Origin of the sequence: Paenarthrobacter sp. NPDC090520, assembly GCF_044769205.1 — a bacterium.
Lineage (GTDB): Bacteria > Actinomycetota > Actinomycetes > Actinomycetales > Micrococcaceae > Arthrobacter.
Map to the genome: position 1 here is coordinate 1 of NZ_JBIVXM010000018.1, position 57,671 is coordinate 57,671.

Below are 57,671 nucleotides of genomic sequence, written 5' to 3' on the forward strand. Positions count from 1 at the left end.
ACCGCGTTCCCCACCACCGCGGACAACACCTTCCAAGGCGCCACCTCCACCATCGCCTTCTCCTTCACCGGCACCCAACGCACCGAAACCGTCAAGTAACCACCCCGCATCCAGCTCGGTTACCTGCAGGGAGTAGTCATGAACAGCGCTTCAGAACTCAGCCACCGCATCCGGGTGGCCCATGGCCAGGTCGTGGACGACGTGATGCGGGAACTCAGGTTCTGCACACCCGGGCCGACTGGGATCCACGCAGCCCGACGGCTGGGCCGGATCGGCCCGGTGCCCTCGGTGACAGGTGCGGGAACCAACCTCACCGTTGTGGCAGATCTTGAGGACGTGCGGCGGTTCAGTCCTTCCCCGGAAGTGAGTGGCTGTTGCGTGACCATCGGCATGGCCGGGCACCGCCGCCAAACCGGCACCTTGGCAACATTGGTCCCCACGGAGTGCGAGGCGTGGGTGGAGGCAATCCTCGGTCATCAATGGATGCCCCACGTCTACCGGGTGGAACCCCACCGGAAGGGCATGTACTACCGCGTGTTCCTTGATCACACCCAAACCCCGGTGAGCAAACCCGTCCAGGTCCCTGACGACTCCGTCGAACTACTGCACAGCCAACAACTCCGAAGTCTCTGAACCGCGACCACAGCCAAGGTACTCCTGCCGCGTTGTCTTCATCCTGTTTCTTGTTATCTCTGACCATTCCCTGAACGCCTCGACTGTTCTTGAGCGGACCTTGAGTGTTCACCCCGGTCTTTCCTGAGCCTGACCGGACACACTGGAAACGAAGCAAAAGAGCAGCACCCCGGGGGACGGAAAACGCATGCACGGCAAGAGCATCATCTGGCAGATACCAGCCATCATCCTCGCCGCAGTGTTCCTGATCATGGGTGTGCAGCTGTCACCGGCCCACGCGAAGTTCAACGACACCGAAACCGGAGCCACGGTTGTCACCGCGGCCCGCATCCCGGCCCCCGCAGCGAACACGGTCACCGTCACGAAGTCCTGCGACTCATTCCTCTGGTTCGGCCAGGTGAAGATCAGCGTCGGTGCCTTCACTAACGTTGCCTACGCGAACTACCACGAGCTGAAAATCATCGACCCGGATGGCGTTGTCCAATTCACCGGCGACCTGAGCAAAACAGCCGGAAAGTCCTACAACTCCGGAGTCCAGAACGCCAGCAACCTCACCGGCACCTGGACCTACCAAATCCGCGGCTATTACAAAGTCCCCAACTCCACGAACACCTGGATCGGCCAACCCCTCACCGGAACCCTGAACTGCCCCTAACTCCAACCACCACCCCGCCCTGGGACGGCCGAATGGACTGTCCTGATTGGCTCGCCGGACGATTCCCGCCAGCTTGACGGAATATCCGTTATCGGCGTTCCAAGGCGAGGCGTCATTAGACGAGAGAATCGCGCATTAAACGATAGTTAGCCGTGCCGGCTATTTTGCTGCGGGAAGCGCCCCCGGCGGGTCCTGGCGGCCGCATAGGCGTTCCCGGCGGCCACCGAAGTCGGAGTATCAAAGATGCTCCCGCGCCGAGCAAGTATGCCCACTGCGTTTACGGGCTAGCGGAGCTCTAGCCTGGTGCGTCTTGAGCATTCTGGAAGGCGCCCGGCGTGATCTATATGCCCCGACGGTTATGATCGGGCGATTAAAGGCTGACTCGCAGGGCACTTGCTGCAACGAGCTGGTGCGTATAAGTGTGCTGTGGGTTCCTGAGTACTTCGGCTGTCTGCCCATGTTCCACGATGTTTCCTTTGTAGAGCACAACAAGTTCGGTTGTGAGATGCTGCACGACGGCTAGGTCGTGAGAGATGATCACTAGGCCTTGGGTGCCCTCAAGTTCAAGGAGCAGGTTGAGAATCTGGGCTTGAACCGACAGATCGAGTGCGGAAGTGGGTTCGTCAGCCAACCCGTGTCTGCCATCCATGTATCGGAAGCAGCTTCTGCGTTTGAAGGCATCGCCGAATACACCACCACCTAATACATCGTCATCGCAGACCACTACGCGGGCAGATAGCGGCCGGAACTGCAACCTACTAGTCGAGTAAGTGAAACTTCCTCTAAAGCGCAAGGACAACAACCTGGGAGGTTTCGGAGAACGTCACGTTGATCCACTCCGGCCCAAGTCAGAGCACAACTCAAAGAACTGCAACGTCCTACGGGTTAGCCGGCACTGCTGAAGTTGAGTGGTTAACCTTGACCGGCTCGACGTCGCCGAAGCCGTCACTGCCTCCACTATTGGCATCTATAAAGAACTCGATGCCACCCTCACTCTCGCCCCAACCGGGAGCTGTGCACGGTCGTTCGATCTGGGCTACGACGATGTGGTGGATCAGGTAAGGAGTTGTGGATGACGGAGGCCCCCGCGAGTCGGTTCAAAATCCCTGTCCGCTCAAGTTTGCGATGCTAAGCAGAATTACCAGCGTGCCCGGTGTCCCTAACTGACTCATTGCGTTCGGGTAAGCGTGATGCGTGGCGTGGCGATGAAGCTCTTGCTGAAGAAACCTTAACGTTTGCTTGGGACACTGTGTTCGTCTACACGAGGACTTCGCCTATGTCCGCAGCGTGGTGACGCAGTTCCGTGGCAAGGTTTTCGATTCTTTCGTCATTGATCCTGTCCCTGGGGACGGACAGAGCCAAGGAGGCGACCAGTCGCCTGGCGCGGTCGAAGATGGGAACGGCTACCCCGCAGACGCCGTCTTGGGCTTCTCCGCGGTTTACGGCGAAGCCCTGCCTGCGGATCATTTCGATTTCCGGTTCGAAGGCTTCCCAGCGTGTCTGGGTGAAGTCGGTAAATCGGGGCAAACCCCGGGAATACATGGCGCGAAGCTGGTCACCGGGCAAAGCGGCGAGCAACGCTTTGCCGCCTGCCGTAGCGTGCGCCGGGTAGAGGGCGCCGATGGCTGTGGCCACACGCACTGCCTGTGGACTCCCCACGCCGTCGATGATGCGGGCGCTGCCTCCTTCGAGCACGAAAAGATGAACGGTCTCCCCAGTCGAGGCCCCCAGTTCCTCCATGAAAACGTGCGCCTTCTTGCGGACGTCAATGTCCCCGACTGCGGCAATACCGATGGACACCAGCACCCTGCCGGCCCGGTAACCCCGGTTGAAGGAGTCTTTGCGGACGAATCCTTCCTGTTCGAGGGTGTTCAGCAGCCTGTGGACGGTGGATCGTCCCAAGCCCAGGAGCTCCGTCGCCGTCATGGGCTGCTCTCTCCCCGGCCGTTTCCACACCTCGACCGCTTTTGATCCTGCGAAGAACCCAGACCGATCCTGCCAACGCTGCAGCGGTGGCGGGCATCGCCCAGTCCGGTATGTCCCGGCTGACAGACAACGTCCAGGCTTCCAGGTCCGCCTGCCGGGCCGCCGAGAGGATTCCGCCCAGCGTGTTGGTCCCATCGGTCATCACCAGGAACACTCCCAAAGCGATGCCCAGCAGGCCGCCGAGGACACCGGACCAGGTGTTGGTCCACGGACCGATGCGGATCCCCCGTGGCCGTGCGATGGATTTGGCCCAGGGCGTTCGCTGCCAGGAAAGGGAAAGGACCACCAGCGGAAGCGCCATGCCCAGGGCAAAGACGGCCAACAGGATCCCGCCGGAGACAGCATCTCCGCCGAGCGCGGCAAGAGCCAGAACGGATCCGAGCACCGGGCCGGCGCAGCTGCTCGCCAACCCGTACACGGTACCCAACAAGTACACCGACAGCGTGGACGTGGTGCCTGCAGCGGTCATGCCCAACACCGGCAACGACAGCCCGCTCAGTTGCAGGACCCCAAGGCAGATCACGGCGATGGACACGCCACGGACGAGTCCCCCGCGGTGCTCGCTGAGGAAGGCTCCACTCGTTCCGGCCAGAATGCCCAGCGGAACCAAGGTGGTCACAAGGCCCAGATAGAAGACCCCCGTGCGTTGCAGGAGTCTTGCTGGGTTTGTGAAGGCGTAAGAGAAAAAGGACGGCAGGATCATCGCCGAACACGGACTGAGCAATGCCAGAACTCCCCCTAGGAAAGCCCCGGCCACGGTAACCGTCATTTCGTTTCGGCGGCCTGCAAGGCTTCGTCAAGAACCTGTTTGAAGACCTCCACCGGCTGGGCCCCCGAAAGGACCCTGTCGCCGGCGAGGAACAGGGGCACACCCGTAACGCCGAGCCTGCGCGCATCGGTCGTGGAGGCAAGTACTGCCTGGCGCAAGGCCTCACTTCCCAGATCGGCTTCGAAACGGTCCATGTCGGGGACACCGGCCGTGCGGGCAAACTCGATGAGCTTCTCCCGTGGCAGGTCAGGGTGCTCATGGCCCTCAGCCGCCCCGTACAAGGTCGTGAGGTAGGCATGGAACGGTTCCTGTGCAGCCGCCGCCCGGATCCCCGTGCCCGCGCTGACGGACTGTTCACCGAACATCGCGACATCGCGGAACTCGAAACGGACCTTGCCGCTGTCAACATAGTCCTTCAGCAACGTCGGAAGCGTCTCCTGCGTGAACAAGGCACAGTACGGACAACGCGCGTCCGCCCATTCGATGAGAACAACCGGGGCATCCTTGGAACCGATCCCCAGCGGACTTCCCCGGGTCGGCTGCCACCACGGCGCCTGCCTCCGATGATGGCGATCCCATGGACGCCTCATTCCGACCCTGCCCTCGAAGGGCCATGAAGAGAATGAGGGCCGCAGTCGACCCGCGGCGGCGGCGTAGAGGATCCAGCGCCCCCTGAAGCGTCTCTTCGGCGGCATCGCGGCGCCCTGACCAGCCTTCTTATTCAACATGCCAACTAGGATACATGTTGGATGCAACAAGACACTCCGGCTCTGGCCCGCGTTGGTCACGGGCGGCGGCGCTCTGAACCGATGCCCATCACGGGCTATCGGCCAGCGGGCGCCAGTCCACGCGCCGGCGCGGGGCGTTTCCTTCAGGATCCGCTGCTCGTATGCCCCCGGAGGGTCAGGATGAAGATCGGGATCAAGGCGGCGACTGCGAGGACGGCCAGCGTGGAGAAGTTGCTGAGGGCCAGGAGCGGTCCAGCGCCGAATGCGGCGGCGGCGCCGCAGAGGTTGGAGATGGCGTCGACGCCGCCCTGGGATGAGGCCCGCGTCTGGGCCGAGACGACCATGCTGAACAGCGCCGAAGCTGCGACATTCATCAGTGACCAGCCCAGCCCGAGGAGGATCAGCGACGTGATGATCCAGGTGGTGTCGTGGGGCTGGAGGGCTGCGATGGACAATGATGCCGCGAAGACCCAGATGCCCGCCCCGATGGTCAGCCTGTGCCCGAGACGGTCCGCCATAAGCCCGACGGCCGGGGCGAACGCGTACATTCCCAGGATGTGAAGGCTGATGGTGATGCCGACCAGCGTGATGGAGCCGCCCTGGTGGGTCATGTGCACCGGCGTCATGGTCATGATGGCAACCATGACGATTTGTGCGCTGAGGATCGCGATGACCGCGTAGCGTGCTGAGCGATTGATCCTGAGCTCGGCGAGGATCAGCCGGATTTTGCTGTTCTTCCGGCCCTGGGAAGGTGCAGCAGCAGAGTCGGCCTGGAGGACGGCGAGCGGGTCGGGCCGAAGCCAGACGAACACCAGGACCCCGGCGATGGCCAGGCAAACGGCCGCGATGAGGAACGCGCTGGCGTAGACGGTCAGGCCGGTCCGTTCGCTGATGAATTCTCCGGGGATCCCCAGGTTGGGCCCGAGCACGGAGCCAATGGTTCCCACCCACACGATCAGGGCCAGCGCCCTGCCTTTGTGGTGGGGTTTGGCCAGATCGGTAGCGGCGAAGCGTGCCTGAAGGCTTACGGCAGAACCGGCGCCAATGAGCAGCAGTCCGACGAAGAGCAGCACCACGTGGCTGACCTGCGCAGCGACCACAAGGATGGCACTGCCAGCAGCGGCAGTCCACCAGCCGCTGGAGAGAGCGAAGCGGCGCCCGAAGCGGGCGGCCAGATTGCCCAGCGGCAAGCCCAGCAGCGCCGCGCCGAGGGTGCTTGCCGTCCGGGCGAGCCCTGCCCACGCCTCGTTGTCGGTCACCTGGCTGGCCAGGAGGATGCCGATGGACGGCGCGATGCCCACTCCCACCGTGCCCACTATCTGCATGAGGACCAGCACGCGCATGGTTCTGCGTTGCAGTTCATCATGGGTCGGCGCAGTGGTGGACGGGCTCTGCAGGCCAGTGCCGGGTTGGAGGTGAGTCAAAACGAGTCCTATGGTTCCAGGGCCAGCCGGGTGGCCGGGCGGTGAGCGGGAACTGCGGCTCCGCTTGCACGGCGCGTACAGCGGATATCGACGCCAAACGCAGACTTCCACATCTAGGATACAAGATGCATCCCAGTGGTATTGGTGTGCTGTTCTTCGGTAGGCTGGACACCACGTGAATGCATGGTGTTTTGGCTGCGGCCGGGAGGAGCGTGGCAAATGTCCGGTGAGGGTGGTGGCACCAGCGCGGCTGAGCGTGCCTATCAAGTGATCAGGGATTGCATCGTTGATGGAACCCACCAACCCGGCACAATGCTGGGTGAAGCTCCGCTGGCGGCGTCGCTGGGGATGAGCCGCACCCCGGTACGTGTCGCCCTGGCCCGCCTGCAGGACGAGGGGTGGATCACGGTGTATCCGAAGCGGGGGGCCTTGGTCCAGGGAGTCAGCGAACGCACGGTAGTCGAGCTCGCCGATGCCCGTTTCGTCCTGGAGACAACAGCTGTCGACAGGGCCCCGGAGGCGCTGCGGCGAAGCTTGGCGGAAGCATTGCAGGACTCTGTCGACAGGCAGCGGGAAGCGTTCGCTGCCGGCGATGTCCGCCGGTTCATCGGCCTGACACTGGCCTTCCATCGGGGCATTGTCGAGGCCGGTGGCAGCGGAGTGCTGCTGGAGCTGTACGACCGGTTGTCAGACCGTCACCGTTTTGTCCTGTTCGCCGCCGGGACCAGGCTGCTGGAGCGGTGCATGGACATCATCGACGAACATGAGGCCTTGGTGGAGAACCTCCGTAACGGCAACGCGGCCGCCTTCGCAGAGGTCCTGCGCGGGCATATCGGCGAGATCTCCACGGCCCCCGTGGGCACACCGGCCCATCTCTCCTACGGGCCACGGCACATCCAGGACGACTTGCAACGATAAGGGGAAGTTATGAGCCCATTTCCGTATCGGGGCTACTGACTGTGCCGGATTCCTTCTACATTTCTGTCAGAGCAGCTGGCGACCGCCGCTACCTGCACCAATGAAAGGAACCTTCATGGCCTATCTGGAAATCACCCTCGACATTGCCGAAGAAAACCGCCCGGCTGCAGCTGCCGTCTACGAGAAGTACAAGCAGCCGTTCCTGGAGAGCATCGGCGGCGCGCAGAGCAAGGAGCTGCTCATCAGGGAAGATGACGTCCAGGTCCTCCACGGATTCGGGAGCGTCGCGTGCGCCCAGTCCTACCTCGGCAGCGAACTGTTCAACCAGGATGTCGTCACCGCTCTGGAGCCCTACCTGAAAAGCGCTCCCGAAGTGCGCATCTACGACAGCATCTAGCCGACACCCACATTCCCGGCCACGGTACTGCCCGAAGCATGGGACAGCACAGTGCCGAGTATTGCGGCCGGGAGTCTGCAGGGCGGGGAACCCGAGCTACGGTCCGGGCTGAGCCGCCGGTTCCACCCATGCCGTGCCCGCCGCGGCATGGGGCAGGTGCGTGATGTGTGAGGCGAGGTCTTCGAGTTCGGCTGCCAGGGGGGATCTGGGGTCCCAGACGGCTTCATAGAAGATTTCGACTTCCTGGTCCTGGTCGAGCAGGGGCCGGCGGGCCGTGTCGGGGTTGGTCAGTTTTGACTGCGGCAGCAGCGCGGTCCCCAACCCGAGGTCGGCCCACTGTTCAAGCATCCGGTAGCTCGAGGCTTCCCCTGGATAGGTATTCAGGGGAAGTTCCCGGGAACTGAAAAGATCCCGGGTGAACGTTGTCAGGCCACAGGCGTTGGGAACGAGGATCAAGGATCTTATGCCGATGTCGCTGACCTGGATCGGCCCGGTGGCGCCGTCATTTCGGCCTTCGACGATCACCATCGGTTCGGAATCGACAATGCGGTGGGTGTACCGGGGCAGGGGCAGGACCGAGGGGATCAGGATGATGTCCAGTTCCTCGGCCAGCAGCGCATCGTGGAGTTCGTCCATGTTGGCCTCCCGAAGTACCAGCGTCCGCGTAGCCGGTGCGTCCGCGTGCCGGCACACGGCATTGTAGGCCGCAGCAATCAGCCGGGGGTTGATCAGCGGCGAGACGCCCATCCGGATACTGTCGCTGCCGCGGTTGCTCCACCGACCGGCTTCAGCAGCGATCTTGTCCACCGCGGCCACAGCCTGGTCGATCAGCGGCAGAAGATGGGAACCGAAGGCTGTCGGGCTAACCCCACGCGGTGAGCGTTCGAACAACCTCTCCCCCAGTTGTTCCTCCAACTTCGCCACACCATTGGACAACGCCGGCTGTGTGACCCCGTAAGCGCGCGCGGCGGCGCTGAAGGAACGGGTTTCCGTCACTGCCTGCACATACCGAAGGTTCTCTATCGCCCACCGCTCAGCCATAACAAAAGGCTATCGCATTATTCAGGACAGTCGCCTTCCGGGGAAGGCGCCCCACTGCCTACCCTCATTCCTTGGGCGTCCGCCCGGCGCCCATGGACCGACTTGATTGGAGCACTGATGGCAGACACTGCCCTGATGATGCGGGCACGCGGCCCGGAAGCGACCTTCGACGCGGAGCAGGTCCGGGTCGGGCCCGCGGCCCGCGGACAGGTCAGGGTCGCTGTTGCGGCGAGCGGTGTCTGCTACGCCGATCTGGCCACGTCCCGGTCGGGCAGCCGGGATCGGCCAGTGACGCCGGGGCATGAAGTGGCCGGCGTGATCGCCGAGGTCGGCCCCGACGCCGGTGAGTGGCAGGTGGGTGACCGGGTGGCCGTTGGGTGGTTTGGCGGCAGTTGCGGGCAGTGCAGTTACTGCCGTCGCGGAGATGTGGTGCATTGCCCTGACCGGAAGGTCCCCGGCCTCTCGTACCCGGGGGGATGGGCCGAGTCGGTCACCGTGCCTGCTGAAGCGCTGGCCCGTATCCCTGAAGGGTTGGGCTTCATCGACGCTGCCCCCATGGGCTGCGCGGGCGTAACCACCTACAACGCGCTCAGGCATGCCAGCCTCGCCCCGGGAAGCCGTGTCGCTGTTTTCGGCGTCGGCGGCCTGGGCCACCTTGCGGTGCAGTTCGCAGCGAAGATGGGTCACGAGGTGGTCGCTATTGCCCGCGGGGCCGGCCGCGAAACCCTGGCCCGTCAGTTGGGCGCCGGTCACTACATCGACAGTGAGGCGGAGCCGGCCGGAGCGGCCCTGCATCGCCTCGGTGGCGCCGATTTGATCCTCAGCACCTCATCAACGACCACCGCCGTCCCGGAACTGCTCACGGGCTTGCGGGTGCGCGGGACCCTGACGGTGGTGGGCGTGGACAGCGGCCATCTCGACATTTCGGTGGCACGGCTGGTCATGAACAGCCAGGTCATCAAAGGACACTTGACCGGCAGCGCTCACGATACCGAGGAGGCCATGCGTTTTGCCCTTCATCACGACGTCAAGCCCATCGTAGAGACGATGCCCTTGGCCCGGGCCAGCGAAGCCGTCGCCCGCTTGCGCGGCGGCCAGGCGCGCTTCCGCATCGTTCTGGAAGGCTCCTGGCGTGGCTGAAGAACGAAGACGATATGACGTCATCGTCGTCGGGGCCGGCGCGGCGGGGCTGGTCGCAGCCGAGGCCCTGGGCAGGAACGGCTACTCCGTGCTGGTGTGCGAGGCACGTTCCCGGGTCGGAGGACGACTGGTGAGCCACCAGATAGCCCCGGGCGCAGCAGGTCCGGGTGCGGTCGATTTGGGCGGGACGTGGTTCTGGGATCATGAGGGGTTCGTCGAGGCGATCACCGACCAACTCGGTGTGGAAACCTTTCCCCAGCATCTGGCAGGGGACGCCCTGTATGAATCCGCCCCTGCAGGCGTCCAGCGCCTGCAGGGCAACCCCGTGGATGTCCCGGCGCGGCGGTTCGCCCACGGCGCCGGCGGCATGGTTTCCGCGCTGGCTGGCCGGTTGCCGGAGGGGGTCCTGCGGCTGGATGAGCCCGTCCGTTCGGTGGAGATTCTCCCTGACGGTGTGGTCCGGGTCCAGTCGCGCACGCTCACAGCAGATGCTGATCAGGTCATCCTTGCTCTGCCACCGGCGCTGGCCGTGGAACAGATCCGGTTCACCCCAGCACTGCCCGCTGATCTTGTTCTGGCTGCGGCATCAACGGCGGTGTGGATGGGCAGCATGGTCAAAGCTGTTGCCCTCTTTGACCAGGCACGCTGGCGGCGGGCCGGACTGTCGGGTTCGGCCATCAGCCACGCCGGCCCGTTCCGCGAGTTCCACGACCACAGCGGTCCCGGCGGCTCACCCGCAGCATTGTTCGGGTTCGCGCCCTCGGCCGGGCTGGCCGGAGTGCCCTTGGATGAGATTGGGGAGGTCTTCGTCCACCAGTTGTCCCGGATTTTTGGCACCCATGCCGCAGAGCCTTCCGAGGTCCGTGTTGTGGACTGGAGCCGGGAGCAGTACACAGCCCCACAGACAGTGCACCCGTACGCACGCACCGACCTGTACGGGGCCGATGTCTTCCAGCTGCCCGTATTCGGACGGCTGCACTGGGCCTCGACCGAGGTGTCCCCGGCTTTTCCTGGCCACATCGAAGGCGCCGTGCGGGCCGGATTCGCAGCTGCCCGCCGGGTCAGTGAAACTCCGGCGCCGGCCGCCGCGCCTTCCCGTTGACCTGCCCGGTTCATAGGGCACGGACCAGGCCCGGGGAAGACTCTCCTGGCCTTTAAGTAGGAGAAAAGAGATACAACCATGACGTACCACGAGCACAACGACAACCAGTTCGCCCGTTACCTCCGTTCCGGAGCGCCTGAGGCATTCAAGGCCCTGCAGGCGTTCGACCACGCCGCTATCGACAGCGAGGCCAAGGTCATCCCGCGCAAATACACAGAACTCATCGCAGTGGCCGTTGGGCTGACCACCCAGTGCGCATACTGCATCGAGGCGCACTCCAAAGCAGCCCAGGAAGCCGGTGCCACGGAGGCTGAACTTGCGGAGACCGTGATGATCACCAGCGTGCTGCGCGCCGGCGGCGGTTACGCCCACGGTTTCATGGCCATGAAATTCTTCAAGCAGGCCGAGGCCGAGACCAACGAGAAACTCGACGTCGAGGCCGTGGCCTAAGACGCGGGCCAACGGCGGCGGGTTCCCGGCCACAAAGAGCCGGGAACCCGCCGTCGTTGGCTGTTCACGGGCCTGTCAGGCGTCCAGGCGGAGCATCCAGCCGTGTCGGTCTGCGGCGTGGCCGTACTGGATGTCGGCGATGTGCTGACGCAGTTCCATGGTCACCTCACCGGGAGGGGCGGTGATGTCTCCGGCGGTGAAGGACGCGGACTTCAATTCTCCGATGGGGGTGATCGCTGCCGCTGTGCCGCAGGCGAACATTTCCACAATGTCCCCGGAGGCGACCCCATCGCGCCATTCCTGGAGGGTCACGGGGCGCTGCTCCACCTCACGCCCGGCGTCCTTGGCCAGCTGCAGCACTGATTTCAGGGTGATGCCCTCCAGGATGGTGTCCGAGGCGGGAGTGAGCAGCGAACCGTCCTTGCGGACCAGTACGACGTTCATGCCGCCGAGCTCCTCAACGTATCTTCCTTCCACGGAATCCAGGAAGAGCACCTGCGCGCAGCCGTTGTCGTAGGCTTCGGCCTGGGGCAGCAGGCCCGCAGCGTAGTTCCCGCCGGTCTTCGCCGCCCCGGTGCCGCCCTTGCCGGCGCGGGTCCATTGTTCCGACAGCCAGATCGATACGGGTTTGACCCCACCTGTGAAGTAGGCGCCGGCCGGGCTGGCGATCAGATGATAGGCGTACTCCATCGATGACCGGACGCCCAGGAAGGCTTCCGCGGCGAACATGAAGGGCCGCAGATACAGGCTCGTCCCGGGCGCTGATGGAACCCACGCCCCGTCAACGCTGATGAGTTCCTTGAGGGAGTCCAGGAACAGGCCCACCGGAAGGTCGGGCATGACCATGCGCCGGGCCGAGCGCTGGAAGCGGGCGGCATTTTCCTCGGGCCGGAATGACCAGATGGAGCCGTCTTGGTGCCGGTAGGCCTTCAGGCCCTCAAAGATTTCCTGTCCGTAGTGGAAGACCCCGGCAGACGGGTCAAGCTGCAGCGGTCCGTAGGGGTTGACGTGGCCGTCGTGCCAGCCGGTCCCTGGCGAGTAGTGGATGCTGACCATGTGGTCTGTGAAGTGGTCACCAAAGCCGGGATCCTCGAGGATCTTTTGACGCTCGGCCGTCGGTGTTGGGTCGGTGGCAGGTGTGCGGGTGAACTGCAGGGCATTGGAGGTTGGTTCAGGCATTGGGGGTCCTTGTGGGTTGGCTTGAGGCGTGGCTTAGGCGATGGGCAGTGGCCGCGGAGCGACGATCTGCTTCATGACGATCGTTGAGTTCAGCCCTGCCAGGCCGGGCAACTTCGTCAGGACGGTGTCATAGAGGCGCTGATAGGCAGGCAGGTCGGCGCAGGCCACCCGGATCAGGTAGTCGGGTTCACCGAACAGGCGCTGCGCCTCAATGATCTGCGGGATACCGGCCAGCGCGGAGTCGAATTCATCGACTGCTCCGGCTTTGGTCAAGGTAGCGAACACCAGCACTTCAAAGCCAAAGCCCATGGCTGGGGCGTTGACCACGGCCCGGTAGCCGGTGATCACTCCCTGCTCTTCCAGATCCCGAACCCGTCGTTGGCAACGGGACAGGCTCAGGCTGACCTTGTCGGCCAGATCCGTGAGTGTGATCCTGCCCTCCTCCTGAAGGAGGGCAATAATCTTGCGATCTAGGGTGTCCATATTCAAAAAGTTAGCACATAGAAGGGTTTGCAGCTGAAAAGTAGCAAACGAATTGCGGCCCAATCGAACTAATCTATTCCTATGTAAGGCAGATCACTTCGGTGGGGGTTCCCAGCCCAAACCTGGAGGTCCTGCCAGTACGTCAGCTACACACCACCCCGCCGCTGACACCTCACCAGAGAGGTCACGGTGCGAGGCAGGCCGATCAACCAAAGGAACCACCCGTGAACACCCAGCCACTCCTGGCAGAACGTGAAGCCCCGTCCGTGACCGGACCCTCCCTTCTGGATGAGGTTGTGGACCGCCGCCAGTCCAACTCCATGAAGTGGGCGTCGGCGAAGGCGCTTCTGCGCCCGGACGAAGCAGCCGCCGATCCGTTGCCGATGTGGGTGGCGGACACCGACTTCAAGGCCCCGGCCCCCGTTCTGGAGGCACTGCATGAGGCCGTCTCCTACGGTATTTTCGGCTACCCGGGAGGAGCTACGTCCAGCTATGTCCAGGCCGTGACCGGCTGGCAGGCACGCCGCTTCGGCTGGGACGTAGACCCGGCCTGGGTTTGCCAGACCTCCGGCATCATCACCAGCCTCAAAGTTGCTGTCCAGGCGTTCTCCGCCCCTGGAGACTCCGTCCTGATCCAGCCTCCGGTTTACGCACACTTCCATAACGACGTCCTGCTCAACGGCCGACACCTCGCACTCGCTCCCCTGGAACGCACGCAGGACGGGTACCGGTTCAACGCCGAGATCTTCGAAATGGCCATCCGGCCCGACACCAAGATCTTCATCCTCAGCCACCCGCACAACCCGACCGGCAACGTATGGTCCGAAGAAGAACTGCGGACCATGGGAGAGATCTGCGCCCGCCAGGGAGTCCTGGTCATCTCCGATGAGATCCATCAGGACCTCATCATCAACCCCGCCAAGAAGCACATCCCGTTCGCTTCCCTCGGCCTGGACTTCGCCCGGAACAGCATCACCTGCACGGCCCCGAGCAAAACCTTCAACCTGCCCGGCCTGCAAAGCGCCAACGTGTTCATTCCCGATGCCCGGCTCCGGGCAGAATTCCTGCGCCAGTACGACCGCAACATGTTCCCGCTGGTCAACACCTTGGGCATGGTCGCCGCCGAAGCCGCCTACACCCACGGGGAGCCCTGGGTCGACGAACTCCTCACCTACTTGCGCGGAAACCACGCCCACTTCGCAAAGACCATCAACGCCGGCACCGACAAAATCAAGGTCCTGCCGGCCGACTCGCTCTACCTGGCCTGGATGGACTGCCGGGACCTGGGCTTGGACGCCGAAGCCCTGGACCGGTTCATGCTCCTGGACGCCCGGCTGTGGCTCGACAAAGGCCAAAAATTCGGGGCCGAAGGCCACGGCTACATGCGCGTGAACCTCGGCTGTCCCCGCACCACGGTCGACGAAGCCATCAACCGACTCCTCACCGCCGTGAACTAAAACACCGATCAATCGCTACCCGAGAACGACGCACCGAAAGGCACACCATGACTACGACAACCCTTGACCGGCTCGAAAAAATGGGCATCGACCTGCCCGAACCCGGTACGGCCGCCGCGAAATATGTTCCCTGGGTCCAAACAGGGAACCTAATTTTTACCTCCGGCCAGCTCCCCCTCAAGAACGGCACCCTGACGGCCACCGGCCTGCTCGGCCGTGACCTGGACACCACCGAGGGCCGGGAAGTGGCCCGCTGGTGTGCCATCAACGTCCTGGCCCAGCTCCGCGACGCCCTCGGTGACCTTGACCGGGTCAAGCGGCTGGTCAAAATCACCGTGTTCGTCGCAGGCGCCGACGGCTTCACCGACCACCACCTGGTCGCCAACGGCGCTTCCGAGCTGCTCGCCGAAGCCTTCGCCGAACGGGGCCAGCACGCCAGATCCGCCGTCGGGATGGCCGCCCTGCCGCTGAACGCCCCGGTCGAAGTCGAAGCCATCGTCGAAATCGACTAGCCCAAACCACACGACAACCAACCGGCGGCGGAACACACCGCCGCCGGCCAGATACCGCGGATCTTTCGTCCGCGCGGACAGCACCACACCAAGGGGATCCACCGGCTGGCACCGGGCAATCCCCCACCCCAGGCGAGCCTTCAACGAAGAAGGACCTCATGCAAAGAAGGGCCGACATGGCTGAAACACGTGCCGCAAGCACCACTGTAGGGAACACCACCCCGAAGTTCGAAAAAGAAAACCTCAAAAGGGCCCTGAAAAGCCGCCACCTGCAAATGATCGCCATCGGCGGAGCGATCGGCACAGGCCTGTTCTACGGTTCCGCCAGCGCCATCCGCACCGCCGGGCCAGCCATCATCATCACCTACCTGCTCGCCGCCGGAGCCATCTACTTCGTGATGCGCGCCCTGGGCGAAATGTCAGTCGCCGAACCCGTCTCCGGCGGCTACATCTCCTACGCCAACCGCTACATGCACCGTTTCGCCGGCTTCCTCAACGGCTGGAACGCCTTCATCTTCCTCCTCGCCACCAGCGCCGCCGAACTGAACGCCCTCGGAAAATTCGCCCAATTCTGGTTCCCGGACCTACCCATCTGGGTCACAGCCCTCGCCGCGGTGGCAATCATGTTCACCGTAAACATCATCGGTGTCCGCATCTACGGAGAAGCCGAGTTCGCGTTCTCCCTCGTAAAGGTCATCGCCATCATCGGGCTGATCGTCTTCGGTCTGGCCATGATCTTCTTCGGCCTCGGCAATAACGGAAACCCGGTCGGCTTCAGCAACCTCGTCGACAACGGAGGATTCCTCCCCAACGGCATAAGCGGCATCCTGATGGCCGTGGTCATGGTCGCCTTCGCCTTCGGCGGCATCGAAAACCTCGGCTTCGCCGCAGGCGAAACCGAAAACATCGAAAAGACCATGCCCAAAGCCGTCAACGCCACCTTCTGGCGTCTCCTGATCTTCTACGTCGGCGCCATCACCGTACTGATCTCAATCTTCCCGTGGACCTCCCTCACCGGAAAAGGCAGCCCCTTCGTCGAAGTCTTCACCCACATCGGCATCCCAGCCGCAGCCACCATCATGAACCTCGTCATCATGACCGCTGTCCTCTCAGCCGTGAACGCCAGCGTCTTCAGCAACAGCCGCACCTTCTACAACCTCTCCCTCCAAGGCAACGCCCCCAAATTCCTCGGCACCGTCAACAGCCGCAACGTCCCCTCCAAAGCCATCATGATGGTCTTCGGCACCATGTTCGCCGGCGTCGCACTGAACTTCCTCATGCCCGAGCAGGTCTTCGAAATCTTCGCCTCCGTCACCGTCTTCGGACTCATCTGCGCGTGGGGATCCATCCTCATCAGCCACCTGCGCTTCCGCAAAACCCGCGCCCGCGAAGGCCGCCTCGACGAACTCAAATACAAGATGCCCTTCGCGCCCTACAGCAACTACATCGCCCTCGCCTTCATCGCCTGGGTGCTGATCGCCCTTGCCATCGACCCTGACGACCGGATCTCTCTCTACGTCTCCGCAACCTGGGTCGCCGTCGTGTACGCCGTCTACCGCATCTACACCAAGCGCCCACGCACGGAGACGACTCCGGACAACTCGCCTGTTTCCGTTCATTCGTAGGCCACGGCACATGCGCATGTAGCAAAGAGCCAAGGGGGCGGCCGCCACAAGCGGACGCCCCCTTGAGCCTCGCCTAGCCAATGTCGGACGGTCGAGGACATGATGGGATCGATTAATGCATGTAAAGATCAGAGGCCATATTTCTTTACTTTTAGTGGGATATAATGTGAGCTTACTTGCCACATGCAAAAATTGATGATGTCATGGGACGGTGCCCGGCTCCGATTCCCTCCCTGAGACTGACCGCTTACGAACCACTCCGGAAGCAGGGCCTTCCGGGGCAGGTGAAAAGGGTGGCGCCGCGGGGATTCTTTTCGGGATAAGCGCGTATGGAATTTGGGGCCTGTTTCCGCTTTACTTCTACATTTTGCAGCCCGCGGATGCCCTGGAGATCGTTGCCAGCAGGGTGGTCTGGTCGCTGTTGTTCTGCGTGCTGTTGGTTGCTCTGACACGATCCGGGGCGGCTTTTGCCGGCGTTTTCAGGAACCGAGCGATCTTCGGGCAGCTGATTGTGGCAGCCTTGCTCATCGGTGCGAACTGGCTGATCTACATCTACGCGGTGACATCCAACCAAACTGTTGAGGCCTCCTTGGGGTACTTTGTCAATCCCCTCGCCTCTGTCCTCCTCGGCGTTGCTGTTTTCAGGGAATCACTGCGTCCCTTGCAGTGGGTTGCAGTCGGCATCGGAGTCGTTGCCGTCGGTGTCCTGGCAATCTCCTACGGAAAGTTGCCCTGGATTGCATTGTCGCTGGCCGCATCCTTCAGCCTCTACGGTTTTGTCAAGAAGAGGGTTGGCTCGAAGGTTGATGCGGTCAGCAGCCTGAGCGTGGAAACAGTGGTACTGACTCCCTTTGCTGTGGTCGTTTTGGCAATTCTGGCCGCTAACGGTGCGGCGACTCTTACCACTGAGGGTCCCGGCCATTTCTGGTTGTTGGCACTCTCAGGTGTCGTTACGGCCATTCCCCTGATCTTTTTTGGTGCTTCCGCCCGGCGACTGTCGATGGTGACGATCGGGCTGTTGCAGTACATCACCCCTGTTCTCCAATTCTTGGTCGCGGTGGTCCTTTTCCGGGAAGCCATGACCTTCGAACGCTGGATAGGCTTCGGGATCATCTGGCTTGCTCTGGTCGCTCTCGTGGTGGATATGGTCAGGGCCGGGGGAAGAGGCAGAAGATTGTCATGAGGGCTTCCGGCACGCGGAAGGCTGCTTGGCATGCCTTTGACTTAGCCTGCTCATGCCCGTTGAAATCGGCTAACCTGCCATTGCCTTTGAGTCAGACCAGTTCGCGCCCGTAATCAAGGAAGACCATGTATATCAAGACCTCCGCCGAAAACATTGCGGTGTACCCGCAATGGCAGCGCCCAGATATCGAACTTGTAAACTCCGTCGCCGCCTACCCGTCAGCGCTGATCAGTGACGCCCGCAAACGAATGGACGTGATGTCCTCCGACATCCGGTGTCTTACGCCGGGTGTACGTCTGGCCGGGGCAGTGCTGCCCATCCAGATCTGGGAAGGCGACAACCTTGCCATCCACCGGGGCCTGGATGAGGCAAGAGCGGGCGACGTGCTCGTCGTCTCGGGTAAAGGCCTGGTTCATCGCGCCGTCTTTGGGGGAATACTCGCGGAAATCTGTCTCAGTAAGGGCGTCCGCGGCGTCATTGTTGACGGTGCAGTCAGGGATATTGAAGAGCTCAACGAAATGGGACTCGCGGTCTTTGCCAGAGCAGTAGTTCCTGCGGGACCATCCCAAAACGGACCGGGCTACGTCGGAAAGCCTGTCGCGTGTGGCGGCATTGTGTGCAGTCCTGGGGATGCCGTCATTGGGGACGTGGACGGAATAGTCGTCATCCCCCAGTCCGAGCTCCTCGAAACACTGATCGCCCTCCCCGGGCAAGAGGATCTTGAGCAGCAAATCCGGGGCAGGATCAGCGAGGTGGTGCTCCCTTCATAGACGCTCTGTCGCCTCTGACACGGTGGCGCTGCGAGCGTCAGACAAGCAGGCACCTGGGGAAGGACGCCAAGCAGGGCTGCCTCGGCATTCGAGAGGAACTGGCGAGTCCAAAGTCGATTGGCGGGATCATGCCTGCACATTCAGCGCCGGGACTGAACTCGCGGTGTGGCTGGCTTACTTTGTCCTGGATCGGCTGGGGAAACACGAATAACCGGACAAGTTATCCGGGACCTGGTCCGGAAGCCGACCGTTCGGGCAAGGCTGCTCCCCGCAGGCGCTTTGCTGCGCCGGGCCTGAGCGCCGACGTTAAGGGTTTCGGTGCGGGCTGCCCCGGCGGCGGGTCTACTGCACCACATGCGCCTAGGCCGGAGACGCTGCAGTATGTACGCGGTAGCCGCTGTCTTTATCAATGTATTCCCGAAGCTGGCCCTCCTTGGCCTCCAGCCACAGGCCACTCGAGTCCGGCATGGTATGACCTACGTAGCCACTGCGGTAGAGCTTGTCGTACAGCCAGGCTTCGATATAGGAGCCCTGCAGGGAGTGTCATTCAGTTGTGAGTTGGGTTGTGGTCATGACCCGTTTCCTGGGGAAGGTTGAAGATGGCCTGACGCCGGGCCCCCTTCAACAGCTAACCCGGGGTAATTACTCGCTGACCTACTCGGCCGATGTGGTCCAAAGGTTCGTCAATCAGCCTTGGATAAATGAGGGCTTTGCACTCCCGGGCAGGGGCACGACCTTGTGGCCCGACTGGATCAAATCCGATGACCAGTAGCAGGATGCCGATCACCACAGCGCTGACTGGAGGTCAGTCGCCAAGACCGACATCCGAACGACCAGCGTTCCCCCTTGGAGAGGTCGGTTAGCGGACGTAGCTGGCTCCATTGACGTCGATGGTGGTGCCGGTTGCATGCCTCGCCAGGCCGGTGGCCAGGAAGGCGATGATGTTGGCGATGTCCTGCGGCTGGGCGACTTCACCCAGGCCTGTCTGGTCGGCTGCGGCCTGGACACCGACGCTTTCTGCAAAGACCTTGTTCAGGGACGTATCTACGTAGCCCGGTGCGATGGCGAAGGCTGTCGCGCCTTGGCGGCCGTTCTGCCGGGCGATAGTGCGCGTCATCGCCACAACACCGGCCTTGGCCGCAGCGTAATGCCAGTAATCCGGGTCCTCCCCGCGGAATGCTGCACGGGATGCGAGATTGATGATGATGCCGCCTCTGTCCTGAAGGGCGTAGGTTTTTACTGCTTCCTTGCAGAGAATGGCCGGCGCCTTCAGGTTTACCGCCAGGGAAAGGTCCCACACGGAGATCCAGTCCTCAAGGTGGGCATCGATCGGAGCGGGCGGATAGATGCCAGCATTATTGACCAGCACATCGATCCGGCCGTGCAGCGCCAAGGCATCGGCCCAAAGTTGTTCGGTTTCCTTGGCCTCTGCAAGGTTGGCCGTGAGCGTCGTCGCGGCATTACCCAATTCATGAGCCAAGGCAGCGACGGCGTCTTCGTTGACGTCGTGGAGGATGACCTCGCCGCCGTCAGCCACGACCGTTCGGGCAACGGCGGAGCCGATACCGCCTGCAGCGCCGGTGATAAGGACAATCCGACCATCAAGACGGGACATGGAAACAACCTTTCGTGTTCTCATTCATAAAGGTACAAACAGCATGAAAGTAGCATTTGCAAATCCAGTATAGTTTCAATCTATCAAATATCACGTAGATTGGCCATAAATCTTTCGCGTGCGTGTTTTGATCGGCTCGAGGTTCGTGGTCCTTGGGCTGCTGATGACTGGGTAGGGAGCGGCCGCAACCGGTCCCGCCTCGTTGCGGGGTCGGTAGATCCACATTTCGTTTGTAAAGAACGGGGCGCCAAGATCTGGCATTTGTTGTTACAGGTTGTAGGATCGTTGCAGTCCGTAAGAGCGAGTGAGAGCGAACGCACCGATGAGTCCAGCTGCACCCAACAGTAATGGGGCCTCGTTGTCCCGGGTCCGCCAGGTTGCGGCATCGCCGGTTGCGGCAGCCCCGCTTGATGAGCTCGATCTGGCACTGCTGAAGGAACTTATCTCTGACGGCAGAGCCTCGCAGCGGACGCTGGCGGCAACGCTGCGCGTGTCGGCGCCGACAATCGGTGAGCGGATGGCGCGGTTGGAACGGTCCGGTGTCATCACCGGTTATTCAGCGCAGATTAACTGGACGGCGGTGGGGTTCACTGAGACGGTGTTCCTCTCCGTGACCGCGTCCGAGGGCAGTGATGTTGCGGCGATGATGTCCCAGCTCTGGGAGATCCCTGAAGTGGAGGACGTCAACATGGTCACGGGCAACCTAGATCTGCTTGTCCGTATACGAGTGCGGGACAATAACCACTTGCGCACGCTACTGCTGGATAGGATCTGGCAGATCCCCGGAACCCAGGGAACATCCACCATGACCACGGTCGCCGAAATGCCTTCCAAGCCTTTCGCCCACGACCTGATTACTCAGATACAGGCTGATCACTCCCACCAGGCGGCTGAGAGTCGCCGCGCAGCAGGGGCCAACGACCTCTAGGGCTCTGCGCAGCAGCGCCAAGGCTCTCTTACTGGCACTGTGCAGCCGGACCCGGAACCCCAGCTGCGCAGCAGTTTGCGCGCTTCGAAGGACGCAAACCAGTTCGGTCAGGGATGCCTGACATCAGGGTTCTGACGTCAAACGAACGACCCGTTTGATGCCGGCCTGCCCGGCCGCGTGTTCTCAAGCACAAAGGGTCTTCTTGTAACGTTTCGTGGATCCTGTCTATGCGAAACGCAGCTACTGCACCAGAAGGGGCGGTTCCGCAAAGGCGTTTGCCAAACGCGTCAAACCCAGCTCTGCCTGCCCGACCGGGTTGGACGAATACGAGAACCGCATGGTTCGTTGGTCCGCTTCTTCGACGTAGAACGGCGCCCCGGGGATGAACATGGTTCCAGCAAGTAGGGCTGATTCGAGCATGACGGACGCATTGAAGCCTGCCGGCAGGCGTGCCCAGATGAACAGCCCGCCCTTGGGTCGGGTTATGTCAGTACCGGCTGGCAGGGCGGCCATCAGCCCCTTCATGAGGTGATCCCTGCGGTTCATGTATTCGGCCTTCACCGGAGCAAGCCTGCTGGGCAGATCGTTGTTCTGGAGGTAGTGGGCAGCCGCGAGCTGATCAATGGTTGAGGATTGGAGAGTAGATGCCTGCTTTACCCGGCTCAGGTATGGCAGGACGTCCTTTGGAGAACGGATCCAGCCAATGCGGATACCTGGTGCAAGAACCTTTGACAGGGAGTTCAACAGGAAAGAACGTGTGTTCAACCGGGGGTCGGCCGAGATCGGGATATGTTTTTCGTTGGTGAAACGGATGTCGGAGTAAGGGTCATCCTCTATCAGCCAGACGTTGGCTTCAGCGAGGATGTCCGCAATCCGGGTCCGCCGTTCCTGAGTGAGGGTAGAGCCGGTTGGGTTCTGGAAAGTTGGGATGAGGTAGACGGCCTTTGGTTTCCATCTGCGGATAGCTTCTTCCAAGGATTCCGGAACGGCTCCGTTCTCGTCGCTGTGGATCGTTTTGAAGCGCGCACCTTGTAGTGAGAAGGCCAGGAGTGCCGAGACGAAGGTTGGGTTCTCGACGAGGACGACGTCACCGTGGTTAATAAGAGTCTGTCCCAGCAGCCCTATGCCTTGCTGTGAACCTGTAGTGATGAGGACCTGGTCGGGGTCTGTCGGTACGCCCATTTCTGCGGTTCGGGACGCTGCGGCCGCACGCATCTCCGGCTCGCCGTCAGTGGAGGAGTACTGCATTGCCCGGCGGCCGTAGCGGTCCATGACCGCCTGAAAAGAGCGGCTCATTCCTTCGACGTCGAAGAATTCCGCGGCGGGATTGCCGCCGGCGAAGCTTATTATGCCGGGGTCGAATGATTTTTCGAGCAGGTCCCGGATAGGTGAGCTGCCCAGCATGCGGGTGTTGTTATTCAGCAAATCCGTCGAACGCACGTTGGGCTGCTCCTTAGGTGTGGTTGGGACATGAGCCGGGTGGTTCATGCCGCTGTCAGAGGGCCGATGGCCCTGCCGGGGTTCAGGATGTTGCTTGGATCAACCGAGCGTTTGATATTTTTCATGAGCCCCAGCGTGTCGGGGCCGAACTGCTCCGTGATGTGGTGAACTTTCAGGCTCCCGATCCCGTGTTCCCCGGAGATCAGCCCGCCCAATTGAATGGCCTGCTCGGTGATGGCATCCAGAACTGCTTCGGCCGCGACCATGGCTTCCTTGTCGCCTGGTGGGACCGCGACAGCAGGATGAAGGTTGCCATCCCCGGCATGAGCGAAGGTGTTGATGCGAACACCGCTCTGCTCGGAGATTGCCTGGATCTTTCCCAACATGTCGGAGAGCCGGGCACCACGACATCGCAGGAGGTAGCAAGGCCAGCTCTGTTGAGGGCAGGATTTACGCGCATCCGGGTGCGAAGAACCTGGTCGGCGTCCTTGCCCACGATCATTTCTGCGCCCAGGTCGGTGCAGATCCTTCTCACCTTGGCCAGCCTCGACGCCGAGCTGGGCCCTGCGTATTCTCCTGCAACCATCGAATGACCTGGTCTGAAGGGCGCATCATCGTAGAAGTGTGAGACCAGTTCCAGGGTGTTGGAGTCCATGAGCTCGAGGGAAACGGGTTTATCGTCGTCGTGGGCGAGAGCTTGGATGATGTGCCCCAGCGCTGAAACGTCGTGGTGGGAGACGGCAAAGGGGGCGCGCTCAGTGGGAAGAGCCTTAGACAGCTTCATCACAGCGGAGGTCACAACTCCCAGGGTTCCTTCGGAGCCAACAAACAGACCTGTTAGGTCGTAGCCGGTGCTGTTCTTGACCGTGCCAGAGCCCGTCTGCACGATGCTTCCATCGGCAAGGACGATTTCGAGCTGTTGGACCGCGTCTGCTGTGACACCAACAGACAGGCACCGCGGGCCCCCGGCGTTGGTTGCGATATTGCCGCCGATGGTTGAAAGGTTCCTGGAAACCGGATCAGGTCCATACATGAGTCCGATTTTCTGCGCGGCCCGGTCGAGGTTGGCGGTTATCACGCCCGCCCCGACCACGGCGGTTCGCGTGCTCGAACTGATGCGCATTTTCTTGAGCCGGCTGGTTGAGAGAATGACGCAGCCCGGAAGGGCAACGGCGCCACCGCTCATGCCGGTTCCGGCTCCCCTGGTCACCACGGGGATCTGCTGCCGGTTGGCTTCGCGAAGGACACAACTGACTTCTTCTGAGTTCCGGGGGTAGATGACGATCGCTGGTAGTCCCTCAGGCTGCGCACGTGACGCGTCGCGGGAGTTGGACCGCAGCACGTCCGGTTCTGTGCAAGCGCGGGTAATTTCCTTGAACGGCGCAGGATCAAATGACCCGTGTAGTTCCGACGATGACAGCAAATCCATCCTTTGGTGGTCCTTTCTGACCGGCAAAGCACGGTGACGGAGGTCTTATTTGGACAACCAATCCCGCTATGTTCTGATGATCTTTCTCGCCGTGACAGCGCCGGCAAGTGAAAGCAGCGCGATTACCAGAAGCATCAGCGCCACCGGCCACGCGCTTGACCCGGACAGTAGTAGCAGCGATGTTGCGATCAAGGGAATGAACCCCCCAATAAGCCCGGCAATGTTGTAGCTGATGGCAATGCCGGAGTACCGGACGTTGGCGCTGAAAAGCTCGGCCAGTATGAGTCCTGTGACGGCGTACGTCGCAGCGATCGGCTGCACGCTCACCACTACGGCAAGAATCGCCAGCACTGGGTTGCCTGTGGACAGTACAAGAACTGCGGGGAAGGCAAGAAGCGCTGTTGCGGCGCAGCTCCAAACGGCAATTTTGGCGGGGTCAGTCTTGTCGGCCAGGCGGCCGGTGACGAGGACGGTGAGGATCTGCAGTAAGGCCGCGCCAAGTACGGCTGTCAACATGGTCGTCCGGCTCAGGCCGACGGTGCCGGTTCCGTAGCTCATCGCGAAGGTTGTCACGACAAAGAATCCGCCGATGCCGACAAAAGCAAGGGCCGCGCCGGTGAACATCTGCCTGGGGGATCTCCGAATGATTTCCCAGGCAGGAATCTTCTTGGTTTCTTTCGACGCGGCTACTTTTTCAAAGGCAGGCGACTCATCAACCTGAGACCGGACCCATAGAGCCAACCCGAGCATGGGAAAAGCTGCGAGGAACGGAACACGCCAAGCCCAGGAGTCGAACGCATCGGCAGGCATGAGTCCCAACGCGAGAAAGGCGGCGGTGCTTACGATATTGCCGATGGGAGAGCCAAGCATGGGAAGGCTGGCATACGCGCCCTCACGGCCTTTCGGGGCATGTTCGGCTGCCAGTGTGACGGCACCTGCCCATTCGCCGCCGAACGAAATTCCCTGGAGCAGGCGGAGCGTCACCAGTGCAATGGGTGCCCACACGCCGATCTGGCCGTAGTTGGGTATTGCGCCGATCAGGCCGGTGCTGACACCGATGAGGAGAAGCGTCATTATCAAAGTCTTGCGACGTCCGAGGGTGTCACCAAGATGACCGAAGATGAGCGCGCCGAAAGGACGGGCGACGAACCCCGCAGCGAAGGTCGCGAATGCCGCGAGTGTCCCGACGAGGGGATCGTCGTTTACGAAGAACTGGACATTGAACACGAGTGCGGCAGCCGTGCCGTACAGAAAATAGTCGTAGTGCTCCAGCGCAGTGCCGACAATGACTGCAGTGCGGACCATTCGTGGTCGGACAGTTGGTGGATTGTTGGTGCTTCTAATGATGTCGGTGCTCATTTGCCTTCCTTTCAGGCTCGACGGCGTGAGGCAACAAATCCATGAGTGGCCAAGGAGCCCTGCGGGACGCTTGATTTCCAACGGGCCCGGCTGAAACTTCTGTCCAGCCCAGGCGAAGGCCGGATTCCCACGCGTCCGTCCCGGATGAGTTCAGGAGGGAGCAGGTTGATCACCTCGCCCGTCCTGCGTGGATAATCAATGAGATCATGACGTGGATCACTCTTTCAATGGTGATCTGACCCCAACTGGCAACCATAAAGTGTCTATCTGCACATTTTGGTTCGTGACCCAAGGAGAAAGCCCGTGGTTCCAGACACCAGCGTTCTACAGCATGATCCGCAATGGCTTGGCCTAATCCGGGTGCTGGGAGAGCGCAAGACGTTGCTTATAAAGGATTCCCAGGCGAGGTTTGACGCGATGGTGGTCTATGGCGGGAAAGTGCCTCGTGAAGAGGTCGATGCTCTCGCGAAGGCAACCATGGACATGTACGTGCAGTTGCTTTCCGGGTTGCCGCTGGATCCAAAATTGCAGCAGTTGCCGGCGGAGACAGGACGGCGCCGCGCGCGACAGGGCGTTCCCGCGGACAAGCTGCTGGAAGGGGTGCGAACCAACTCGCGGGTTATCTGGAATGCTCTGCAGCAGATCGCGAGCGTGGAGACTTCGCCCTGCCTGGTCCGAAACATGGATGCACTTCTCAGTCTCGTCGAATGGCACGTCCAGGAAGTGCAGGGCTCCTACCTGGCCGAGGAGGATGTTCTGGCCAGACGCAGCGAACGGCGGAAGCTGCGTGCCTTGTCCAGGATATTCGACGACCCACCCCCGGACGGGGACGTCCTTGTCGCGGTGGCGTCTGAGTTGGGACTCGTGCCCGGCGGCGCCATGGAGGTGGTGGTTCAGTGCGGGCCCCACGAACCCAACTGCGCAGTGTGTGGACGCTTTGCTTCCGACGTATTCTCATTCGAAGCCTATGGCGGTACGTGCCACTTCCGACCGGAAGGCCATGGTGATCTGATCGACGCGCTGCAAGGACTCCGGGTTGCAGTCTTTTCGCAGGTGCAAGGCTTGGCCGGGGTCCCGCGCGCGGCGAAGGGAGGCATGGCTCTGCTTCGGGCGGATACCGGGGGGCAGATGGGGCCTCTGACGGTTGACGCCGGTTGGGCCGCCTTGGCCTGGAAGGCTTTAGGGGATGAACTGGCCCCTGAGCTGCTTCCAATCAGCCTGGGCCGCCTCAGGGCACTGACGCCCGCAAGCAGAAGCCGACTGATTGAAACCGTCAGTACCTATTTCGCGACCGGATCCATCAAAGGCACCGCTGACCGGCTCTACTGCCACCGCAACACCGTCGTCAAGCGGCTGGCTGTGTTCCAGGATTTGGTGGGCCTGGACCTCGCAATCCCCCGGCAGGCGGCGATGGCCGTCCTCGCCACGTCGGGGCCTCTGCGGCTGGAAGGGTGACCTGTGTATCAATCAGATATAGATAGTATGTATTATGATAGAAGCGCGTGATCGACGCCACTCTCCGCCCGCCGGGTCCCCGTACCTCCGAGCGCGAGGAGACCGCGGCCGAGTGCAGGGCCCACTCCGGGCATGGGATTGGTCTACAGGGAGAATCAACGATGACTAAGGGACTCTTTACACAGAGTGAATATCAGCAGCGGATTGAGCGGACACAGAAAAAAATTGCCGAACTCGGTGCTGATTATCTTGTAGTGCCGGATCCGGCTAATATCTTCTATTTGACGGGTTTCGACGCCTATTCCTTCTACAACCCGCAGCTGCTGCTGGTGCCCCGTGAGGGAGCCCTTGCGTTCTTCTGCCGCGGCAGCGACGCCTCCAGCGCGTGGCTCGCGGCCGAACTGCGTGAAGAACAGGTCTTCGGCTACTCGGACACGTATGTGCAGAAAGCGGACGTCCACCCCATGGACTGGGTCGCGCAAACCATCCGACCATGGTTGCCAGTGAAGGCGGTCATCGCCGTTGAATCAGAAGCGGCGTTCTACACTCTGAGGGCTCACAAAGCCTTGGTGGAGGGACTGGGTGGAAGTGCCAGGGTGATTGAGGTTCCAAACGTCATCAACCGATTGCGTGCCATCAAGAGTCCAGCCGAAATCGCGTTGATGCGTGACGCCGGAAAGATTACAAGCAGCATGTTCGAAGCGGCTTTTCGCAGTATCCGCCCGGGGGTCCGCGAATGCGACGCGGTTGCGGAAATATACGCCGCGCAGTTACGCGGCGTCGAGGGCGCTGGGGGGACCTACTCTGCGATTCCTCCCCTTCTCATGGCCGGCGACAATACGTCCTTCCCTCATGTCCCCTGGTCCGACCGGCCGTTCGCCGACAATGATCCCATTGCCTTGGAGATTGCCGGCAGCCGTTACCGGTACCACGTTCCGTTGACCCGCACACTCCACACCGGGCAGCCGCCGGCAGAACTGCAAAAGCTCGCCGAAATCGTCGGCGAGGGACTGGAGGCCGCTTTGAGCGTTATCCGCCCGGGCGCAGAATGCCAGGACCCGGCACTGGCATGGAATTCAGTCATCAAGCGCCATGGCTTGTCGAAGAGTACTCGCATCGGATACCCGATTGGTCTGGGCTTCCCACCTGACTGGGGCGAGCAGACGATGAGCTTCCTGGCCGGCGACCATACTCCCCTTGAGGCCGGTATGACCTGGCATGTGATGATCGGCATGTGGCTGGACACAGGCGGTTACAGTATCTCCGAAACTGTTCTGGTCACGGAGAACGGCGCCGAGTGCTTGGCGAGTGTTCCGCGGGGACTCTTAACGGTGGGCTAGAGACGTTGTGCCGTTAATGGCAGGGTCTGTCGGCACGGTTTCCGAGGCGATTCTGTGAGCTCCCGGTTGTTGACAGAACGGCCGCCCAGGTTCTCACCCGGGCGGCCGTTTGCTTTTTGCTATGTGCCCCTGGCCGGCGCCTGAGGCACATAGCCAAGGTTCTTGTCGATTTCATTCGGAATCCTCCGGCCTGCGTTGAAGGCTCGGACATTCTGTAGGAATTGCTCTGCCAAAGCATCGCGCCAGCCCGCAACATCGCCTGACATGTGGGCAGAAATTGTCACGTTCTCCATAAGCCAGAAGGGATGACCGGGAACCAGGGGCTCCACGTCAAAAACATCCAGCGAAGCGTGTCCGATCCCGCCGCTCTGCAACGCCTCGATCAGGGCGAGCTCGTCTATCAACCCCCCGCGCCCGACGTTGATCAGGTGCGCAGAAGGTTTCATGGCGTCGAGGACGTCTTTCCCGACCAATCCGGCGGTAGCGGATGTCAGCGGAGCGGCAAGAACGATCGTGTCTGCCCAAGAGGCATGAACTCCCAGCTCCGTACTCGCGGACACGGTTCCGAAATCCGGGTCGAGGTCCTGCGTCCTGCGGCCGATACCCCTGACGTTGATCCCAACGGCCATGAGCAGCCGTGCTACCGCCCGTCCGATTCCGCCTGTCCCAACCACCAGGGCAGTGGTCCCTGCAGTGCGGGTTATCTCGCGGTGCTCCCATTTCTTGTGCTGCTGCAGCCATTTGCTGCGGTGAAGTTGCTTATCGTGTGCCAGGATGGACGCAAGGACGAACTCGGCGATTGAACTGTCAAAGATGCCGTGGGCGTTGGTGACAGTGACGCCGGAGTGCCGTAGTTCGTCAAACAGAACGGCATCAACCCCCGCTGCTGCGACATGGACCCACCTGAGATCGCCGCGTTCCGCCCATGCACATTCCAAGGCGTTCGAGAAAAAATCCCAGATGAGCAGGGCGTCAGCCTCTTTCAGAACCCCGCTGAGGTTCGCTGAGTCTGTCAGGGTAATACGGGCAAGCTTGCTGAGGTCATCAAGGATGTTGGGCGGAGACAGGTGTTCCGCGGTCAAGATAACGATGTGGGGACGGTAGGTTTTGCTCATATCGGGTGGCTTTCCGTCCCACCCACCGTTGTGCTCCGGTCGAGGCGTGAGGCGGCAAGCCGGTCGATATCCGCGATGACGTCTTCGATGCGCTTCTGCTTCGCCCGTGGAACCTGCCCGGCACGTGGACGTCTCTCCCTAGGTTCACGGACCGTTGATGATTTGTCCATCGGGGCTGCCTGTGTCCAAGGTCCGTCTGTGGCCAGGGGATCATGAAAGAGCGGCACTGCCGGTGCGACTCTGAGTCGTTGTCCGCTCACTGTACTGTCTCCAGATGTGACTTGCCGGGCAAATGGTCCGGGCCTCCGCCCGGGAAGCCTCGTCGGGCGGGGCTCCCTGATATCGGGAGGCCCGCCCGTCGAGTCTAAGAAAGGTCTTTGTTACGCTCTTACTTCGTTTGTCTTCTCACGTTCCTTGGTTTTGGCGCTCTTGCTGTACGTGGGACCCACCATCGTAAACAGGAACACGGCCGGCACGGTTTACGCGTCCGATGAGCTGTTCACCGGCAGCGATGCGGGCCTCATCGTCAGTTCCCGGGATGTGGGTTCCTCGAAGCGAACGCCCGGCAGTTTCGTTGAAGGTCAACACGGCGATGAGCCCGATCAGGCCCGCCACGGCGAGATAGATGCCCGGCATGATCGTGATTCCGGTTTGCTGGATGAGCCATTGGACGGCAAGCCCGGCCGTTGCGCCGAAAATTGATGTGGCAACGTTGTAACCGAACCCAAAGCCCGAGTACCGCACATTGGTCGGGAACAATGCCGGGAGGGTGGCTGAAATATTCGACGTCAGGGTGACCAGGAGCAGCCCGAGGATGCCGATGCCGAGGGCTTCCAGAGCAACGTTCCCCAGACCCATGAGCATTGTCGCCGGAATGGACAGGACGGTGAATCCGACCGCTGCGGTGATAAGGACTGGCCGCCTGCCGATCCTGTCGCTGAGGGCGCCCAAGGGGGCAATGATGATCATCATGAGAACTTGAATGCCGACGAGCATCAGGCCCGCGCCAGCTTCGTCCTGGCCCAGCGAGTCGGACAGGTAGGTCGGCATGTAGGTCAGGACGAGGTAGAACGCGACGTTGAGCATGATGACAAAGCCGGTCAGCTTCAGCAACTGGCCTGGATAGAACCGGACGAGATCCATCAGGGCCTTTACCGGTGTTTCAGTCTTGCCGGCCTTTTCAAGCTCAGTGAAGGCTTCAGGTTCGCTCAATGACCGGCGCATCCAGAGTCCCAAAGCGCCAAGTGGCAGGCAGATCATGAACGGTACGCGCCACCAGAAGTCCGTCATTCCTTGCTCGCCGACGGCGAGCGTGAGACTTGTGCACAAAATGGCGGCGGCGGAGAAGCCGGCCAAGGTGCCGAATTCGAGGAAGGAGCCGTAGAAGCCCCGTCGGTTATCGGGCGCGTGTTCGGACATGAATACGGCCGCACCTGCGTACTCGCCCCCGGCGGAAAAGCCCTGGATGATCCTGAGGGTGAACAGGAGGACCGGGGCGAGGAGCCCAACGTCCTGGGCGGTAGGCAAGATGCCGATGCATGCTGTTGATATCGAAATAATGAGGATGGTGATCAGCAGCACCTTCTTCCGGCCGATTCTGTCGCCGAGGGATCCCAGCACCATGCCGCCGAGTGGGCGGAGCAGGAATGAAATGGCGAAGCCGGCCAAGGCGAAGAGCCGCTGGGACGTGGGGTCTTCGGAGAAGGGTTCGAAAAAGTGGAACCCGATATAGAGGGTCAGGTATCCGTAAACGCCGTAGTCGAACCACTCCAGCGCGTTGCCCAGCGCCGAGCCGGCCACAGCTTTGCGTGCACTGCGGCGCTCGTGCGGGGACATATCGGATTCGCGGGTCCGAGGGGGCAGGGCGTTGGGTGGTGGGGCACCGTTCACGTTTGGGTTCGTGTTCATCGGAGCTTCCTTCCGGCCAGGCCGGCCCGAGGGCGGCCCAGCCTTGCACTGTTGGAGGTAGCCGGTATCCGGCCTGGGATTTCCGTCGTCATTGACGTTCGTTCGTGCGGCTATGTGCGGGGAGCACTGTAGTAGTCTTCGTGGGCTGCCGGACACCGCGCGGCGCCCGGCAGCAGGGGCTTCATGAGCGTGCCAGCAGATTTTCCACGGCGGGGCGCTGAATCATTTCACGCGGCGCATGGGTGAGGACTTCTACCCCGCTTTCAGCAACGCGGAGGGATTCACTGAATTCAACACCGAGGCCGTCGAACCACATTCCGGCGATGAAGTGGAAGGTCATGTTCGGCTGAAGCACAGTGGTGTCTTCGCGGCGGATGCTGACAGTGCCTTCACCCCAGTCCGGGGGATAGCCGATGCCGATGGAGTAGCCGAGTCGCGAGTTCTTCGCGAGGTTGTGCTTTGCAAGGAAGGACCAGTAGACGCCGGCTACTTCCCCGGCTGTGAGGCCCGGGCGGACCGCGTCGATGGCGAGGCTGAGGCCCTCGGTGGTGAGTCCTGCGAGCCGCTCCAGCTCCGCGGGCACCTTGCCGACGGCGACCGACCTCGCCAACGGCGCGTGGTAGCGCTGATGGGCGCCGGCGATCTCGATGGTCACGGTTTCACCGGCGACAAAGGGCTGCGGCGTCCAGGTCAGGTGTGGGGTATCGGCGCCTGCGCCGGTGGGAAGCATTGGAACGATGGCCGGGTAGTCGCCATCGATCCCGTCGACACCGGCAATCTGGGCGTGCGAGATGGCCGCGGCGACTTCGTGCTGAGGCACGCCCGCAGAAATGGCCTCCGTTGCAACGGCCATGGCGTTGGTAACGATATGTCCGGCCTTGCGCATCAGGACGATTTCAGCATCCGACTTCACCAGCCGCAGCCAGTTCACGATGCCGTGGCCTTCAACAAGCTCCCACTCGGGAAGACCCTCCTTCAGTGCCAGGTAGGAGCGAACGGAGAAGAAGTGCGCGTCGCCCTCGATGGCAACTCTGCCGCCGGCAAACTTCTTAGCCCACCCGGTGTCCCGCAGGTATTGCGCAGCCCACTGGCACGGGTGGATGTCGCGCTGGTGAACGGTGTGTTCGGGGTACCCGACGATCTCTTCACGGGCCAACGCGGCGGTCCGGTGTGCGCCGTTGGCATCACATTCACGGCTGATGAAGACAGTGGATGCGTCGTCCGCGGCAATCAGCAGGAACTGCGGCATATACATCGACCAGGCGTTGTAGCCGGTGAGGTAGTAGAGGTTCGCGGGGTCGGCCACCAACAGGCCAGCGAATCCCTGCTCCCGGGCTATGGCCGCGGCGCGTTCGCGCCGCAGGCGATACTCGTCGGTATCGAAAGGCATGGTGCTTCCTTACTTATTAGGAACATTAGAAGGGGCTTGGCGCCCCGGGCCATCACCTGCCCCGGACTGGGATCTATAGGTAATAGATGTGATGAATATTACCTTCACCCCCCGTTGGCGCATAGGGGTGACGGTGACTTTTCTTACGCATTTCTGTTTGATGCGACTTGCGGAGCCCCTGCCTGGAAGGGTGGGGGGTCGACATATGAAAGATCTTATGTATTATGAAAGATGTGTGGCGGTGGTCATAAGAAACCCCGCCCGCCTGGCCGGCTCCCACCGGCATAGAGCGGTCAGGACAGCCGCACCCCGTTCTTGATAACCCGCCGCGCAGACCCCGTCGTCAGCGGCACACACGCATGGAGACACCAATGACCCTTGAGATCTTCGACCGGCTTGAATCCGAAGTTCGCGGATACATCCGTTCCTTCCCCATCGAACTGACCTCGGCCTCCGGAACGACGATTGTTGCTGCCGACGGCACCGAGTACCTCGACTTCTTTGCAGGGGCGGGCGTGCTGAACTACGGCCACAACCACCCGGAACTGAAAAAGGTGCTGCTTGACTACATCGCAGCAGACAACATCACCCACGGGCTGGACCTCGCCACCACCGCCAAGCGCGAGTTCATGGAGGCCTTCGAGCGGTACATCCTCAAGCCCCGTGGCCTGAACCACAAGATCCAGTTCACCGGACCCACCGGCACCAACGCCGTCGAAGCCGCACTGAAGCTTGCCCGCCTGGCCAAGGGACGCGCCAACGTGGTTGCCTTCACCAATGCCTTCCACGGTGTGTCTGTCGGCTCGCTGGCCGCAACAGGCAACATCAAGTTCCGCGACTCCGCCGGCGCTCCGCTGCCCAACGTCACCCGACTTCCTTACGACGGCTACATCGATGGCCTTGACCCGCTCGACCTCTTTGAGAAGATGCTCAACGATCCCTCCAGCGGCATGGACAAGCCGGCAGCTGTCATCCTTGAGCCGGTCCAGGGTGAAGGTGGCATCAACGCCGCAAGCGTCCCGTTCCTGCAGCGCCTGCGTGAGATCACCAAGCAGCACGACATCCTGCTGATCCTGGACGAAATCCAGGCCGGCGTTGGCCGCACAGGTACGTTCTTCGCGTTCGAAGCAGCCGACATCGATCCCGACCTGATCACCGTCTCGAAGTCGATCTCCGGGTATGGACTCCCGATGGCGATCCTGCTGCTGAAGCCGGAAATTGACGTGTGGACCCCGGCCGCGCACAGCGGCACCTTCCGCGGCAACAACCTCGCGTTCGCCACCGGCACGCGTGCCTTGGAACTGTTCTGGGCCGACGATGCCTTCCAGAAGGAAATCGCCCGCAAGTCCGAGAACCTTCAGGCCGGCCTGGAGAGCTTCATCGCCGAATTCCCGGAACTTGAGCTAAAGACCCGCGGGCGCGGCTTCATGCGCGGCATCGTCCCCGCCAACGACCTCACGTGGGCCGGCAGGGTCGCGGCAGAGGCGTTCAAGCGCAACCTCATCATTGAGACCTCCGGCGCTCACGGCGAAGTGTTGAAGTTCCTGATCGCCCTGAATATTGAGGACTCCGAGCTCGAACGAGGGCTTGGCATCTTGCGCGAGTCCATCGCCGCGGTCGGCGCTGACTCGAAGTGACCCGGACCATGGCTGGCCGACCCGCCACCACCGGCGGCTTCGAGGCGTCATCGCCCCTCGAAGCCGCGCAGGAACAACTACGCGTCGCCAGTGACTACCTCGGCCTCGATAGCGGAGTGCGGGCACTGCTTGCCCAGCCCCGCCGTGAAGTCACGGTCAGCGTACCGTTGAGGCATGACGACGGCCATGTGTCCGTTTTCGTCGGCCACCGCGTCCAGCACAACCTGGACCGGGGGCCGGCGAAGGGGGGCGTGCGTTTTTCACCGCACGTCAACCTCGACGAAGTGCGTGCACTTGCCATGTGGATGACGTGGAAGTGCGCCCTGTTGAACATCCCCTACGGCGGCGCCAAGGGCGGCGTGGCCGTAGATCCGCGACAGCTCAGTGTTCCCGAACTCGAGAGGGTCACGCGTCGTTACACCAGCGAACTCGTTGGCGTCATCGGTCCCGAACGCGACATCCCCGCCCCGGACATCGGCACCGACGAACAGACAATGGCGTGGATGGTTGACACCATATCGGTGGACCGCGGATACACCGTCCCCGGGGCTGTGACCGGAAAACCGATCTCCATAGGCGGATCGCCCGGTCGTTCAATCGCCACCTCACTCGGGGTGGTCCAAGTGGCCTTGGCCGCGTTGGAGGACAGGGGCATCACCCCGGGCCAGGCCTCAGCGGCCGTGCAGGGCTTCGGCAAGGTCGGCCGCGGTGCGGCTATCCTGCTTGCCGAGGCCGGTGTCCGTGTTGTGGCCGTTTCCGACCAGTACGGTGCCATTCACAACGCGGCAGGCCTCGACATCGATGCCGTCGCCACCCACGTCGATCTGACCGGCAGCGTAGTCGACTTCCCAGAATCGGATGCGATCGAGGGTGCCCAGCTACTGGAACTAAAGGTCGACCTCCTGGCTCCCTGTGCCGTGGAAGGGGTGCTCAGCGGCGCCAACGCCCACCAAGTATCGGCCAAAATCATCGTCGAAGGCGCCAACGGCCCCACAACACCGGAGGCCGATAAGATCCTCCAGGACCGTGGAATCACCATCGTTCCGGACATTCTGGCCAATGCCGGAGGCGTTGTAGTGAGTTACTTCGAATGGGTCCAAGGCAACCAGGCCTACTGGTGGACCGAATCGGAAGTCGAAACCCGGCTCAGCCGCCACATGATAGGCGCGTGGGAACTGGTACGCGCCGAGGCCCGCAGGACGGGCCGGACCTTCCGTGAAACCGCAACCTGCATTGCCGTCGACAGGGTCGCCGAAGCCCACCGCGTTCGGGGCCTTTACCCGTGATTCCCTTCCCATTGCACCGAAAGGAGAAACTATGACACAGACCCAGCAACCTACGGTGCTGCGGGCTACCGGCAAGGAGGAGGTCTGCAGACTGACCTCCGAGCTGATCAAGATCGACACCACCAACTACGGGTCAGGTAAAGCCGTTGGGGAAAAAGCCGCCGCGGAATACGTCGCGTCGTTGCTGGCCGAAGCCGGAATAGAGTCGGAATTCTACGAACTTCAACCGGGGCGCACCAACGTGATCGCGCGCTGGAAGGGAGCGAACCCCGACCTTCCAGCCCTCCTGCTACATGGTCACTTGGACGTCGTCCCGGCTGACCCATCGGAATGGACTGTCGATCCATTCGGGGGCGTTATCAAGGACGGCATGATCTGGGGCCGCGGGGCCGTCGACATGAAGAACATGGTTGCAATGATTCTTGCTTCCGTGCGCGAACTTGTCGCTGAAGGGTTCGTACCCAATCGCGATATTATCCTGGCCTTCCTCGCCGACGAGGAAGACAACTCGCACTTCGGATCCAGGTGGCTCGTCGAGGCGCATCCTGAACTTTTCACCGGAGCCGATGTAGCGATCAGCGAAGTCGGCGGCTATTCGGTCGATATCAACGGCCGGCCGGTCTTCATGGTCCAAACGGGTGAGAAAGGCATCCTCTGGTTGCGCCTGCACAGCCGTGGACGTGCCGGTCACGCCTCCCAGCTCAACGAAGAAAACGCAATACTGGAACTCGCCCAGGCCCTGGTCAGGATTGGAGCGGAACCGTGGCCCGTGACGCTAACGGCAACCACCTCAAAGTTGTTGGACGAATTGCGGGACATTACAGGCCTCGACCCCGAAACGGACCCTGTCGAGGTCTTCAAGGCTACCGGCACCTGTGCGCCGTTCGTGGTGCCGGGACTGATGAACGTGGCAAACCCGACAATGGTTGAAGGTGGATACAAGCAGAACGTTATTCCCAGTGAGGCCACAGCCTTGATCGATGTCCGGGTCCTGCCTGGGCAACGTAACGAGGTGCTGGACCGTATTCGGGAGCTGGCTGGCCCCGCGGTGGAAGTGGTCATCGAGGACGATGTAGCCGCTGTCGAAACATCTTTCGATGGTCAGATCATCGAGGCGATCAAAGCCAGTATCGAACGGTTCCGGCCCGACGCCAGGGTTGTCCCATACCTGATGCCCGCCGGTACCGACAATGCAATGTTTGCCCAGATGGGCATTCGAGGCTTCGGGTTTGTTCCTTTGCTCCTTCCGAAGGGATATGACTTCCCTGCGATGTTCCACGGAGCGGACGAACGTGTTCCCCTGGACGCATTGGTCTTCGGCCAGGCTGTCCTCACGGACCTGATCCGCAGCTACTAATTCGTTTCCGGGTGAGGGCTTCCTGTCGCGCAAGAAGCCCTCACCTTTTCCCTTTAAGAAGCATCCAGTGCACCGCAGAGTACTGCGCCGTGAAAGGCCTCCACCATGAGTGCTTCCCAGCCCGTGAGCGTGAACGTCCATGTCCCTTCAGATCCCGGAGTGCCCCTGAAGAGCAGCCCGGTCGTTGAATCCCTGGAGAGGCAGATCCTTAGTGGCTTCCTTGCGGCCGGAACGGTCCTTCCACCCGAGCCGGAACTGTGCCGAAGCCTGGGGATCAGCAGGACGGTTCTTCGTGACGCGGTGAGGTCTCTCGTGGCCCGGGGTCTGCTCGATGTCCGGCAAGGTCGCGGGACGATCGTAACCGAGCCAAGCGCCGAACCGTTCAGCGAGGCAATGGTAGCCCTGCTGGCGCGGTCGGGTCTTTCCATGCGGGAAGTCCTGCAAACACGCGGTGTCATTGAGACGCTGCTGGCAGAAGCCGCGGCTAAGAACGGCACTGGGGAAGACTGGGCACGGCTCGATGCCGCCTACACGGCACTCCGGCTTGCTGTTGCACAGGGCGATATGGTCCAGGCCGAGCTCGCACACTCAGCTTTTCACGCCGGGATCCTGATGGCTGCACATCAACCCGTGCTGGCGTTGCTCCTCGGTCCCATGAGCCAGATTACGCTCGTGACCGGGGCCGCTGCCGTTGAGGAAGGATCTCCCGAGGCATGGGAGACACAGGCTCATCTGACTATTTTGGGAAGCCTCAAACGAGGAGACGCGCAGGCAGCGGCCAATGCCATGCGAAAGCACTTTGAGCAGGCAATGCATCCGCGCTATGACCGTTTCCTGGACAGGCCGTTTGGGGCCGCATTCTTTGGGTGAACCGACCATGTGGGTTGCCTCTGGGCCTAGGGATGATGAGGCCCTTTTCTTACGCCTGTTTTGGTCGTTCACTCGGAACTAGCCATGAAAGGGTGTCATCGGAGAACGCGGGTACAACTCGGTCCAGATGTAGTATCCGTCGGCCTTTCCGATGTACTCCCGTGCACCCCGCTCATCGGCGGCGAGCCATACAGCGGAGGCATCGTGCATCGCTTCCTCGACGATGCCACAGCGGTATAACTCGCCGTTCCGGTAAACCTCAACATACGAACCCGGCAGTGACTGCCATTCGTTCGTCACATGAAACTGCATCTGTCGATGTCCTCCTGGACTTCCGGGTCCGGGAGGAAGCCCGTACTTAGTTTGGATGTGTAAGCGCCGTGTACGCAGGCGTCCACGGCGCTTACGGTGTGCTGGGCCTAGGCCCCCGTGGCAGCGGCGATGTTGCGGGCGCGGCGAAGGATGGCTTCGTCGACCATGTTTCCTGCTGAGTCGCGGTAGGCGCCGTGGTTGGTGGCTGCGGCCGCGAGGATGTCCGCGGCCCAGTTGATTTCATCCGGTGTTGGAGCGAACACTTCGGCGGTGATTGTCACTTGGGCAGGGTGGATGCAGTCCCGGCCGATGTAACCCATGCGTTTGAGATGTTCGGTGGAGTTGCGGAAGGTTTCCTGGTTGTTGATCTCGGCGCTGACCGGCCCGGCGGGTCGGACGAGTCCGGCGTGTCTGCTGGCGATGACGAGCAGGGACCGGGCGCAGAGCAATTCGGACTCATCTGATCCGGGGGTAAGTCCCAGGTCGGCGGCGAGATCCATTTCACCAATGTGGAGTTGGAAGACGGCTGAAGCGGCGGCGATCTGGTGGATGTTGACCAGGGCTGTGGCTGATTCAATCATTGGTGCCAGCGGGGTTGGGTGGCCCAGGCTTTGAAGGAGTTCATGGGCGTCGTTGACGTCCGTGGCGGTGTCGGCTTTGGGGAGGAAGAACCCGGTCAGGTGGCGGTGACCTGCCAGGGAACGGAGTTCGTGTTCCCTTCGTGGGCCGGTGTTCACCCGGACCCAGACGGGTATGTGGGTTCCGGTGAGGGAATCCAGCCAGGCGATGACGGATGCCAGTGCCTGGTCCTTGTTCTCTTCGGTCACGGCATCTTCGAGGTCGGCGATGATGGCTCCGGCGCCGCGGTTGAAGGCTTTGGCAAGGCGTTCGGGCCGGTCGCCGGGGACGTAGAGGTAGGTGGTAGGGGTGTTCATTGCTGCTCCCGCGTGGCCTTGAAGTGCGCGTCCAGGCGCAGGGCTCGATTCATTTCGTTGGTGACGATCATGAGGCCTTCGTCCACTCCCATGCCGGGTTTGGCGAGCATTTGGGTGACGCCGGTGGCGATGCCAATGTGGGTGGTGGTCCGGGCAGAACGGTCGGTTTCGGCGCAGGTTCCGCCAAGGACCGGTCCGATGCCGTGGGCGTGGCAGTCCAGGATCGCGTCCACGGTGTGGTGGATGGAGCCCAAGTCCGGGGTTTTTATCTGGATCAGGTCTGTGGCACCGGCCACGGCGAAAGCATGGATGTCTTCTGCGGTATTGGCCCATTCGTCCGCGATGAGCTGCACCCGGGATCCGCGGGAACGCAGCTCGCTGCGCAGGGCAGACATCATGCAGATTTGTTCGTCCCCGTTACCGGCGTGGATGGGGTGTTCGATACGCAGTTGGTGCGGCCCGGCAGCACGTTCGAGGCGCTGCAGGATGTCGGCGGTTCCATAGATCGTTCCCCCGGACTCGGCGCCGACCATCCCGTAAACGTCCAGATGAATCACCGGAAGATAGGAGGGCGCAGATGAAAGCTGCTTAACCCGGTCTTTGATCCACGAGACATAAACAGCGAGGACCCGCCCGCCGGGGCCTACGAGGTCGGGGGTGTTGATGAGTCCGTGGGGTATGACTGGGACTTGTTTGAGGATCATTTTGTCGACGTTGTCGTATCGGTCTTCGCCGGTTTGGGCGTAGACGGGCACTGGTGCGAGGTCGTCGGCCAGCTGCCATTCGTCCTTAATAACGCGAGCCATGATGTGGTGGCCAGCGCTGTGTGCTGCGGCGTCGAGCAGTGCCTGGGAAATGCCGTAGGCTGCGGCGCGGCCGAGTCCTTCGATGCTGTTGATTGCGGCTTCTGCCTTTTCGGCGGCGGCCCGGAAGGACGTGACTTCCAGGCCGTGCAGTAGCGGGCCGAGGTGGGTTTCGATGGTTTCGGCGAGGTCGGTGGCATGGAAGCGTGGTTCGCGGCCGCCGACGCCGGAGTACTGGACGCTGGCGCAATCACCGCTGGCGATGTAACCGTCGTCGAGGACGAGCTGGATGGAGACGGACTCGGCTGGTTCGCGCACGGCGGTGTAGCCGGGCGTGAGGGTGGTGCCGTCGTAGGCAGCTCCGTCGCGACGGGCGCCGGCTTTGATGGCTGCTTGGTCGTCAAAGAAGAAGCCGCCGAATCCTGGGGATGCGATGACGTCAACGATGGTGCGTGGTGTCTGTGGTGTGGTCATGGCCGTCGCGTTTCCGGGGTCAGGACCGCCGTGGCGGTCATAGTTTGTTTGCCGTTGCTGAAAGCTGCGAGTTCGGCAACGCCTGGTTCGTTGGTGCTGCGGTAGCGCAACTCAAGAGGGCAGTTGTCGAAGGCAGGTGCGGTGGAGCGGAAGGTGAAGCTGGTGGGCCGGTGATTGGGCAGGACCAGTGTCAGGGCGTCGGCGAGCAGGATGGCCTGCAGGGGCCCATGGACAACCAGTCCGGGGTAGCCTTCAGCGTTGACAGCGTAGTCACGGTCGTAGTGGATGCGGTGGGCGTTGTAGGTCAGGGCCGAAAACCGGAACAGCAAGGCTGGTTCGATGTCCACGGAGCGGTCCCATTCCCAAGCGGTGTCGGTTTCATCGGCCGCGGGGCGCGGCGAGGACGTTCCCGCGTTCGTCGGGGTTCGGGCCGGGGCCGGACTCTTGTAGACGATGTCATTGCGGTCACCGAGTTCACCGGTGGGGCTGGTGATGGTGTGTTCAACGGTGACGAACATCAGCTCACCGGACCGGCCGGATTTGTGCTGGACGTCGGTTACGGTTGATTTCCGGGTCAGCGGGTCCCCGATCCGTGGCGGCTTGGTCACGGTGACATGTCCTCCGGCGTACATGCGCTGCCTGCCATCAGTTGGTGGCAGGAACGAGCCGGTGACCGGGTGGCCGTCGGGGCCAAGATCGGACTGACGGGCCTGGGGCAGGAACGCGAGCCAATGCCACAGCATCGGCAGCCGGTCCCCCAGCCGTGGCGGCGTCCCGCCGGTGTCCAACAGGTCATGTAAAGCAGTAGCTGCTGCGACACTCACCGTGTCACGGCGCTCCACCATGCTTGGCATCCACTCACCGGTCACAACTGATCCAGATTGGGTTGATGTCGTAGCCATAGGCGTCTCCGAACTCATCGATGAACCGGAGTTGTCGATGTAACGTGCTCTGGACTTCATGGCTCTCCCTCACCAGCCGCGTTCTGCGAGGCGGTGGGGTTCGGGGATTTCGTCGACGTTGATGCCGACCATGGCTTCGCCGAGCCCGCGGGAGACCTTCGCGATCACGTCCGGGTCATCGTGGAACGTGGTGGCCTTGACGACGGCGGCGGCGCGCTGGGCCGGGTTGCCGGACTTGAAGATCCCGGACCCGACGAAGACACCGTCGGCGCCGAGCTGCATCATCATCGCAGCATCGGCCGGGGTCGCGATCCCACCGGCGGTGAACAGCACCACCGGAAGCTTGCCGGTCGTGGCGACTTCCTTGACCAGCTCGTACGGGGCCTGCAGTTCCTTGGCCGCGACGTACAGTTCGTCCTCGGGCAGGGAGGAGAGCTTGGCGATCTCGGCGCGGATCTTGCGCATGTGCCCTGTGGCGTTGGACACATCTCCGGTACCGGCCTCGCCCTTGGAACGGATCATCGCCGCACCCTCGTTGATGCGGCGCAGGGCCTCACCGAGGTTGGTGGCACCACAGACGAACGGGACGGTGAAGTTCCACTTGTCGATGTGGTTGATGTAGTCCGCCGGGGTCAGGACCTCGGACTCGTCGATGTAGTCCACACCGAGGGATTGCAGGACCTGGGCTTCGACGAAGTGGCCGATGCGGGCCTTCGCCATGACCGGGATCGACACCGCGGCGATGATCTGATCGATCATGTCCGGATCGGACATCCGGGACACGCCGCCCTGGGCGCGGATATCGGCCGGGACACGCTCAAGCGCCATCACGGCAACAGCACCGGCATCTTCAGCGATGCGGGCCTGCTCGACGTTAACGACGTCCATGATGACGCCGCCCTTGAGCATCTCCGCCATGCCCCGCTTCACACGGCTCGAGCCGGTTTCGGTGCGGGCCGCTTTGCTGAGGCCAGCATGTTGATTGTCTTCACTGAAGCTAAACACAGGGACTCCCGTCGAGATTCAAAAAGCCGGGCATCGTAAGCCGCCGGGCCGCTGCTGAAGGCGGGCGAGGTGCGTCCTTGGCTCGCCCGTACGCCGCGTGGACTCCCTTGTCCGGGACTTCACAGCAGCCCTCCAGTCAGCAATACATAATTCATAATACATCACATCTATTTGTTTGAGAAGGAATGCGCTCATGAAAAGCGCACCCGTCCTGTAGCGCGGCGGGCGCCGGACGGGTGCGTCATTTCGTCGGGGTTGCTGTACTCAAAACCCAAGTGGTCGCTAAGCCCGGGTGGTCGCTAGGAACGGGTAAAGACCTTGCCCGGGCTTCCTAGGGCTTCTTGGCCAGCGGTCGGTCCGCCAGGACCGGGTGTGGTCCTGTCACGCCGTTGCGCTCCGCCGCCAGTGCGAAAATGCGTTTCCTGCAGGCAAACCAGCCGATCACCAGCAGCGGTACGGCCACGGCAAGGGATCCGACCGTGATCGTCCCGGCAGGGTAGTCGAAGGCAATCAGAACCAGAATGACTGCAAGGAAGGCCAGAACGGCATAGGAGGTGTAGGGAGCACCGAACAGCCTATAAGTGGGGCGTTGGAGGAGGCCCTTCTTGGACAATGCCACCAATCGCATCTGGCAGAGGATGATCGTGCCCCAGGTGCACAGAACACAGAGGGCTGTGAAGTTCAGGACAATCTCGAAAGCCTGGTTTGGCAGTGCGGCGTTCAAAACCACCCCTAGCAGCGTCACGACGGCCGTGATCGCGATGCCGCCATAGGGAACGCCGGCTTTGTTCATGCGACCGGCGAAGCGTGGGGCGGATCCCGAAGCGGCCATTGAATGCATGATGCGCCCGACGGAATAAAGGCCGGCGTTCAGTGAGGACATGGAGGACGTCAAAACCACCAGGGTCATGATGGTGTCTGCACCATCCCAGCCGATGGAGCCGAAGAAGGTCACGAAGGGGCTGACGCCCGCCTTGTAGGCCGTGTACGGGAGCAGGAGGCTGAGGAGGAGGACCGATCCGACATAGAACACCGCGACGCGGAAGATGACGGCGTTGATGGATTTGGCAATGATCTTCGCGGGGTTTTCCGTTTCTCCGGCGGTCGTTCCGATGAGTTCGACCCCCGCGTAGGCAAAGACAACGCCCTGGATCATGATGACTGCGGGCAGGACGCCATTGGGGAACCATCCACCGTTGTCCTGAATCAGTGAGAAGCCCACGGTGTGGCCATCTACGGGTGTCCCGAAAATGACGAAGAACACCCCGACGATGAGGAACCCGACCAGCGCCACCACCTTGATCAGAGCAAACCAGAACTCCAACTCACCAAAGACCTTGACTGATACAAGGTTCAGGGCGAGCACGACTACGAGTGCTGCCAGTGCAAAGACCCATTGCGGTACGTCGCTGATCGGCGCCCAGTACCGGCCAAAAAAGTTCATGTATAGCGCAACGGCCGTGACGTCCGCAATGGCTGACATGGCCCAAGAGAACCAGTAGAGCCATCCGGATACGAAGGCCATCTTCTCGCCATAGAATTCCCGGGCGTAAGAAACGAACGATCCTGACGATGGCCGGTGCAGGATCAGTTCGCCCAGTGCGCGGAGAATGAGAAAGACGAAAAATCCGCAAAGGGCGTAAAGAAAGGCCAGGGACGGGCCGGCTCCAAGAAGGCGGCCGCCGGCGCCCATGAACAGCCCGGTGCCGATAGCCCCTCCCAGAGCCATCATTTGAATCTGCCGAGGCTTCAAGTTCTTTTTGAATCCACTATCTTCGGCGCTGGTGGCGCCATCGGCGTCTTCCGCGTGCGTTGATCCTGCGAGCGTGCCGCTGGCCGGTTGGCTCGTTTGGCGAGTTGTCATGGGAATGGTTCCTTCAGTGATGCGTATGTTGCCGGTCGTCAGCCCGAGAGGGCCGCATCGTGCATGGCAGGGCGGAGGACCGTGAAGCGATATCGGCGGCTGCGCCCACTTCCTCATGGACCCAATAGCTGCCGGAGATCTTTCGACCCGGGTGCGTCCAGGCCGCACCGTAGGACTCAGCAGTGAGTCCGCGCGCCGACGAATGAGCTGCGTTATGTTCCTTTGCCGTCGTCGATAACCAAGGATTTTCATTTGAAAGACGAACGATGGGTATCTGTGACTCACTGCACAAGACATTGCGTGTTCCATCTTACATTTTCAAACCACCAGGTCAAGCTTTCGGTAATACGTATGATCTTCAGGAGCGCGCGACAGAATCTAAGATGATATGTATTATGTGAGTAACATTACAGAGCGAACCGGGGCCTTCCGGTTCGTGTTCCACGGTTGTGACCAGAAGGAGCCTGCATGGTCCAGACCACTCAGCAGCAGTTTTCGGGCGGTCAGCCCTCCTGCCTGACACGTCATGTGTGGAGTGGAGGTTGGCAATGAGCTTCTTCTCCCCCTCGCCCATGCCACGGATGGATAACTGGTTGAAGTCGGAAGTAAGACGACGGGCCTGGAGGCAAATGGTCCCCGGCGCAACCGTGAGAGTCCGGGGCTCTCAATCACCAAACGGAGTCGGAGTTGTGAAAAACAGGACTCCCAGAGGTGATGTCATTTGGATCTCCTTTGCCGATTCAACAAGCACAGAAGTGTTCCTCTGTTCCGATGACGTCGACCTAGAACTCGCATAGAAAGCTCTCCGCTGCCCTGAGCCGCGTGGATAATAAGAGAGCTCTAATCCAGACGCCATTCGGCTCCGTCAGTTCGTACCCGCGCCTGTCCCTGCCCCTTGAAGCAAGAGGCAGGGAAGGCCGAATTGGCGTTAAGAACCCAGCACCGACCGGCATTCGCGGCAGGACGTGAGCAGCAAACGCAATTCCATTTGTCGGACATGAGCCATCAGGTTTCCTGCGAGGGCCGAGTGCTCATTCGAGGTGTCTCCAGGGCGGCTCCCGGACAGTGCTGGCTCGGGTCAGTGGCCGCCGAGATAGGCGGCGGTCACTTCCGGTTCGTCCAGCAGCCGGTTTGCGTCACCTTGAATCGTCAGGCGGCCGGATTCCATGACATAGGCGTAGTCGGCGATTTCAAGTGCCGCAACAGCGTTCTGTTCGACAAGCAGCACGGTAACCCCCTGCTCACGGATGCGTTCAATGGTCTCGAAGATGACATCAACGAGAACCGGTGCAAGACCCATGGAGGGTTCGTCCAGCAGGAGCAGTGTGGGATTGCCGAGCAAGGCCCGGGCAACTGCCAGCATCTGTTGCTCTCCGCCGGACATGGTGCCGGCCTTTTGGTTGACCCGTTCGCGAAGCCGGGGGAACAATTCCAGGACCCGTTCACGGTCTTCGCCGATGCTGGTGGTGTCCTTCCTGGTGAATGCCCCGAGGTCCAGGTTCTCCAGGACGGTCATCTTCTGAAAGATTTTGCGCCCTTCCGGCGAGTGGCAGATACCGAGTTTGACCACGTCGTGGCCGGGAGTTCCATTGATCGTGTTGCCTTTATAGATCACTTCCCCGTGCCTGGGCCGGAGGAGCCCGGAGATGGTGCGGAGCGTGGTTGACTTGCCTGCGCCGTTGGAGCCGATCAGCGTGACGATCTCTCCGGCGTAGACGGTCATCGAAAGATCCTGCACTGCGGCGATGTTCCCGTAGTAAACGGACAGTTCCTTTAGATCAAGGACGACGTCTTTGCCCTTCCCACGTTGGTTCGTCGGGTCAACGATTGTGCTCATGCTGGCTTGCTCCTTTTGCCTTCGCGGGTACCGGTTTTGCCCAGATAGGCTTCGATGACGGTCTGGTTGTTCCTGATGTCGTCCGGGGTTCCCTCCGCGATCTTGGCTCCGCGGTCGAGGACCGTGATCCGCTCGCTGATCTTCATGATGACGCTCATGTCATGCTCGATCAGCAGCACCGATATTCCACGCTCGTCCCGGACCCGGTAGACAAACTCATTGAAAGTGGCTGATTCCTGGGGGTTCATTCCCGCTGTCGGTTCATCGAGCAGCAGTACCTTGGGTTGCAAGGCCAAGGCCCTGGCGATCTCCAAGCGCCGCTGGTCGCCGTAGGAGAGGTTGCGGGCCAGTTCGCCCTCCGCGTGCGGGATCCCCACGTACTCCAACAGCTCACGTGCGGTGTCCCGGGCTTGCTTCTCCTCCCGGCGCTGCTGGGGCAGACGGAGCACCGTTGAGACGACCCCTGCCTTAAGGTGCGGATGCATTGCCACCATGATGTTCTCTTCGGCAGTCATCAGGTTGAACAGCCGGATGTTCTGAAAGGTGCGCGCGAGGCCGATTGACGCCCGGATGTGGGGCTTGGTGAGCGTGATGTCCTTGCCATCTAGGAAGACCGATCCATGGGTGGCCCGATAGAGTCCGGTAATCACGTTGAAGAAGGTCGTCTTCCCCGCACCGTTGGGACCAATAAGGCTCACGATTGACCGGGGCGGGATGGAGAACGAGACATCGTCGATTGCGACCAAGCCGCCGAATTTGATTGAGATGTGATCGGCGTACAGCACGTTCTCGGTGATGGGTCCCCCCATGCCAGGCGGGGCGGCATCGCCAGTGTCAGAGCCGGCAGCGCCTAAAATGGCGGGCCGCTCCCCAAGCTGGGTTACGTCAGGCAACGGCTGGTTCATCGGCCTTCATCCTTCGTTATATGGCCAGGGTCCTGGCTTGGCTCAGCGGCTAAAGCCGGGGTGACTGCGGCAGCGGCAGCAGCGATCTTCGCGTCTGCCTCAGGGTTTGACTGTGCAACCGCCTCGGTTTCCGCTTCGGCCTCAAGACTCTCAGCGCCCAAATCCTCGGCTTCGGTACGGCTGGGTGTACTCATCAAAGCTTTCGTTCTCTGTTCCGGCAGAAGACCTTCCCGCCTGAACAGCATCATGAGGACTAGCAGTAGGCCCAGAATCATGTAGTTGTATCGGGGAAGCACCCCGGCGAGATCCGTCCCGAACCACGTGTCGATCTGGACACCGATTTGCTTGAGCCCGTTGCTGTTCAGCCATGCGAGAAGGAAGGCCCCAACCGTGACTCCCCAGACGTTCCCCATGCCACCGAGAACGACCATGAGCAGAACCAGAACAGATTTGCCGAAGTCAAAACCGGACGGGGACACTGCGGTCGTGATTGCCGCAGCATTGGCAACGCCGCCGATTCCGCCAAAGATTGCCCCGACGGCATAGGCCAGCAGCTTTACGCGCACCAGGGGAACACCCATCATGGAGGCGGCCAGTTCGTCTTCACGCAACGCCAGCCATGCCCTTCCGAGGCGTCCCTCTCGGATCCTCAGTGAGACGAAGATGCACAAGGCGACCAGCGAACCTAGAACGAGGATCTTCCAGGTGTTCCCGGCTGCTGAGTTGGTCAGCAGATCCGGCGCGATATTGAGCGCCCCGAGGGGGCCGGTGCCAATGGGGTCGATTGAAGTGATCCCCGAATCGCCGTTGGCGACGTTCATGCCGGCGATATCGTTGGAATTCCGGAAAAACTGGGTAATTACTTCGCCAAAGCCCAAGGTGACCAAGGCGAGATAGTCACCGCGCAGACGCAGTGTCGGGGCACCGATAATCAGACCGAGGACGGCACAGACCAATCCGGCGACGAGCAGGACTAACCAGAAGTTGATATGGGTGCCGGGCGCGGAGTCCGGCACGGGAGAAAACAAGTGAAAGTCCCACTGCCAGTTGAAGGGGTAGGCCATGAGCCAGCCGGCCGTATAGCCGCCGACTGCCCAGAAGGCCACGTAGCCCAGATCCAACAGTCCGGCATAACCGACGACGATGTTCAGGCCAAGTGCCATGATCGCCCACATCAGGCATTCGTTGATGGTTGCCACGGGCAGCCATGCAATGACCGGTCCCGAGACCGACTTTCCGAGGCCTGGCAGGATCGCTTGGTAAACGAGGAACAGAAATACGATGGTCACACCGTAGCCGACGGGCCACTTATACGGTTGGAAAGAGTTCATGTCACACCTTTTCCGTCGTCGGTCGACCGAAGAGACCCTCGGGCTTGAAGACCATCAGCACGATGAGAATCAGGAAGACGACTGACTGGGACCAAGTTGAGCCCAAGCCATAAGCGCCTCCTTCATTGACCGCCTGAACGATGCCGATAGACAGCCCGCCAACTACGGCACCACTTAGACTCCCGATGCCGCCGAGCACGGCGGCCGTGAACGCTATCAGGCCGAGCTGCGTACCGGTGTCGTAGTAAGTCTGCGTTTGGCACAGGAAGTACAACACCGCTGCCGCTCCTGCCAGGCCCCCTCCTAGGGCAAAAGTAAACGAGATGGTTCTGTTGACATTGATGCCCATCAACCGCGCTCCGTCTTGGTCCTGGGCGACCGCGCGCATGGCCTTGCCCATCTTGGTGCGGGTCACAATATAGGTCATTGCCAGCAGGAGCGGGACCGTGATCACCACGACCATCAGCAGTTTGTAGACGAAGACGCCCTCCACGATTGGGCCGTGCCATACGACCGGCCAGTTCTTTTGGGCCGAGCCGTTGACATAATCCTGCTGGGCGATCCCCCGAAACAGGAACGAAAGCCCGACGGCGGTCATCAGCGGGGCAAGCTTGGGCGCTGACCGCAGCCGCCGGTAGGCAACGAATTCTGCTGTGACGTTGATCAAACTCCCGAACGCGATACACACGATCAGCGCCACGAGCAGGGGCACAATCGTGGCGACCGTTATGTCGCTGACGCCCATGACCCCAACCAACAGGCCTGCCGAAACGATGGTTGCGAGCATGAACAGGTCACCATGGGCAAAGTTGATCAGTTCAATGATGCCGTACACCATGGTGTAACCGAGTGCCACCAGTGCGTACAACAGACCATTCTGCAGACCCACCAGCAGGGAACCGAGAAACCGGTCAGGGTCCGCAGCCAAATTGGCAAACACCCAGATTCCTCCCGCCAGCACAACCACCGCTCCGAGGACACGGGACACCAACGGGCTGATCCAGGCCGTTCTTCGACGCCTGACCGCTCCCATCGTCAGGGAAACTATGGACATGGGGACTTCCTCTTCTTCTTTGACGTTGGTAATCAGCGTGCGCTTAGTCGGGCGTCAACGCTGGCTCTGCCAGGGCAGGAGTAAAACTGGAATGTGTTTGGTGAAGGTGCCGGGCCCCGGGGAACGGGGCCCGGCACCGCACGGTCACTGAACCGATTGGGTTTTCACGAAGGTTTCCTGGCCATCCTTGACCACCTCGACAGTGATGTCCCGCGCCGTCGTGTCGCCCGTGCTCGGGTCAATCTTGACTTCCCGCCCGGTGACTGACTGGTCTGCCGGAATAGCGATGCCTCCCCCGGTGAACACCGCGTCATTGACGCTCTTCCTTGTGCCGTCAGACTTGGCGATAGCGGCCAGGATGACCTGCACGGCTGCCACTCCATACAGTGGGTAGCTGCCTTCGGGGTCCTTACCGTACTTGGCCTTATAGGCCGCCAGGAGCTTGGCGCCGGCGCCGCCGTCCTTGATCAGTTGTTCCTGGGTCAGCCCGGCGAAAGTGATGTTCATGCCCGCCGACTGTGGAAGTTTGAGCAGATCGGGGAAGCCGCTGAAACCATCGGGGGCCAGCAGCTTGATCGATCCATCGTTGGCCCCAAGGACCGACACCTTATCCTTGACCAGTTGCCCGCCATTGCTCTCGTAGCTGCCGCCGAGGTAGACCATGTCCGCTCCGGAAGCCTTGACGGACTGGAACAGGGCTGTGTAGTTGGGTTGCTTAGCGTCCCAGGACTGCTGTCCCACAACCTCAATACCAAGCTTGGAAGCCGCTTCGGCAAAGGACTTCGCCACGCCCAGACCATACGTCTGGTTATCGTTCAACACGTACGCCTTCTTGACCTTCAAGTCGTTATAGGCGAACGCCGCTGCGGCCTGGCCTTGATAATCGTCCGTTGTCACGATCCGTGCAAAGTTCCGGGTGCTGGTCGGATAGTACTTGTTGGGCTCGCCTGTCTCCCAGGCTTTGGTCAGGCCAGGGTTGGTGTTTGAGTGGCTAACGATCAGCATCGGCCCGTCCGAGTCCTGGTTCAACGTCGGAACTTCGATTTTTGTGCAGCCCGAATTGAACGTGCCCATCACCGCGACTTCGTTGGTGTTCGCGACGTGGTCTGTTGCGTTCTTCGCGCAAGCAGCATCGTCCCAGTTGCCCTTGGCGGCGGTAGCGTCGTCATAGGTCTTTAGCGTGATCTCGTAGTCGCCAGCCTTATTGCCGACCTGGTCGAGGTAGAGCTGGATCATCTTATTCGTCGAGTCGCTAAGGGTTGCACTCGTTCCCTGTAGGGGCAAGTCGGTCGAGATCGTGAGCTTCTTGCTGCCAGCTTCATTGCCGCCTCCCGTGCCGCCGCCATTGCCACCGCAAGCCGTGAGTGCCAGTGTCGCCGCGATACCTATGGCGGTCGCGCGTGCGAGGGATCCTCTTGCCATCGCTTCTCCTTCTCCTGGGAAGTACGTTCTGCGCACGGTGCGCAAACGGAGTGATACGGCATGTGCGAGAGTTGCAGGCCCCGCGCCGAACGATCGCAGGTTGATCCACAGACTGGATCAAATGTGAAACTCATCACACAGAACATCATTAATAATACATAACATCAATGACGGCAAGACTCTTGATTGCGTTCCGTCACATCGACGTTCCAGCGCGTCATGGAAGAAGTCGGGGCAAACTGAGCGCGCCAAGGCTGGGTGCTGCCGGCGCAGAATGATCGCGTCGTTATTCTTGGGGGCTCCAGGTTGCCGCCGCCATGCGCGAGCTCGGGGTTCCACGCTGACTGGAGGGCCTGCTAGCCGCATGCGCGGCTGGCCCGCTCCACAATCACGTGCCCTGGCGAAGCATCCGCTACCCGAGGTGATTGAACTGGTCCACACCCCCAGCGGGAACCCGCGAGTGCGTGGATGGGCAGGCAGGATTCCGGGGGCCGGCCAGTGGGGAAGGTCGTTAGTCTGGTTACCGCGGTCAGCGGGCGCCTGCGCCCTGCCTCGGCGTCCACTACGAGAGGCTTTGGGCTGGTTTTGGCAAATGGGCGCGTTGGTCGCAGCGGACCTGTTCGGTTCCCCGTTTTGAGCACTGAGCGATGGTAAAGTCACATACTAGATATCATGTATTCAGCGTCGGAGGGACGGCCATGGCAACTGCGGACCTAGCGAGAGAGCAATGGAGCGGTATCGCCGGCCAGGTCGGCGTGCTCAAAAGCGACCGCGTCGTCGCTGTTCTGGAGCAACAGATACTTAGCGGGGCCCTGCCCACAGGCACGGTACTTCCCAAGGAAAATGATCTCTGTGAGTCGCTGGGCGTCAGCAGGACCGTTTTACGGGACGCCGTACGTGTTTTGGTAGCCCGGGGCCTTTTGTCGGTACGTCAGGGCCGGGGAACTGTTGTGACCGAGCCGAGCGACGACGCCTTTTCCGGCGCAATGGTAGCCCTTCTTGCACGTGCGAACCTCTCCATGCGTGAGGTTATGGAGTCCCGGGAAATGTTGGAGACTCTGATTGTCGGCATAGCAGCGGAGACCGGCACTGAGGACGACTGGGTTCGTCTTGAGAAGGCCTACGACGCACTCAGCGAAGCCGTGGCGCAGCCCGATTCGGAAGCGGCCAACCAGGCCCACGCTGAATTCCACACGGGAATCATGGAGGCAACGCACCGCCCAGCGCTGACGTTGATGCTGTCTCCGATGAGCAAGATTGCTGTGCTCACCGGCCTTGCCTCAGTCCAAGCCGGCCCGACCGGCGGCTGGGAGGTAGAGGCACACCTGCCCATTCTGGAGGCACTTCGGAAGGGCGATGCTGCTGCCGCCCGGGAAGCCATGCGCGCACACTTTGTTGCATCGACACGGCCGGCGAGCTATCAGGACTTCCTCGATCAGCCGTTCGCCTCGACATACTTCAGCCAAAACCCGTCAGTTCTCTAACCACTACAGCCAAGGTGTGGCCCTGAAAGGATATTGCCATCCCGTCAGGGCCACACCTTTATCCGCCCGCTACTTCATCGCTTCAGTGGAAAAACCCTTGTCCAGACTTCTCGTTCCGGTCCCGCGCACCCAGTTGGAACTCGCCGAACGCACAAGCGAAGGGCGTCCTTACGATTGAGCCACGAGGCCGTGGCTTGATGCACTGCCGAAAGCACCTGCCTCGGCTGCGGCCTCGTACGCGGAGTCATCGACCCCGATGACTTCCGCGAGGACGGAACGAGTGTGCTCGCCCCGCTGCGGAGCGCGGGTTGGTGTCCGCGTTGCGTTCCCGACTTTGACTGGTGAGGCAATGGTTTTTACTGTGCCATAGAGTGGGTGCTCGGCCTCGAGAACCATGCCGCGGGCATCGGTCTGAGGATCCTTGAAGGCTTGTTCGACCGTGTTCACCTCACCCACGGGAACGGCTGCGGCCTTCAGGCAGGTAACCCAGTGGTCCACGGGCCGTTCCAGGAACGTCTCGTTAAGGATGGCCAGAAGAGATTCTGAGTTTTTCTGCCGGTCGGACAGCGACTTGAAGTCGGGGTGCTCGGCCAGTTCCGGCCGACCGATGGCCTCCGCAATCCGCGTCCAGAACTTAGGTTTGGCGGCGGCGATCACAAACCAACCGTCCGAAGCCTGGAATGCCTGGAAGGGAACAATCGAGGGATGCGCAGAGTGACGGGTCCGCTTTGGTTCGAACCCGGCATTGAGGTGCCACACTCCGGGATAGGTCAACATGGCGATGCCCGTGTCGAACAAGCTGACGTCGCAGTCCATGCCGACACCGTCTCGTTTGGCCGCCCAGAGTCCGGACATCAACGCCAGCGCAGCGACGTACCCGGTTGAGAAGTCCACGATTGAAAGGCCTGACTTAGTGGGTGGGCCGTCCGGTTCGCCAGTGATGTCCATCCACCCTGTGAGACCCTGGATTACATAGTCATAGCCAGGCTCGTTCTTGCGAGGTCCTGTCATGCCGTAGCCGCTTAGAGAGCAGCAAACGATGGCCGGGTTAAGGTGTTTGAGCTGGTCGTAGGTAATGCCGATTTTCTCCGGCACATCGCCACGCATGTTTGAATAAACAGCATCGCTCTCCTGGACGAGCCGCTCGAAGATCTCCCGTCCGGCTCCGCTGTTGAGATCGAGGCTGATCGACTTCTTCCCGCGGTTGAACGACTCGAAGAACAGGGAGTCCTCACCTTGGAAGTACGGGGGAATATAGCGTCCGATGTCCCCGCGAATAGAAGGGTCCTCGATCTTGATGACCTCGGCTCCGAGGTCCGCCAGGTGGGAGGACCCGAACGGTCCTGCTCCGTACTGTTCAAGTGAGAGAATTCGGATACCTTCCAAAGGCAGTGTCACGTTCTGTTTCCTTTCACGCAGAGTTAGTTGGCCGTCTGACTGACCAGGCGAAGTTGCGTATAGGCGAGGATTCCTTCGAGGCCACCTTCGTAACCGACGCCACTGTTGCCCATGCCTCCGAGGGGAACATCGGGCAGCGAAGGTGCAAGCTGATTGATGCCGATGTTGGAGACGTTCAGCTCCGCCGTGACGCGATCCTGCACCGAAAGGGAATCCGTGAACAGATATCCCGTGAAGGAGTACGGGTTCGCGTTCGCAAGTTCCAGAGCTTCGTCGAGACCACCGACCGGAATCACCGCAGCAATCGGACCAAAGGGCTCCTCGGTCACGATGTCAGCATTCTGAGGCACATCGGCGAGGATCGTCGGTTCGAAGAAGAACCCATCCCTCTTTACCTGGTGGCCGCCCGTCACCAGGCGCGCTCCCTTCGCAACTGCGTCCTCGGTGAGCCGGACAAGGGCATCTACGCGGCCTTGATGGGCGACGGCGCCCATGGTGACGCCGTCCTCGTTGCCATGTCCGAGGACATAGGACTGTGCCTTCTTGGCGAAGGCTTCGACGAAGTCCGAATAGAGTGACTCGTGCACGTAGTAACGGCTCGGAGCCACGCAGGACTGACCGGCGCTGCCAAACTTCGCCCCGGCAGTCGTGGCAATGACGTGTTCGACATCAGCATCGTCCCACACGATTACAGGCGCATGCCCGCCGAGTTCAAGGACATGGCGGGTCAACGTCGGAGCGGCCTGTTCTGCAAGCAGTTTTCCTACATGCGTCGATCCCGTGAAGCTAAGAATCTTAACCTCAGGGCTGCTCAGCAGTTGCTGGCTCAGGGCTGCTGGGTCTCCAAACACCAAATTGATGACGCCTTCAGGCAGGCCGGCTTCCGCGAAGATCTCAACGATCAGGCGCGCAGTTGCGGGTGTGTACTCGGCAGCCTTCAAAACCACCGTGCAACCTGCAGCAAGGGCTGCACCCAACTTGCGGGTGGCAAGGACGGCAGGGAAGTTCCACGCATTGATCAGAGCAGCAACGCCGAGCGGTGCCGGTGTTGAGCTGCGCCGGCTACCAACGGCGATGCCGGGGAAGCTTCGGCCTTGGATCCGTCCTGCGGCTTCTCCGTTCCATCGCAGGGTGTCGATGGAACGCTGGATCTCACCCCGGGCATCTGCCTGTGTCTTGCCGGTTTCCAGCAGGATCGTGGCTGCGGCTTCATCAATGCGATCGCTGAGGATTTGGGAGGCTCGCTTGATGATGTCGCCGCGTGCAGACGGCAGAGTCCTGCTCCAGGACGCGAACGCCGCGTCTGCTGCGGCGATGGCTTCGGCTACCTGATGTGCCGAGGCAAGTGACACCTGACCCACAATCGAACCTGTGCCGGGGTCGACATTGTCGAGTATGCCGGCTTCTCCGGTGACCCAAGCGCCATTGATGAAAAGATCAGCACTCATTCGAGGCTCAACTGTTGACATTTCGGTGTTTTCCGTCCTGTTGCTTCGAGTATTCGTAGGTAGGCCCTTGAGGGCCAGGGATGGCCTTACCCATGTAGGCCGGCTGCGTCCGAAACTCCGTAGGCTTGCCGTTGGAACGGAAAGCCGGGAAGTCAGCACAAGTGCGGCCGACGTGATCAAACGCGTGCCCGTGCACTTCCCGGGCTCCGCAGTCGGAAGGAACAGCCCAGGACTCGGCAGATTGGCGGCACTGTCGCTGGTTAGCACAGTGTTCTAATGAGCTCTTGGGCAATATCTTCCTTGATCGGAATGATCAAAAGGGCCAGTGACCTTTCTGACCGAGCGACCTACATCTAAATCATAGATGTTATGTATGATGACTGCAATGGATGGCCAGCGGGAGAATGTCTCCCCTCACTGCTCTCTGATTCGTGACCGAACCAGGCCCTGGGGAGTGCTCAGGTATCTGACGCCTGCAGGCACCATCACCCGGGACGGACTCAGCAACGTGAAGACTCGTCCCGGATGGCTGGAAGTGTTGAGGGTAGTCCCAGGATTCTTGGCCGTCTCAGAGAAGGAATCTGACAACAATCTCACTGCTGGCGTCCCGGCAGCTCCGTGCGGATGCCCAGCTGTGGATCGCTGAGCACCCGCCCATGCCTCCGGCATCCCACTTCCGTGGCCCCGTCAGGGGATTCCCGTCCAACGCCTCGTGTAAGGAAGGAGGATTGCCTATGTCAGACTGTCTGCTCCGGAGATGTCCGCTAGGGCTCCGTGAATCAAGGGTCTGACCAGGCTATAGTTTTCGGCTACTGGGAAATGGCCGATGTCTGCGAGGATGCCGCCCCGTATCCCGGAGTTTTCCTTAAGGGTGCGCCAAGTGTCCTCGGGTGTGCAAGCGTGGTCGTATTCGCCAGTCCAAAGGTATACGGGGCAGGCTTCAGTGTCGATTTCGCCGATCCTTCCCCGAAGGTCAGAGTCCTCGGAGTAAAAGTAGGTGTCGCCGCGGTACATGCCCGGACCCCCTTGGGCGTAATGCCACCACACCGAACGCTTCGAATGCTCCGGACTCTGCGGCGCCATCAAACCATACGTCCAGGACGGGATGGACTGGTGAGCGTTGACGTCTGCATGCAATGACCAGTCCGCAAAACGTCCAGTCACCTTTGCTGCACCCGAGAAGCCGATGACGCCAGTGAACTCGTCAGGGTGGTCCAGCGCCAGATGAAGTACCAAAGAACCGGCCATCGAGCAGCCAACTACCGTGGGAGCATCGAGGTGAAGGGCCCTGCAAAACGCCCGCACGGTCTCAATGTAGAGCGACCGGGTAAGTCGGTACTCTCGAAGCCACCACTTGTCGGCGGGCATGCTCTTGCCATGACCAGGGAGGTCGAACGCGATCACCCGATACCTGCCGGTTAGCTCCGGATCCGCCATCATATCGTGGTATTGGCGGGAATCTGACCCAGCGGTGTGGAGGCAGACGACGGCGGGACCCTCTCCGGCGGATTCGTAATAGATCGTTTGGCGTTCTCCAGCGATCTCACACGTCACGTAGCGGCCCACAGGCCCGTTGTTCAGATCCGGCAGTTCCGCGCGGATATCAGCCCCTGTGCTGACACCTTCCCCTTCGAGACCCTCCCGGGCTGCGCCGCACCACCGGTTGAGCGTCCGCAGATGACGGATCGCAGCCTCGAGGTCACTGTCAATGGTGAACGTGCTGCTGTACTTGTTCAGGGCAAGCAGGCCGTTGTACTGCGGTCGGGGGGAAAGCTGAAGCAGCCCGGACCAGTCCCCCAGGCTTCCGCTCAGCGTCACCTCCTCGACATCCTGCTCCGTCTTCCCCAAATCGATGACGAACTGTTCGGCATCGATGTTGAACACCAGCCGAACCGGTGAGAAGCGTGCCAGGAGTTTGAGTTCCTCGTCTTCCTCAAGGTTCAGATCTTCGAGTCCTTGGATAAGTTGATGGGCACTGGCGAAGCTCATACTGCCTCCTTGGGTGAAAGTACGACAGCGAACGGGGCGCTCTTGAGATCAACGGGAGGATAGTTGGTCGCAACAACTGGATCGTGACCGGTTACTACATCCACGTAGGTGCCCGACTTCAGTCTGCTTTCAATCATGTCGAATACTTCGAAGCCCGTCGGGAGGTCTGTCATTGAGCAGAACGGCATCCGCTTCTCAAGGGTGTCATTGAAATGGACTGCGTCGGAGGTGAGCAGCAGAACCCCATCCTTTGTGTCGATCTCGACAATCGCTTGACCGGGCGAGTGGCCTCCAACTTCAAGGACCCGGACACCGGGTACCGGTTCGGCCGCGCCGGTAAAGAGGCGCAGTCTGCCTTGAGATTCCAAAATGTCCAAGTCCCGTCCTGCCTCGGGGTCGAAATAGGCAGAGAAGAGCTTGTTCCTGGCCAGGTCGCTGTTCCAGAACTCACGCTCGGACTTTGCGAGAATGAAGTCGGCGTTGGGGAAATCCAACAGGTTGCCGGCGTGATCCCAGTGAAGGTGGGTCATGATTACGAGGACCACGTCCTTGGCATCAACCCCCAAAGCTTCAAGGGCGGCGACGGGATGGCGGTGCATCTGCCGGTTCCGCCGTTTGCCGCCCTCGGGATAGAAACCGGTGTCGACCAGAATCGGGCCCAGCACATGTTCGATAAGCCAGAAATAGTACGTAGTGTGCTGGTCGCCGTCGGGCTCACCGTAGAGCTGGTAGCTCATGTGCACCTCGCTCTTGAGCGACTCGCGAAGGCCGAATTCAATCGCAATTACTCTTCGCACCGGGGATTGAGATTCACTCATCTCAAGAGCTCCTCTATCTCGCTGGTTGCTTTCAGCCGTTCGATCCACTGCCGCCGTCGTGGGCCTGGACGCTGGGCTCCAGGCCTTCGGCGCCAACGACTTCCTTCCA

The 57,671-nt window shown here is 61.3% G+C and carries 49 protein-coding genes and 3 pseudogenes (1 of these 52 running past the window's edge); 21 read left to right on the plus strand and 31 right to left on the minus strand.

From position 1 onward, the window contains the following. Positions 1-138: 138 nt before the first annotated feature. The 3 genes from ACIQTZ_RS18540 (at position 139) to ACIQTZ_RS18550 (ending at position 1,811) form a co-directional block, all read left to right on the plus strand. Positions 139-633 carry a hypothetical protein gene (locus ACIQTZ_RS18540; protein ID WP_402946639.1) on the plus strand — a complete coding sequence of 165 codons (495 nt, stop codon included), beginning with the start codon at positions 139-141 and terminating at the stop codon, positions 631-633. Between the two features lie 187 nt (positions 634-820). Next, positions 821-1,288, plus strand: a complete 468-nt coding sequence (locus ACIQTZ_RS18545) for a hypothetical protein (RefSeq protein WP_402982763.1) — start codon at positions 821-823, stop codon at positions 1,286-1,288. A gap of 310 nt (positions 1,289-1,598) precedes the next feature. Continuing rightward, a complete protein-coding gene (locus ACIQTZ_RS18550; RefSeq protein ID WP_402946635.1) occupies positions 1,599-1,811 on the plus strand; it encodes a hypothetical protein in 213 nt (70 codons plus the stop codon). 734 nt (positions 1,812-2,545) lie between these two features. Here the strand turns inward: ACIQTZ_RS18550 and ACIQTZ_RS18555 are convergent. From ACIQTZ_RS18555 to ACIQTZ_RS18575, 5 genes and pseudogenes are all read right to left on the minus strand, one after another. After that, complete coding sequence (locus ACIQTZ_RS18555; protein WP_402946927.1) at positions 2,546-3,088, minus strand: IclR family transcriptional regulator; 543 nt, start codon at positions 3,086-3,088, stop codon at positions 2,546-2,548. Between the two features lie 72 nt (positions 3,089-3,160). Next, positions 3,161-3,409, minus strand: a pseudogene (locus ACIQTZ_RS18560) (hypothetical protein); the annotation flags it as partial. Between the two features lie 115 nt (positions 3,410-3,524). Then, a pseudogene (locus ACIQTZ_RS18565) lies at positions 3,525-4,043 on the minus strand (cytochrome c biogenesis CcdA family protein); the annotation flags it as partial. Next, positions 4,040-4,771, minus strand: coding sequence for a DsbA family protein (locus ACIQTZ_RS18570; RefSeq protein WP_402982765.1), 732 nt, complete (start codon positions 4,769-4,771; stop codon positions 4,040-4,042). The gene ACIQTZ_RS18570 and the pseudogene ACIQTZ_RS18565, both read right to left, overlap by 4 nt. A gap of 143 nt (positions 4,772-4,914) precedes the next feature. Beyond that, positions 4,915-6,195 carry an MFS transporter gene (locus ACIQTZ_RS18575; protein ID WP_402946631.1) on the minus strand — a complete coding sequence of 427 codons (1,281 nt, stop codon included), beginning with the start codon at positions 6,193-6,195 and terminating at the stop codon, positions 4,915-4,917. A 219-nt stretch (positions 6,196-6,414) separates the two neighbouring features. Here ACIQTZ_RS18575 and ACIQTZ_RS18580 point away from each other — a divergent pair, with 219 nt between their 5' ends. Continuing rightward, positions 6,415-7,113, plus strand: a complete 699-nt coding sequence (locus ACIQTZ_RS18580; RefSeq protein ID WP_402946629.1) for a GntR family transcriptional regulator — start codon at positions 6,415-6,417, stop codon at positions 7,111-7,113. Between the two features lie 115 nt (positions 7,114-7,228). Then, positions 7,229-7,510, plus strand: a complete 282-nt coding sequence (locus tag ACIQTZ_RS18585; RefSeq protein WP_402946627.1) for a hypothetical protein — start codon at positions 7,229-7,231, stop codon at positions 7,508-7,510. A 96-nt stretch (positions 7,511-7,606) separates the two neighbouring features. Here the strand turns inward: ACIQTZ_RS18585 and ACIQTZ_RS18590 are convergent, their stop codons facing one another. Beyond that, a complete protein-coding gene (locus ACIQTZ_RS18590; RefSeq protein WP_402982766.1) occupies positions 7,607-8,551 on the minus strand; it encodes a LysR family transcriptional regulator in 945 nt (314 codons plus the stop codon). A 117-nt stretch (positions 8,552-8,668) separates the two neighbouring features. Between ACIQTZ_RS18590 and ACIQTZ_RS18595 the strand changes: the two genes are divergently transcribed. The 3 genes from ACIQTZ_RS18595 (at position 8,669) to ACIQTZ_RS18605 (ending at position 11,243) form a co-directional block, all read left to right on the plus strand. After that, a complete protein-coding gene (locus tag ACIQTZ_RS18595) occupies positions 8,669-9,691 on the plus strand; it encodes an alcohol dehydrogenase catalytic domain-containing protein (RefSeq protein ID WP_402946623.1) in 1,023 nt (340 codons plus the stop codon). Continuing rightward, complete coding sequence (locus ACIQTZ_RS18600) at positions 9,684-10,793, plus strand: flavin monoamine oxidase family protein (protein ID WP_402982768.1); 1,110 nt, start codon at positions 9,684-9,686, stop codon at positions 10,791-10,793. The genes ACIQTZ_RS18595 and ACIQTZ_RS18600 overlap by 8 nt, the downstream gene beginning before the upstream one ends. 78 nt (positions 10,794-10,871) lie before the next feature. Further along, positions 10,872-11,243 (plus strand): carboxymuconolactone decarboxylase family protein, encoded by a 372-nt coding sequence (locus ACIQTZ_RS18605; protein WP_402982770.1) that lies wholly within the window; start codon positions 10,872-10,874, stop codon positions 11,241-11,243. 75 nt (positions 11,244-11,318) lie between these two features. Here ACIQTZ_RS18605 and ACIQTZ_RS18610 read toward each other — a convergent pair whose 3' ends face one another. Then, on the minus strand, positions 11,319-12,422 hold the full coding sequence (locus tag ACIQTZ_RS18610) for a branched-chain amino acid aminotransferase (RefSeq protein WP_402946617.1): 1,104 nt from the start codon (positions 12,420-12,422) through the stop codon (positions 11,319-11,321). Between the two features lie 33 nt (positions 12,423-12,455). Beyond that, positions 12,456-12,905, minus strand: coding sequence for an Lrp/AsnC family transcriptional regulator (locus ACIQTZ_RS18615; protein ID WP_402946615.1), 450 nt, complete (start codon positions 12,903-12,905; stop codon positions 12,456-12,458). Positions 12,906-13,129: 224 nt separating this feature from the next. Between ACIQTZ_RS18615 and ACIQTZ_RS18620 the strand changes: the two genes are divergently transcribed. The 5 genes from ACIQTZ_RS18620 (at position 13,130) to ACIQTZ_RS18640 (ending at position 18,452) form a co-directional block, all read left to right on the plus strand. Further along, positions 13,130-14,362: a MalY/PatB family protein gene (locus ACIQTZ_RS18620; protein WP_402982772.1), complete on the plus strand. Its 1,233-nt coding sequence runs from the start codon at positions 13,130-13,132 to the stop codon at positions 14,360-14,362. Between the two features lie 47 nt (positions 14,363-14,409). Next, positions 14,410-14,874, plus strand: a complete 465-nt coding sequence (locus ACIQTZ_RS18625; RefSeq protein WP_402946611.1) for a RidA family protein — start codon at positions 14,410-14,412, stop codon at positions 14,872-14,874. Between the two features lie 176 nt (positions 14,875-15,050). Further along, on the plus strand, positions 15,051-16,499 hold the full coding sequence (locus tag ACIQTZ_RS18630) for an amino acid permease (RefSeq protein ID WP_402946609.1): 1,449 nt from the start codon (positions 15,051-15,053) through the stop codon (positions 16,497-16,499). Between the two features lie 211 nt (positions 16,500-16,710). Further along, positions 16,711-17,682 (plus strand): EamA family transporter RarD, encoded by a 972-nt coding sequence (rarD, locus tag ACIQTZ_RS18635; RefSeq protein WP_402946607.1) that lies wholly within the window; start codon positions 16,711-16,713, stop codon positions 17,680-17,682. A 125-nt stretch (positions 17,683-17,807) separates the two neighbouring features. Further along, positions 17,808-18,452 (plus strand): RraA family protein, encoded by a 645-nt coding sequence (locus tag ACIQTZ_RS18640; RefSeq protein ID WP_402946605.1) that lies wholly within the window; start codon positions 17,808-17,810, stop codon positions 18,450-18,452. Between the two features lie 859 nt (positions 18,453-19,311). On the opposite strand, the gene ACIQTZ_RS18645 is transcribed toward ACIQTZ_RS18640, so the two are convergent. Next, positions 19,312-20,067, minus strand: a complete 756-nt coding sequence (locus ACIQTZ_RS18645; protein ID WP_402982774.1) for an SDR family NAD(P)-dependent oxidoreductase — start codon at positions 20,065-20,067, stop codon at positions 19,312-19,314. A gap of 322 nt (positions 20,068-20,389) precedes the next feature. On the opposite strand from ACIQTZ_RS18645, the gene ACIQTZ_RS18650 reads away from it, so the two are divergent. Continuing rightward, positions 20,390-20,995, plus strand: a complete 606-nt coding sequence (locus ACIQTZ_RS18650) for an Lrp/AsnC family transcriptional regulator (protein WP_402982776.1) — start codon at positions 20,390-20,392, stop codon at positions 20,993-20,995. Between the two features lie 240 nt (positions 20,996-21,235). Here ACIQTZ_RS18650 and ACIQTZ_RS18655 read toward each other — a convergent pair whose 3' ends face one another. From ACIQTZ_RS18655 to ACIQTZ_RS18665, 3 genes and pseudogenes are all read right to left on the minus strand, one after another. Beyond that, complete coding sequence (locus ACIQTZ_RS18655; RefSeq protein WP_402982777.1) at positions 21,236-22,435, minus strand: PLP-dependent aminotransferase family protein; 1,200 nt, start codon at positions 22,433-22,435, stop codon at positions 21,236-21,238. Positions 22,436-22,479: 44 nt separating this feature from the next. Then, positions 22,480-23,864 (minus strand): annotated as a pseudogene (locus ACIQTZ_RS18660) (FAD-binding oxidoreductase). A gap of 66 nt (positions 23,865-23,930) precedes the next feature. Then, positions 23,931-25,223: an MFS transporter gene (locus tag ACIQTZ_RS18665; protein WP_402982779.1), complete on the minus strand. Its 1,293-nt coding sequence runs from the start codon at positions 25,221-25,223 to the stop codon at positions 23,931-23,933. 303 nt (positions 25,224-25,526) lie between these two features. Here ACIQTZ_RS18665 and ACIQTZ_RS18670 point away from each other — a divergent pair, with 303 nt between their 5' ends. Both ACIQTZ_RS18670 and ACIQTZ_RS18675 read left to right on the plus strand, forming a co-directional pair. Further along, complete coding sequence (locus ACIQTZ_RS18670; RefSeq protein ID WP_402946595.1) at positions 25,527-26,678, plus strand: helix-turn-helix domain-containing protein; 1,152 nt, start codon at positions 25,527-25,529, stop codon at positions 26,676-26,678. A gap of 161 nt (positions 26,679-26,839) precedes the next feature. After that, positions 26,840-28,018, plus strand: a complete 1,179-nt coding sequence (locus ACIQTZ_RS18675) for a M24 family metallopeptidase (protein WP_402982781.1) — start codon at positions 26,840-26,842, stop codon at positions 28,016-28,018. A gap of 119 nt (positions 28,019-28,137) precedes the next feature. Here the strand turns inward: ACIQTZ_RS18675 and ACIQTZ_RS18680 are convergent, their stop codons facing one another. The 3 genes from ACIQTZ_RS18680 to ACIQTZ_RS18690 form a co-directional block, all read right to left on the minus strand. Then, positions 28,138-29,133: a D-2-hydroxyacid dehydrogenase gene (locus tag ACIQTZ_RS18680; RefSeq protein WP_402946591.1), complete on the minus strand. Its 996-nt coding sequence runs from the start codon at positions 29,131-29,133 to the stop codon at positions 28,138-28,140. Positions 29,134-29,538: 405 nt separating this feature from the next. Further along, positions 29,539-31,041 carry an MFS transporter gene (locus tag ACIQTZ_RS18685; RefSeq protein ID WP_402946589.1) on the minus strand — a complete coding sequence of 501 codons (1,503 nt, stop codon included), beginning with the start codon at positions 31,039-31,041 and terminating at the stop codon, positions 29,539-29,541. Positions 31,042-31,222: 181 nt separating this feature from the next. Further along, the gene (locus ACIQTZ_RS18690; RefSeq protein ID WP_402946587.1) at positions 31,223-32,431 is read right to left on the minus strand and encodes a M24 family metallopeptidase; all 1,209 of its coding nucleotides are present in this window, start codon (positions 32,429-32,431) and stop codon (positions 31,223-31,225) included. A 371-nt stretch (positions 32,432-32,802) separates the two neighbouring features. On the opposite strand from ACIQTZ_RS18690, the gene ectB reads away from it, so the two are divergent. The 4 genes from ectB to ACIQTZ_RS18710 all read left to right on the plus strand — a co-directional run bounded on the left by ectB (position 32,803) and on the right by ACIQTZ_RS18710 (position 37,581). Further along, a complete protein-coding gene (gene ectB / locus ACIQTZ_RS18695; RefSeq protein ID WP_402946585.1) occupies positions 32,803-34,068 on the plus strand; it encodes a diaminobutyrate--2-oxoglutarate transaminase in 1,266 nt (421 codons plus the stop codon). An 8-nt stretch (positions 34,069-34,076) separates the two neighbouring features. Next, on the plus strand, positions 34,077-35,354 hold the full coding sequence (locus ACIQTZ_RS18700) for a Glu/Leu/Phe/Val dehydrogenase (protein WP_402982782.1): 1,278 nt from the start codon (positions 34,077-34,079) through the stop codon (positions 35,352-35,354). Positions 35,355-35,385: 31 nt separating this feature from the next. Further along, the gene (locus tag ACIQTZ_RS18705) at positions 35,386-36,711 is read left to right on the plus strand and encodes a M20/M25/M40 family metallo-hydrolase (RefSeq protein WP_402946581.1); all 1,326 of its coding nucleotides are present in this window, start codon (positions 35,386-35,388) and stop codon (positions 36,709-36,711) included. A gap of 105 nt (positions 36,712-36,816) precedes the next feature. Then, on the plus strand, positions 36,817-37,581 hold the full coding sequence (locus ACIQTZ_RS18710; protein ID WP_402946579.1) for a FadR/GntR family transcriptional regulator: 765 nt from the start codon (positions 36,817-36,819) through the stop codon (positions 37,579-37,581). 78 nt (positions 37,582-37,659) lie between these two features. On the opposite strand, the gene ACIQTZ_RS18715 is transcribed toward ACIQTZ_RS18710, so the two are convergent. From ACIQTZ_RS18715 to ACIQTZ_RS18765, 11 genes are all read right to left on the minus strand, one after another. Beyond that, on the minus strand, positions 37,660-37,893 hold the full coding sequence (locus ACIQTZ_RS18715; protein WP_402946577.1) for a hypothetical protein: 234 nt from the start codon (positions 37,891-37,893) through the stop codon (positions 37,660-37,662). A gap of 107 nt (positions 37,894-38,000) precedes the next feature. Then, positions 38,001-38,828, minus strand: coding sequence for an HpcH/HpaI aldolase/citrate lyase family protein (locus ACIQTZ_RS18720; protein WP_402982784.1), 828 nt, complete (start codon positions 38,826-38,828; stop codon positions 38,001-38,003). Further along, a complete protein-coding gene (locus ACIQTZ_RS18725; RefSeq protein ID WP_402982785.1) occupies positions 38,825-40,105 on the minus strand; it encodes a methylaspartate ammonia-lyase in 1,281 nt (426 codons plus the stop codon). The genes ACIQTZ_RS18720 and ACIQTZ_RS18725 overlap by 4 nt, the downstream gene beginning before the upstream one ends. After that, positions 40,102-41,067 carry a MaoC family dehydratase N-terminal domain-containing protein gene (locus ACIQTZ_RS18730; RefSeq protein ID WP_402946571.1) on the minus strand — a complete coding sequence of 322 codons (966 nt, stop codon included), beginning with the start codon at positions 41,065-41,067 and terminating at the stop codon, positions 40,102-40,104. Before ACIQTZ_RS18730 ends, ACIQTZ_RS18725 begins: the two co-directional genes overlap by 4 nt. Positions 41,068-41,076: 9 nt before the next feature. Beyond that, entirely contained in the window at positions 41,077-42,012 is a 936-nt protein-coding gene (gene pdxS / locus ACIQTZ_RS18735; protein ID WP_402982787.1) for a pyridoxal 5'-phosphate synthase lyase subunit PdxS, read from the minus strand. A 331-nt stretch (positions 42,013-42,343) separates the two neighbouring features. Beyond that, entirely contained in the window at positions 42,344-43,876 is a 1,533-nt protein-coding gene (locus ACIQTZ_RS18740) for an amino acid permease (protein WP_402946568.1), read from the minus strand. A 1,078-nt stretch (positions 43,877-44,954) separates the two neighbouring features. After that, a complete protein-coding gene (locus ACIQTZ_RS18745; protein WP_402946566.1) occupies positions 44,955-45,713 on the minus strand; it encodes an ABC transporter ATP-binding protein in 759 nt (252 codons plus the stop codon). After that, a complete protein-coding gene (locus tag ACIQTZ_RS18750; RefSeq protein WP_402982789.1) occupies positions 45,710-46,618 on the minus strand; it encodes an ABC transporter ATP-binding protein in 909 nt (302 codons plus the stop codon). Before ACIQTZ_RS18750 ends, ACIQTZ_RS18745 begins: the two co-directional genes overlap by 4 nt. Beyond that, positions 46,615-47,949, minus strand: coding sequence for a branched-chain amino acid ABC transporter permease (locus tag ACIQTZ_RS18755; RefSeq protein WP_402982790.1), 1,335 nt, complete (start codon positions 47,947-47,949; stop codon positions 46,615-46,617). The genes ACIQTZ_RS18750 and ACIQTZ_RS18755 overlap by 4 nt, the downstream gene beginning before the upstream one ends. A 1-nt stretch (position 47,950) precedes the next feature. Next, positions 47,951-49,003: a branched-chain amino acid ABC transporter permease gene (locus ACIQTZ_RS18760; protein ID WP_402946560.1), complete on the minus strand. Its 1,053-nt coding sequence runs from the start codon at positions 49,001-49,003 to the stop codon at positions 47,951-47,953. Between the two features lie 144 nt (positions 49,004-49,147). Beyond that, entirely contained in the window at positions 49,148-50,425 is a 1,278-nt protein-coding gene (locus ACIQTZ_RS18765; RefSeq protein WP_402982792.1) for a branched-chain amino acid ABC transporter substrate-binding protein, read from the minus strand. Positions 50,426-51,123: 698 nt separating this feature from the next. Between ACIQTZ_RS18765 and ACIQTZ_RS18770 the strand changes: the two genes are divergently transcribed. Then, complete coding sequence (locus ACIQTZ_RS18770) at positions 51,124-51,909, plus strand: FadR/GntR family transcriptional regulator (RefSeq protein WP_402982794.1); 786 nt, start codon at positions 51,124-51,126, stop codon at positions 51,907-51,909. A 168-nt stretch (positions 51,910-52,077) separates the two neighbouring features. Here ACIQTZ_RS18770 and ACIQTZ_RS18775 read toward each other — a convergent pair whose 3' ends face one another. The 5 genes from ACIQTZ_RS18775 to ACIQTZ_RS18795 all read right to left on the minus strand — a co-directional run. Continuing rightward, entirely contained in the window at positions 52,078-53,307 is a 1,230-nt protein-coding gene (locus tag ACIQTZ_RS18775; protein WP_402946554.1) for a CaiB/BaiF CoA transferase family protein, read from the minus strand. Between the two features lie 23 nt (positions 53,308-53,330). Next, entirely contained in the window at positions 53,331-54,755 is a 1,425-nt protein-coding gene (locus ACIQTZ_RS18780; RefSeq protein WP_402946552.1) for an NAD-dependent succinate-semialdehyde dehydrogenase, read from the minus strand. A gap of 732 nt (positions 54,756-55,487) precedes the next feature. Beyond that, entirely contained in the window at positions 55,488-56,744 is a 1,257-nt protein-coding gene (locus tag ACIQTZ_RS18785) for an alpha/beta fold hydrolase (RefSeq protein ID WP_402946550.1), read from the minus strand. Then, positions 56,741-57,562, minus strand: coding sequence for an N-acyl homoserine lactonase family protein (locus tag ACIQTZ_RS18790; RefSeq protein WP_402946548.1), 822 nt, complete (start codon positions 57,560-57,562; stop codon positions 56,741-56,743). Before ACIQTZ_RS18790 ends, ACIQTZ_RS18785 begins: the two co-directional genes overlap by 4 nt. 31 nt (positions 57,563-57,593) lie before the next feature. Then, positions 57,594-57,671: the final stretch of a carboxymuconolactone decarboxylase family protein gene (locus ACIQTZ_RS18795; protein WP_402946546.1), read on the minus strand. It continues 360 nt past the right edge of the window; 78 of the gene's 438 nt are visible here — the last part of the coding sequence; its start codon lies beyond the right edge, outside the window — the gene reads right to left on this strand; the stop codon is at positions 57,594-57,596.

Excerpts from the sequence above, each read along its gene's own strand:
- ACIQTZ_RS18540 (WP_402946639.1), top strand. The coding sequence starts at position 139 with ATGAACAGCGCTTCAGAACTCAGCCACCGCATCCGGGTGGCCCATGGC.
- ACIQTZ_RS18545 (WP_402982763.1), top strand. The coding sequence starts at position 821 with ATGCACGGCAAGAGCATCATCTGGCAGATACCAGCCATCATCCTCGCC.
- ACIQTZ_RS18570 (WP_402982765.1), bottom strand. The coding sequence starts at position 4,771 with ATGTTGAATAAGAAGGCTGGTCAGGGCGCCGCGATGCCGCCGAAGAGA.
- ACIQTZ_RS18580 (WP_402946629.1), top strand. The coding sequence starts at position 6,415 with ATGTCCGGTGAGGGTGGTGGCACCAGCGCGGCTGAGCGTGCCTATCAA.
- ACIQTZ_RS18585 (WP_402946627.1), top strand. The coding sequence starts at position 7,229 with ATGGCCTATCTGGAAATCACCCTCGACATTGCCGAAGAAAACCGCCCG.
- ACIQTZ_RS18590 (WP_402982766.1), bottom strand. The coding sequence starts at position 8,551 with ATGGCTGAGCGGTGGGCGATAGAGAACCTTCGGTATGTGCAGGCAGTG.
- ACIQTZ_RS18595 (WP_402946623.1), top strand. The coding sequence starts at position 8,669 with ATGGCAGACACTGCCCTGATGATGCGGGCACGCGGCCCGGAAGCGACC.
- ACIQTZ_RS18605 (WP_402982770.1), top strand. The coding sequence starts at position 10,872 with ATGACGTACCACGAGCACAACGACAACCAGTTCGCCCGTTACCTCCGT.
- ACIQTZ_RS18610 (WP_402946617.1), bottom strand. The coding sequence starts at position 12,422 with ATGCCTGAACCAACCTCCAATGCCCTGCAGTTCACCCGCACACCTGCC.
- ACIQTZ_RS18615 (WP_402946615.1), bottom strand. The coding sequence starts at position 12,905 with ATGGACACCCTAGATCGCAAGATTATTGCCCTCCTTCAGGAGGAGGGC.
- ACIQTZ_RS18625 (WP_402946611.1), top strand. The coding sequence starts at position 14,410 with ATGACTACGACAACCCTTGACCGGCTCGAAAAAATGGGCATCGACCTG.
- ACIQTZ_RS18630 (WP_402946609.1), top strand. The coding sequence starts at position 15,051 with ATGGCTGAAACACGTGCCGCAAGCACCACTGTAGGGAACACCACCCCG.
- ACIQTZ_RS18640 (WP_402946605.1), top strand. The coding sequence starts at position 17,808 with ATGTATATCAAGACCTCCGCCGAAAACATTGCGGTGTACCCGCAATGG.
- ACIQTZ_RS18645 (WP_402982774.1), bottom strand. The coding sequence starts at position 20,067 with ATGTCCCGTCTTGATGGTCGGATTGTCCTTATCACCGGCGCTGCAGGC.
- ACIQTZ_RS18650 (WP_402982776.1), top strand. The coding sequence starts at position 20,390 with ATGAGTCCAGCTGCACCCAACAGTAATGGGGCCTCGTTGTCCCGGGTC.
- ACIQTZ_RS18665 (WP_402982779.1), bottom strand. The coding sequence starts at position 25,223 with ATGAGCACCGACATCATTAGAAGCACCAACAATCCACCAACTGTCCGA.
- ACIQTZ_RS18675 (WP_402982781.1), top strand. The coding sequence starts at position 26,840 with ATGACTAAGGGACTCTTTACACAGAGTGAATATCAGCAGCGGATTGAG.
- ACIQTZ_RS18680 (WP_402946591.1), bottom strand. The coding sequence starts at position 29,133 with ATGAGCAAAACCTACCGTCCCCACATCGTTATCTTGACCGCGGAACAC.
- ACIQTZ_RS18685 (WP_402946589.1), bottom strand. The coding sequence starts at position 31,041 with ATGAACACGAACCCAAACGTGAACGGTGCCCCACCACCCAACGCCCTG.
- ACIQTZ_RS18690 (WP_402946587.1), bottom strand. The coding sequence starts at position 32,431 with ATGCCTTTCGATACCGACGAGTATCGCCTGCGGCGCGAACGCGCCGCG.
- ectB (WP_402946585.1), top strand. The coding sequence starts at position 32,803 with ATGACCCTTGAGATCTTCGACCGGCTTGAATCCGAAGTTCGCGGATAC.
- ACIQTZ_RS18700 (WP_402982782.1), top strand. The coding sequence starts at position 34,077 with ATGGCTGGCCGACCCGCCACCACCGGCGGCTTCGAGGCGTCATCGCCC.
- ACIQTZ_RS18705 (WP_402946581.1), top strand. The coding sequence starts at position 35,386 with ATGACACAGACCCAGCAACCTACGGTGCTGCGGGCTACCGGCAAGGAG.
- ACIQTZ_RS18710 (WP_402946579.1), top strand. The coding sequence starts at position 36,817 with ATGAGTGCTTCCCAGCCCGTGAGCGTGAACGTCCATGTCCCTTCAGAT.
- ACIQTZ_RS18715 (WP_402946577.1), bottom strand. The coding sequence starts at position 37,893 with ATGCAGTTTCATGTGACGAACGAATGGCAGTCACTGCCGGGTTCGTAT.
- ACIQTZ_RS18720 (WP_402982784.1), bottom strand. The coding sequence starts at position 38,828 with ATGAACACCCCTACCACCTACCTCTACGTCCCCGGCGACCGGCCCGAA.
- ACIQTZ_RS18725 (WP_402982785.1), bottom strand. The coding sequence starts at position 40,105 with ATGACCACACCACAGACACCACGCACCATCGTTGACGTCATCGCATCC.
- ACIQTZ_RS18730 (WP_402946571.1), bottom strand. The coding sequence starts at position 41,067 with ATGAAGTCCAGAGCACGTTACATCGACAACTCCGGTTCATCGATGAGT.
- ACIQTZ_RS18740 (WP_402946568.1), bottom strand. The coding sequence starts at position 43,876 with ATGACAACTCGCCAAACGAGCCAACCGGCCAGCGGCACGCTCGCAGGA.
- ACIQTZ_RS18745 (WP_402946566.1), bottom strand. The coding sequence starts at position 45,713 with ATGAGCACAATCGTTGACCCGACGAACCAACGTGGGAAGGGCAAAGAC.
- ACIQTZ_RS18750 (WP_402982789.1), bottom strand. The coding sequence starts at position 46,618 with ATGAACCAGCCGTTGCCTGACGTAACCCAGCTTGGGGAGCGGCCCGCC.
- ACIQTZ_RS18755 (WP_402982790.1), bottom strand. The coding sequence starts at position 47,949 with ATGAACTCTTTCCAACCGTATAAGTGGCCCGTCGGCTACGGTGTGACC.
- ACIQTZ_RS18760 (WP_402946560.1), bottom strand. The coding sequence starts at position 49,003 with ATGTCCATAGTTTCCCTGACGATGGGAGCGGTCAGGCGTCGAAGAACG.
- ACIQTZ_RS18765 (WP_402982792.1), bottom strand. The coding sequence starts at position 50,425 with ATGGCAAGAGGATCCCTCGCACGCGCGACCGCCATAGGTATCGCGGCG.
- ACIQTZ_RS18770 (WP_402982794.1), top strand. The coding sequence starts at position 51,124 with ATGGCAACTGCGGACCTAGCGAGAGAGCAATGGAGCGGTATCGCCGGC.
- ACIQTZ_RS18780 (WP_402946552.1), bottom strand. The coding sequence starts at position 54,755 with ATGAGTGCTGATCTTTTCATCAATGGCGCTTGGGTCACCGGAGAAGCC.
- ACIQTZ_RS18785 (WP_402946550.1), bottom strand. The coding sequence starts at position 56,744 with ATGAGCTTCGCCAGTGCCCATCAACTTATCCAAGGACTCGAAGATCTG.
- ACIQTZ_RS18790 (WP_402946548.1), bottom strand. The coding sequence starts at position 57,562 with ATGAGTGAATCTCAATCCCCGGTGCGAAGAGTAATTGCGATTGAATTC.